Source organism: Croceivirga sp. JEA036, from assembly GCF_011882165.1.
GTDB lineage: Bacteria > Bacteroidota > Bacteroidia > Flavobacteriales > Flavobacteriaceae > Croceivirga.
This window is the reverse complement of the sequence record NZ_JAATON010000006.1, coordinates 57,672-115,342: the sequence shown is the minus strand read 5'-3', so window position 1 is coordinate 115,342 and position 57,671 is coordinate 57,672. Positions and strand designations below refer to the sequence as shown.

The following is a 57,671-nucleotide window of genomic DNA, read 5'->3' as shown; positions in this document are numbered from 1 at the left end:
ACTGCAGACAGCCAAAGAAAGCTGCCAGATTTTGGAGGGTACAGAAAATCTACCCCTATCAACACAAGCCAATCAGATATCCGTTCTGTTGCTCGTGGAGAATTAAATAATCTTAAAAGAGATATCAGAAACGGTCTCGCTAGAACGGGAGATACTATGAGTCGTTATCACTACCAAGATGCCTTAGAGCGTATTGACCAAATTTTAAATCCTACTAAATAAGTAGACTATTTCTTACGTAATTAATAAAAAGGCTTGTGGTAACACAGGCCTTTTATTTTGTCTACAGAAAAACAACATTCACCTATAGAAACCAGATTTTCACAACATTCCAAAAAAACGCTTTTTATTATTTTATACTTTAGGAGTACCAAATTCTTACACATGAAAGCGTACAAGATTAAAAGTTTACTTTATTTAGGCGGATTTGTTGCTGCTGCATTTGTTTACCACAACATGGAACAAAGACAATTGTTTAACCAAGACACCCAGGCCTCCACTGTTGCAGATTTATCTACAGAAGATTCCCCCGAAGATTTAAAAGTTGCCGAAATAGAGGCAAAAAACTTCAATTAAATTGTAGTTAATCCCCTGTTAAATTTTATACTGCTTTAAACCTTTAGTACTCTTAGGAGTCTTAAAGACAAATCAAAAACTTAACGCAGTATGAAGAAATTAAGATTGCTTATAGCTACCGCATTACTAACCAGCATGGTTGGTGTTGCACAAAGAGGCCCAGAACATAAGGGTAAAGATTTAAAGGCTGAACTGTCTGTAGAACAGCTAGCCACATTAAGAACTAAGCGCCTAACTTTAGCCTTAGACTTGGACAGCAAACAACAGAAGCAAGTCATGGATTTAAATCTTGAGCAAGTTGCTAAACATAAGCAAAAAATGGACGAGCGAAAAGCAAAGCGCGAGGAAGGTGAAAGAGAAAGACCTAGCCCAGAAGAGCGTTTTAAGCTAGAAAATGAAAAATTAGATGCTAGAATTGCACACCAAAATGCAATGAAAGATATATTATCTGATGAACAATACGAGTTATGGAAACAAATGCATAAAAACCGAAAAGGAAAAGATGGTGATGATAGAATGAGAATGCACAAGAAAGAAGATAGAAGAGGATAGTGTTTTATGTATGATGTTTTGAATCCCATGCCCAAAAATTGGGCATGGGATTTTTTTATTTTAGTTACAATTAAACTCCCACATAATTGGTTTCATAGCCTTGTAACACGCTATAGTTGTTTGTTGCAATAGTATCTACAAAATGATATGATGCATTGGCAGCTCCTGGTGTAAAATGCACTTTAACAAAGCCACGCTGTTTTGCATCAAAATATTTTAATCCATCTATAAGCAGTGTAAATGCTTGTTCTATACCCGCTATAGTTGTTGGGTCTTCCCCAAATAAACCTTCAAACCCCGGAGAAGTCACCGATGGGCAACCAAATTCTTCCCCAATTTTATTACCGTTACTATCTATTAGTTCATTATGCCAACCATTGTGTGTATCCCCAGCTAAAACCACCGTATTTTTACCAGCTAAAGCAGCAAATAATTTTTCTCGCTCCACAAAATAACCATCCCACGCATCTAGATTGTAAGGAACACTAGCCGCTAGTCTACCCTGTTCTTGCGGGGTTAGACTGTTGTCTCCTTGCAATTGTCTAGCTTTTAAAGTAGATAGTTCTGTAATAGTATTAGCTAATAATTCTAAAGTAGCTGCAGAGGTATCGCCGCCAGCAACCCTACCTACAAGCGTTAACAGTTCTGCCGGGATTGTCATTTTACCCATCAAAACTTGTTGCCCAAGCACTTGCCATTTTGCAGTACTGCCTGTTATACGTGTAGCTGTCCATGACAATTGCGCTGCGCCCATCAGTTCTCTTGTTGGGTCTGCTACTGCATTGGTAAAACCAATCGCATCAAAACTACCATCTGCATTTATAAAATCTGAGAAAGCTAATTGTTTATCTCTACCAACAATACGTGTATCTAACATTACCAAGTTAGCTAGATTACCGTATTCAAAGTTTCTATAAATAATCCCGTCTTGGTCCGTTCTTACGGGCAAATATTCTCCATGTACTTTTATAGCACGAGCTAGTCTTGCTTGGTAATCACCTTCTGAATCTTGATGATTCTGCGCACCCTCTTTATACGCATCATTGGTAATTTCATGGTCGTCCCAAACTACGATAAACGGCTTCTTTTGGTGTGCCAATTGAAGTCCTTCGTCTGTTCTGTATTGTCTGTACCTTAAACGATAGTCTTCTAAGGTCAATATTTCGTTCTGTGGATCATGCTCCCTACCAAGACTTGCGGTATTTGCGTTGGTACCATAACCTCCTACTTCATATTCATAAATATAATCCCCTAAATGTAAAATAATGTCCACATCACTTTTAGCCATGGCATCATACACATTAAATAAGCCCGCAGGGTAATTACTGCAAGAACAAACAGCCAATTTTAAACTATCTACGGCTGAACCCGGCATTGGTAAAGTAATGGTTTCACCGACTGGAGAAATTTCTCCTAAATCTTCCTGAATAAACCTATAATAATAGCGGCCATTTGGGGTTAAACTGGTTACATCTTCTACAATAGTAAAATCATTTTCCTCGGTAGCGTATTGTATTCCTTCTTTTACAACTGTCTTAAATTGTTCATCCGTTGCTACCTGCCACTTAACTGCAATTTGGTGTGTTAATTCTTCTGCTGTTGGTGTAAACCTTGTCCAAATAAGTACGGCGGTTGCAATAGGATCAAAACTTCCTACTCCATGTAAAAATCGTGGTATGTTGGTTGGAGCATCCGCCTCATCGCCTAAAAATTCATCTAATTTTTCACAAGCTACCATTTGCGAGGTTAAAATGACTCCTCCAGAAGCAAGGATAGATTTAGCTAAGAAGGCCCTTCTAGTAGTTATTTTTCTTTTCATTTTTAGTCTGCTTTAGTATTGGAGCTAAACATAGCACTGTAACTTTCGTTTTGAGTTAGCCCAACTTTACTTCTATCTTAAGATTGATGGTGAGATGTTAGGAAACTATCATCTCTTCGTATTATTTACCGATACCGTATTGTTATCGTTTATTTATACGATATTTGTATATATCGACTAATTAAACGATATTTAAATTATGGAAAATATAGCCATCCTCACAGGAGATGTAGTAAATTCTAGAGCAATAGCTCCACAGCAATGGATGCCATTACTTAAAGAAACATTATTCTATTTTGGAAACGAACCCAAAGAATGGGAGGTTTATCGTGGCGATAGTTTTCAACTACAAACCAGACCAGCATTGGCTTTAACGGCTGCATTAACGTTAAAAGCCACTCTAAAAGAACTAAAGGGGCTAGATGTGCGCATAGCCATAGGCATCGGTGATAAATCTTATGATGCTCAAAAGATTACAGAGGCAAATGGCACCGCCTTTGTATATTCTGGCCAATGCTTTCAGCATCTAAAAAAGCTTAATTTGGCGATTGCAACACAAAATAAAACTTTTGACCAAACAATGAACCTAATGTTTAAGCTGGCAAGTTTAACGATGGATAATTGGCAGCCCGCAACGGCACGCGTAGTAAAAACAGCGTTATTGCAACCCGAAGCTAGCCAAGTAGAACTTGCTACACTTTTAGGGAAATCTCAAAGTACTATTAGCGAAGCTCTCTTGCGCGCTGGCTATGACGAAATAAACCAACTTTTAAATTACTACAAACAATATATAACCAACTTATGACTCTTTTAGTCTTGCAATTATTACTCGCTCATTTTATTGGTGATTTTATTTTACAGCCTGCAAAATGGGTTGTGCATAAAAAAGCATACAAACTCAAATCTAAATATTTGTATTACCACATTACAGTACATTTTTTGCTACTCCTTCTTTGTACTGTATTTAATTATTTTGGTGCTATTGCCTTAATCGTCATAAGTCATTTAATCATAGACGGTGCAAAACTGGTTTTTACAACTCCCAAAAACGAACGCCTTTTATTTATCCTAGACCAACTACTACACTTAGCATTTATTGCTATTGCAGTGCATCTATACTATCCATTTAATATTCCTCTGCACGAGCTAATCTCACCAAAACTATTGCTTTTGTTGCTCTTTTTAATCTTAGTAAGTTTTGTAAGTGCTATTCTTATAAAAATACTTTTAGCCCCATACATACAGATTCTATTTACGGAAGAAGATAAAACAGCTACAGCAGATGAAGGCGCCTCTTTGCCTAATGCTGGCAAATATATTGGTATTCTAGAACGTTTATTTGTTTTTGGGTTTATACTAGCCAATCAATGGGCTGCCATAGGTTTATTAATTGCTGCAAAATCTGTTTTTAGATTCGGAGACCTTAACAAAGGAAACAACAGAAAACTTACAGAATATGTTCTCATAGGTACATTATTAAGTTTTGGTCTTGCTATCTTATCTGGGCTAGGCTATAAAGCGATTTTATCTTTTATACCGTAAATTCTGACTTTAGAGATTAAATTCTCTTGCAATATTTAAAATTTGCAGATAAACCATAGTTTTTTTAAGGTTTTTATACAATGGGTTTTTACAGCAATCTACTAATTTGGTCCCAGTTATTATTAACCTATACTTAGATAGGACCATTGGGGGGACTATCACTTAGACGTTACGTCATTCAACGCAAGAAGCTTACACTAGGTGTAAGCTTCTTCTTTTTTTACGGTTTTACCTTATTCAAAAACTTATTTTTCTTCATAAAAATGCACTAAGCGCTTATAGTATAACGTTAGAGCTATCAGTAATTGACATAATGCCAAAACAACTCATAAACCATTTAATTTTCAAACATGAAAAACAACCTAAAATTTTTGCCAATAGCCTTAGCCTCTGCTTTTATCTTCAGTTGTGAAAAGGATACGGTATCAGAAGAATTTGATAATGCTAATGGAGATGTACAAGAGAAAAAACTGGAAAGTGTAGCCGTGAGTTCTGTGAAGGATCCACAAGAAAATAGTCTCATAACGTTAACGTACAATGCCAACGGCTCTTTAAGTACCATAAACACCGGTGAGGATGCATCCTTATTTGTGTACGAGGGCGAAGAACTAACCAACGTTACCAGCGGTGAGGATAATTTAGCTGTTGAAGAATTGTACCAATCCCCTTATGATGCTTTTGAAACTGGTGATGTTAAATTATATGATGCTAATGGCAATCCATCACTTATTGAGTTTTTTGAAGAAGATTTTAATTATAACAACTCTGAGTATGAAATGATGATTTACACTGCAGAGATAACTTATGATGAAGCTCCAAATCCGTTCTTTTATACCTTAAAGGCCGCTGGCTTAGTATCTATATTAGATAATATTGATTTAAATTTTAGCGGAAATGCACAATCTACTGAGCTCTTAAAAGCTAGAGAACTATTTCCATTAAACAATCCTTCACAAATAATTTACAAGAATCCAGAGGGAGAAATTGAATATACAATCAAAATGGATTACGAGTTTGATGCTGCCAACTATGCAACTAAGGCAACGGTAACATCTTCTGGCTCAGATAACGCTACCGAAATTTATGAAGTAGTATTCACCTACGTAGAATAGCAACAATTACCATTTAATTAAGTAAAGCGAATCCATGTGATTCGCTTTTTTTTGTCAAAATTTTATTCGTGAGACATAAGCTACCAGGGTTTTATAAAAGTGAAGATTTATAATACTTTACCATTTTCATTGCCTATCAAACAACTTCATCGTAATATTGCAATATATTAATTACACACTAAAATCATTATATAAATCAACTATGGCACGTAGAAAATTAAATTTCTTAGACCGCAACTTAACCTTATGGATTTTTACTGCCATGCTTATCGGCGTGGGTTTAGGTTATTTTTTTCCTGAATTGCCTAAAAGCATAAATTCATTACAAAAAGGAAGCACCAATATTCCTATAGCTATAGGCCTAATTTTAATGATGTTCCCCCCTCTTGCTAAAGTAAATTATGCATTGTTACCAAAGGTATTTAAGAATGTAAAAATACTTTCGGTATCGCTACTTCTAAATTGGATAATTGGTCCTATTCTTATGTTTGTCTTGGCTATTACTTTTCTACAAGACCATCCAGAATATATGGTAGGCTTAATACTTATCGGGTTAGCGCGTTGCATTGCCATGGTTTTGGTATGGAATGATTTGGCGGACGGGAGCACTGAATATGGGGCCGGATTAGTGGCTTTAAATAGTATATTCCAAGTATTTGGTTATAGCTTTTATGCTTGGTTATTTATAACGGTATTACCTCCGTATTTTGGGTTTGATGGCGCTATAGTAGATATAGCTATAGGTACTATTGCGGAGAGCGTATTCATATATTTAGGCATACCATTTATTTTGGGTATTCTTTGCAGAACAATTGGGGTGAAGCTTAAAGGTGAAACGTGGTATAAAGACGTTTTTATCCCTTTTATATCTCCATTAACACTGATAGCATTACTTTTTACTATTGTACTAATGTTCTCTTTAAAGGGCGAATTAATTGTACAAATTCCGATGGATGTAGTAATCATAGCCATCCCGTTGCTTATCTATTTTATTGCTATGTTCATAATTGGTTTTTTTATTACAAAAGCATTAGGCGCGTCGTATGATAAAACAGCCTCAGTTGCATTTACCGCTGCCGGCAACAATTTTGAACTTGCCATTGCGGTTGCCATTGCAGTTTTTGGGCTAAATTCTGGTCAAGCTTTTGCAGGTGTAATAGGTCCATTGGTAGAGGTCCCAGCCCTTATACTTTTGGTTCGGGTAGCGTTCTGGTTAAAAAAGAAATATTACTAAATAGCACAGTAATTATCACCTATAAAGAACTAGTATACTTTTTTTAATTAATTCCTGTTTTATTAAGAGACACTTTAACAATTTGGCAACTATAAGTGTGCTACAAAGAATTATAAAATGAGTAATGCTACCTCCTTAACTAAAATTGTCTTTAACCTAATTGTTGCTGGTGTTGGTGCCGTACTTGGCGGAATACTAGGTTTTTTTGGATTGCTTTGGAGCTGCCAATGGTATGATGCCACTCACCCTCCCAGCAGTCCTACTGCTAGTATGATGGCTGTAGGCTGGGTATATGCTTTTATAACCATACCGGTAGGTGTCATTCTTGGAATTGTAATAAGCCTTCTTTTGTATAGGTGGATAAAAAATAGAAGAAAAAAAGCTACTATTAAATAGAAAAGCCTAGACAACTTACTATCTTTGAGAGCTTTATCATATTTTCAAAATGAAGCAACACCACTACACCTTACGTTTAAAATGGACCGGCAATACAGGTCAAGGTACCAAAGATTATAAAAGTTATCAACGTGACCATCTAATTTCCATTAAGGATAAACAAGTACAAATACCGGGTAGTGCTGACCCCAATTTTAGAGGAGACCCAACTAAATACAATCCAGAAGAACTATTCTTGTCTTCCCTAGCATCTTGCCATATGCTCTGGTATCTTCATTTGTGTAGTACCGAAAATATAACGGTTCTAACTTATATAGATAATCCTATAGGTATAATGGCAGAAGAAGCCAACGGCAGTGGAAAATTTACAAACGTTATCTTACATCCTGAGGTTACTATTAAAGAAGAAGATAAAATAGAATTGGCTAAGAGATTACACCACAAAGCCAATCAATTTTGCTTTATTGCTAATAGCTGCAATTTTGAAATTAAGCATGAACCGGTGGTGAAGTTTAAAATTTAATTCTATTAAACTAGTAATTCCCACATAAAATAACTAAAACGTAAAAGAACTAACACCTTTTACTGACCCTATGTCTAAATTATTGGTTTATTTTGGTTAACCAATTTTAAAAAGCATGAGTAAAGCATTAGAAGTAATCACATTTGGTGAGTCCATGGTTCTTTTTAGTCCAGATTCTAAAGGGCCTTTGCGCCATATCCATAGTTTTCATAAATCTATGGCAGGCGCAGAATCTAACGTGGCTATCGCGCTTAGCAGGCTTGGACATAATGTAGGATGGTTTTCTAAAGTTGGAGACGATGAATTTGGTAGATACCTAGAGTTTATGGTTCGCGGAGAAGGGGTAGATGTAAGCCGACTCATTAAAGATAAAAAGCATAGTACGGGATTACTTTTTAAAGAGCTTTTTGCTCATGTAAATCCAAACGTTTATTATTATCGTAAAAATTCTGCCGCGAGTTTTTTAGAACCTCAAGACTTAGATTCAGATTATCTAAAAAACACTAAAATACTGCACGTTACTGGCATTACTCCCGCAATAAGTGCGTCTGCCAAAGAGACGGCTTTAGAAGCTATTAAAATAGCCAAAGATGCTGGGGTAAAAATTTCTTTTGACCCTAATATTCGACTTAAATTATGGCCCTTAGCGGAAGCTAAAGCCACCCTATTAGAGTTTTGCTCCTATGCAGATATCTTATTTCCAGGGATAGATGAGTCAGAAATTTTATTGGGAACCAAAGAACCTACAGAAATTCTTGCAAAATTTCATGCTATGGGTGCCTCTGAAATTGCCTTAAAAATGGGTAAAGAAGGATGTATGGTTTCTGATGGCACAGAGGCAGTTTTTGTTCCTGGCTTTGTAGTAGAAAAAATTGTAGATACTGTAGGTGCAGGAGATGGTTTCGCAGCTGGTTATTTAAGTTCCAGATTAAAAGGAATGCCTATTGCAGAAGCAGGCAGTTACGCTAACGGTATTGGGGCTATGGCCACTATGGTTAAAGGAGATAGTGAAGGTTACCCTACTTTTGAACAATTGCAAATTTTTATTGGTAAAGAACAAGGAATAGATAGGTAGAGATTTCTTTTAATTCAAACAACCTGAAAACCCTGAGCATACGGGTCATCATCATCGATAAATATAGTATTGTAACCCGTGATTTTAGCCCAGCCTTCTATCCGTGGAATTATGGCATCTAACGCGCCTACTTTAGTAGTACCCACAATAGTCCCAATAAATTTAGAACCAATATAACTTTCATGCACGAAAGGTTCTTCTTTGGCTAATTTACCTTGTGCATACCATTGTGCCATTCGTGCAGAAGTTCCCGTACCACACGGAGAACGGTCTATGGCTTTTTCCCCATAAAAAACCGCATTTCTGGCAGTAGCTTCTTCAGACAAAGTATCGCCAGCCCACAATACATGAGACAGTCCTTTTATATCTGACTCTGTAGGATGTTCAAACTGATAAGCTTTATTTAAATTTTTTCGAATTTCCCTACTCCAACAAATCAACTGGTCTGCCGTATAATCCTGAATTCCCTTAAAATTGTCTTGTGGGTCTATAATCGCATAAAAGTTACCACCATAGGCTACATCAACCGTTAACATTCCCAAATCTGGACATTCTACTTGTAGTCCAGAAGTATGCAAAAAAGAAGGAATATTAGTCAACCTCACAGATTTTACCTTATTACCTTCTTGCGCATAGGTAACGGACACTATACCTGCTGGGGTTTCTAATTTTAAATTGCCAGGCGTTTTAGGGTGTATCAAACCTTCTTCTATCATTACAGTGACAGTACCAATAGTACCATGACCACACATGGGTAAACATCCACTCGTTTCTATATACAAAATACCCACATCGTGAGCAGGGTCCACAGGAGGGTAAAGAATAGTCCCAGACATCATATCATGCCCTCTAGGCTCAAACATTAGTCCTTTTCGTATCCAATCGTATTCCTTTAAAAAATGTAAGCGCTTCTCCATCATAGAATTCCCTTTTAAAAAGGGTGCTCCTCCAGAAACCACTCTTACAGGATTACCACAAGTATGTGCATCTATACAAGAAAAGGTGTTCCGCATAACTAAAAATTTATCGGTTTTGGTTGTATCTTTAATACGACTACAAGATAACGCAATTCGGCTACATCCATGCTTTCATTTTAATGCAACTTTGTAGCCTAAAACAGCACACATGAAGCAACAAGAAATAGCACTCGTTACCGGAGGCAGTCGAGGATTAGGTAAGAATATGGCATTACAATTAGCAAAGGGTGGTAAACATATCATCCTAACCTACCACACCCATTCAGAAGCTGCAGAAGATGTAATTAATCTACTGTTGGCAGAAGGAGTAAAAGCAATCGCATTACCATTAGACACTACTAAAACAGACACCTTTTCAAAATTCTTTGAACAACTGATTGAATGGACCAAAACCGAATTTAATAGAACCACTATAGATTACCTTATTAATAATGCAGGGACAGGGCATTATGTTCCCTTTTTAGAAACAACAGAAATCCAGTTCGATGAAATGGTAAACATCCATTTAAAAGGTACTTATTTTTTAACACAACAAGCTGTGCCATACCTTAAAGAAAATGGAGGCATCGTCAATATTACTTCTGGTTTAGCAAGGTTCAGCCTACCCAATTGTTCTGCCTATGCAAGTGCTAAAGGCGGTTTAGAAGTACTAACAAGATATCTAGCTAAAGAATTAGCCTTTAAAAAAATTAGAGCTAATGCCGTAGCTCCTGGAGCAGTGGCAACCGATTTTGGAGGCGGAGAAAATAAAAACAACGAGCAAAAAAGAGAAGTTATAGCTAAAAATACCGCTTTAGGGCGCGTGGGAGAACCAGAAGATATTGGCGGCATTGTTGCCTTCTTATGTTCTGATGCTGGCAAATGGATTAACGGCCAACGCTTAGAAGCTTCTGGAGGAATTTTTCTTTAAAAGTACTATGATAAGACCCATCAATTCCATCAAAGAATTTCATAAAATAAGAGGGTTGCAACCACCTTCCCATCCCCTGATAAGTTTGGTAGACTATGGCAAAACTAGTCTTCCAAAAGACAGCATTGGCGAGGTTTGGAAAATGGGCTTCTACTCCATAGGCCTTAAAAGAGATGTTGGTAAAATACGCTATGGACAACAGACATATGATTTTGATGAAGGTATTTTATCCTTTATTGCGCCAGGACAGGTACTTAGTTTGCAACCCAATACAGCAGAATTAAAAAAGGCCAGCGGATGGCTCCTCTTAATCCATGAAGACTACCTATACAAAGCCAATATGCATCAAAGAATTAAGAAATATGATTTTTTTGACTACACGATTAACGAAGCGTTGTTTTTATCTCCTAAGGAAGAAGAAAAGGTAATCCAATGGTTTATGACTATTCAGCAAGAATTAGAAAATAACATGGATAATTTTAGCCAAAACATCATATTAGCGCAGTTAGATTTGTTTTTAAATTACGCAGAGCGCTACTATCAAAGACAGTTTTTAACAAGAGCCAAGAATAATAAAGATATTCTGAACCAGTTCTTAGACTTACTAGAGGCCTATTTTACGACCGAAACCGTATATGAAAAGGGATTACCTACCGTAAATTACTTTGCTACTCAATTACATATTTCTCCCAGTTACCTTAGCAGCGCATTAAAAACAGCAACTACTAGTTCTGCCCAGCAATTAATACACGAGAAGCTTATTGCATTAGCTAAAAGTAAACTTGCAAATAGCACGCTTAGTATAAGCGAAGTGGCTTTTACCCTAGGATTTGAACATTCGCAATCTTTTTCTAAACTATTTAAAGCCAAAACCAAACAAACGCCTTCTGCTTTTAGAGCTTCATTTTACCATTAAAAATTAAGTTTTTCTAACTTCACCGACTTATTGTTGAAAACCCATCATTTGAATCCACCAAAACACATTTTACCCATAATTATTGGTGCACAGTTTTTATGCACATCACTGTGGTTTGCCAGTAACGGGGTGCTAACGCAAATTGTATCTGCTTATGGTTTAGATGCCCTTAGCAGCCTTAGCAATCTAACCGCTGCGGTACAACTAGGTTTTATTTTGGGCACATTGACTTTCGCCTTGCTGAGCATCACAGACCGTTTTTCTCCTTCTAAAGTATTTTTTACATGCGCAGTATTGGGAGCACTGTGCAATCTGGCTATTTTATGGCCTAAAAATGTACTATTTACTTTGGCATTATTTAGAATGATGACGGGTTTTTTCCTTGCAGGGATTTACCCTGTAGGTATGAAAATTGCCGCAGACTACTTTGAAAAAGGTCTAGGCAAATCGCTCAGCCTACTAGTAGGTGCTCTAGTGCTTGGCACGGCTTTTCCGCATGCATTGAATGCATTTTCTATAGGTATAAGTTATAAAATGGTAATTATCAGCACCACCCTTTTGGCAGTTTTAGGAGGTTTAGCCCTTTATTTGGGCGTGCCAGACGGACCATTTAGAAAAAAAGGAAACCAATTTAGTTTAAAAGAGGTAATAGGTATTTTTAAAATTAAACCACTTAAGACAGCAGCTTTAGGGTACTTTGGTCATATGTGGGAACTCTACACGTTTTGGACCTTTGTACCTATAATGATTTCTGCATTTAAATCCAATTTACCCCCCCAAACCACATCAATATTAAGCTTTGTCATCATAGCAATAGGCAGTGTGGGCTGTATTATTGGCGGATTTCTTTCTCAAAAATATGGCCCTAAAAAGATAGCTACTATTGCATTATCATTTTCTTTTGTATGTTGCCTGTTGTTTCCCATAACCATACAGCTCCCTTTCAATATTTTTATACTATTTATGTGCCTCTGGGGAATGGCAGTTATTACAGATTCTCCGCTATTCTCTACACTCGTAGCAAGCGCAGCTCCCCCAGCTATCACAGGAACAGCCTTAACTCTAATTAATTGTCTTGGGTACACCTTAACTATTGTTAGTATACAAGTAGTTTCTATGGCGATAATTTCCTTTTCCTCCCCTTGGGTATACAGCCTATTAGCCATAGGTCCAATGGTGGGACTTTATGTTTTATTTAGCAGTAAATTGAAGTAGGCGTTACAATAAACCGATAGTTTACTCTTATCTTCATGGTAAGAAAAAACAGACAATTGCATGGCCAAAATAAAGATTAATACCCTTATTAAAGGTGCTATTGAAGAAGTATGGAATAAATATACCAATCCAACCCATATTGTACATTGGAATTTTGCTTCTCCAGATTGGCACTGTCCTTTAGCAGAAAATAATTTAACCGTTGGCGGTTCTTATAAAACAAGAATGGAAGCTAAAGATGGTAGCATGGGTTTTAATTTTGAAGGGATTTATATTGATGTAATACCCAACAAAGCATTTACGTACAAACTAGCCGACGAGCGTAAAGTACAAGTCCTTTTTAATCCAAATAAAACAACTACCGAATTGGTGATTTTGTTTGATCCAGACATGGAAAATCCAATTGAATTACAACGTAAAGGATGGCAGACCATTCTGAATCATTTTAAGGAATATGTAGAAAACACTCCCTAAGTACGTTCTAAATTGAGCCATTTAGGCACTGCTGGGGCAGTATAGTTTTCCATCTGTGTTAGCAAATCTTCAATAGATGCGCTCACCAAAACCATATCTCTATTGGCTTGTTTTAAAAATCCCTGAGCTACCATGCCATCTAGCAATTGTAAAAGAGCATCGTAATACCCGTTACTATTTAGAATGCCAATTGGTTTTGTATGCAAGCCAAGCTGACCCCAAGTCAGCATTTCAAACAGCTCCTCCAAAGTACCAAAACCTCCTGGTAGTGCTATTACACCATCACACAAATCATTCATCATCGTTTTGCGTTCGTGCATACTTGCCACCAAATGTAACGCAGATAAACCCGTGTGTGCAATCTCTTTTGTCTGTAAAAATTTTGGTAGCACCCCAATTACTTCTCCTTGGGCTTGCAAAGCTCCGTCCGCTACCGCTCCCATAAGACCTACTTTGGCCCCTCCGTAAATTAATTGAATTTGCTTTGTTGCTAAAGCGCCACCTAAAGCATGCGCTTGCTCCATAAATAAGGCTGCTGCACCATTACTAGAGCCACAGAATACTGTAATTGCTTTCAAAAATAGACTGTTTATAATTTACATTTTTCTACCGCCTCTATAGTCTTATCCAAATCTTGATAAGAAATAGCATCATTTAAAAAATAACTTTCAAATGCCGAAGGTGGCAGATAGACTCCTTGGTCTAACATGCCATGAAAATAGGCTTTAAAACGCTCGTTATTACCCAACGCGGAAGAAGCAAAATCCGTTACCGGTTGGTCGCAAAAATGAACCGAAATCATACTGCCAAATCTATTTATTTGGTGAGTAATCCCCCGTTTTGTCAATACAGATTCAATTCCTTTATGAAGGTATTCCGTTTTATCTGCTAAACTGGTAAACACTTCTGGTTTCTCATCTATTTCTGTAAGCATGGCCAAACCAGCACTCATAGCCAACGGGTTACCGCTTAACGTACCTGCTTGGTAAACAGGGCCTTCTGGAGCCAAATGAGCCATAATTTCTGCTCGTGCAGCAAAAGCACCTACGGGCAAGCCACCACCAATAACTTTACCGAACATAACAATATCTGCATCTATCCCCAAGGCTTCTTGGGCACCGCCAGCGGCCAACCTAAAACCGGTCATTACCTCATCAAACAGCAACAAAATTCCTTCTTGGGTACACAGTTCACGTAAACCGTGGATAAAATCGTCTTTCGGTATTATACATCCCATATTACCTGCCACTGGCTCTAAAATTATAGCCGCAATTTCACCTTTATTCGCTTCCACCAACTGTTTTACTCCTGCCAAATCGTTATAATTAGCCAACAACGTATCTTTTGCGGTCCCTTGGGTTACCCCAGGGCTATTGGGACTTCCAAAAGTAACCGCACCACTACCTGCTTGTATTAAAAAAGAGTCTGAATGACCGTGGTAGCATCCTGCAAATTTTATGATTTTGTCTTTGCCTGTATAACCACGTGCCAAGCGTACTGCACTCATACAAGCTTCTGTACCGGAATTAACAAAACGTATTTTATCTATATTGGGCACCATTTTTACGGCCAATTGTGCCAATTTGGTTTCTATCTCCGTAGGAATACCAAAAGAGGTTCCTTTCTTGGCTTTTTCTATAACCGCATTCAGCACAGGTTCATGCGCATGGCCAAACAATAACGGACCCCATGAGGCAATATAATCAACGTACTGGTTGTCATCCTCGTCTGTTAAGTAAGCACCTTTGGCGTGTTTAATAAAAATAGGTTCACCGCCCACTGCTTTAAAAGCTCTTACGGGCGAGTTTACACCGCCTGGTATGTATTTTTTTGCTTCGGTAAATAATGCACTGCTTCTTTGGTAACGCATGTAATTCTGTTTTGCTATTAATTGGCTCGCGCCTTTCTAATATTTAATACTTGCCCAATAGACAAGGTTGTATCTTTTAAATTATTCAATCGCATTAACTCTTCTACACTTATAGCATAAGTTCTAGACAATGCGTATAGGGTATCTCCTTTGGCTACCACATGGGTAAATACATCATATTTTTTTGGATTTCTAACCCTTTCTAATCCGTTTTTTACTACCTCTCTATCGTACTGATGTAAGTTGTATTTGTCTATGAGGTAAATTAATTTATTTGGGTATTTTGGATCCGTAGCATAACCCGCTTTTTTAAGTCCGTAAGCCCACTTTTTGTAATCATCTTTAGCGTAATTAAAAAGAAAACGGTAGCGAGAACGGGATGCAAGAAAAATACTATGGTCCCTAAAACTAAACATAGGGTGATTGTATTTTCTAAAACACTCCCCTTTGGCATCATCATCATGAAAATCAAACTCGCCTTGCCACCCCGTATGGCATTTGATACCAAAATGATTGTTGGTTTTTAGCGTTAATTCCCCTTTACCAGACCCACTTTCTAAAATACCTTGGGCCAAGGTAATACTTGCCGGTATGCCAAAAGCACGCATTTCGTACTGAGCCATTTCATGAAACTCCGCTATATACTCAGTTGTATTGGCAACGGGAAATTTCTTAAAAAATCCTGGGTCTTCTGGCAGCGGATACAATTCTGACTTATTGAACTTAGTTCCCTCCAAACCATCATTAGGCTTGTATACCCCATTCTTAGTTGTTGCAGTTGGAGCGCTATTTCTCTTGCTAGAAGTTGTTCTTTTTTTCTTAGCACCACAGCTGGCCAAAAGCAACGCCACTGTAATCAGGGCAATCCATTTTCTTATCATAAATCCAATACCGGTAAATTTTTCCGTCTTAATTGTTGGTTCATTCCTTTTATTCCTTGCAAACCACCCGTATGGATGGCTAAAATTTTAGTCCCCTTGGCAAAACTTCCTTGGGCTATGGATTGCCATAATCCAAATAACATCTTACCGGTATATATAGGGTCTAAGGGAATTCCCGTGTCTCGTTTAAATTCATTAATGAACCGCACCAAGCTTTCCGTCACTTTAGCATAACCTCCAAAATGATAATCGGTTACCAATTGCCACTGATCATTAATTGCAAATTTATCAATTTCAGCCTTCAGAAAATCACCCTTTAGCGCCGGATATGCTAAAACCTTTTGATTTTTAGTTGAACTATTGATAAGACCTGCAACCGTACCACCTGTTCCAACAGCGCATGTTATAATATCAAACTGCTTATCTTCTTCTGTTAAAATTTCTTCACAGCCCTGTACAGCTAACATATTAGTACCGCCTTCCGGAATATGGTAAAAATCACCAAATTCATTTTTCAATTTCAATATGTAGTCAGGTTCATTTTTAAAACGATAAGCTTCTCGCGTTACAAATAAAAATTGCATCCCATAAGCAGCTGCTTGCTCCAAAGTAGGGTTCGTTTTCCATTTTTCCTTCAACTCCTCACCCCTAACAACCCCAATAGCTTTTAACCCTGCCTCTTTTGCCGCACAAGCAGTAGCCACAATATGATTACTGTAGGCACCGCCAAAAGTAAGTACCGTTTTTTGTTTTTGAGCTAAAGCAGCTTTGATGTTGTATTTGAGTTTTCTATACTTATTACCACTTACAATAGGATGCAACAAGTCTTCTCTTTTAATCCAAAGAGCAATTTGATGTTTTTCTAAAAGCGGGTGTTGTATTTGCTGGTTATAAGAGGACAAGTTTACGGACGAAAAAGAAAATTGATAAAACTATACGGTTTTCGTCTTGCAAGATACCCTAAATCGTTCTCTTTTGCATAAGCCTCCCGTTCAAAACTAATATTTTGATAGGCACGGTAACTATCTAGGTACAAAACTGTTCTTAACAACCACTCTATAACATACCAGAAGTAAAAAAACAGTACTAAAAGTTCCTTTTGTTGGCGTAAATGAATGCGTTCATGATTAATTAAGATAGTATCTTCTTTGTAACTGTTCTCCTTAACTATAATAAAAGGCCAAAGGGTTAAACCCACATAGTTCTTCCTAAAAAAGTGTCGAAATACCAATATCATTCCAGCTTCTTTGCGCAACTTATTATTTAGCTTGTGATGCAAACAAATATAGTTTTTCTTAAAAAAGATGCCCATTTGTCCCGATAAACCGTCGCTGTTTTAGATTAAATAAGCAGAAAGGCGTTAAAACCCTTTAAAATTGCATTAATAGCCGTTAATTTTGATGTAAAAGGAAGAAATGAAAATGGGAAAAATACTACCTTTAGAAGAAGGCGATTTTTATTTGAGCCCAGAAGGTTACAAGGTTTTTACAGAACAATACCACTTAAAAAGAGGCTATTGTTGTGAGAGTGGATGCAGGCATTGCCCCTACGGTTATAATAAAAAAAATAACAAACAGTAACACCACTTATTTCGGCATAATAATTGATACTATGTATGGTGTTAGCGAGCTCATTTTTAACGTGATAAAAAAATTGATATGAAAAAGTTTAAGTGGATAGTACTACCCCTCCTTACGGTAATTTTCTTAAGTTCTTGTGCCACCGTAAACGTAATTACGGATTATGATAGGCAGGCGGACTTTAAGGAATACAAAAGCTATGCGTTTTACAAAACAGGAATTGATAAAGCTCAAATTTCTGATTTGGATAAAAAGCGAATTTTAAAAGCCATTGAAACGGAAATGGCAAATAGAGGTTTTGTAAAATCTCAGGACCCAGATATTTTGGTAAGTATTTTTACCAAAGAGAGAGAACGTGTAGATATCTACAACAACGTCGGCTGGGGCTGGGGTGGCTTTTACAATCCTTGGGCCTGGGGTCCCGGTTGGGGTTGGGGCTGGGGCGGCGGATTTGGCCCTAATGTTAGCGCACGTACAGAAGGCTCTCTATATATAGACCTTATAGATGCCAAGGATAAAGAATTGGTTTGGCAAGGACGCGGCGTTGGCACATTGAATAATACCAAAGATATAGCCAAGAAAGAAGAACGCATCCGGGAGTTTGTTGCTCAAATTTTAAAAGAATATCCTCCTATGCAGATGGTAGCCGCCAAGTAATAGGCTAAAAAATAGTTAGGCGAAGCAACTACCGCGAGTTTGAGTGTTCATTGGAGTGGTTTTAGGTAGGTGCTTCGCTTTTTTATTGCCAGTAACTTAAGTTTTAATACATTTATACTTAACAGTTAAAATATTAAGTATGCTTTCTACGAACTTTTTAGGAATGATAGGTCCATGGCAAATTATTTTAATACTAATTTGCCTATTAGGTATTATTCCGACTTTGATTGCTTTAATTGACATTTTAAGAAATAAGTTTGAAGGAAACAACAAGTTAATTTGGACACTTGTTGTTCTATTTTTTAACCTATTGGGAGCTGTGCTCTATTTTACAATTGGAAAAAAACAAAAAATCAAACTTCAATAGTTTTATTTATTTAGCGTAGCTATTTGGTCAAAGCAGCGGAAACCGATAATCCTGCTTCGCTTCTTTAAGTCCGAAGGCACTTTTTACAGCACCTATATTGGGCAAAGTAGCCACACGTTGCTTTGCAAAAGTGTAATAGGCATCCAAATCTTTTACCATCACTTTTAGTAAAAAATCGAACTCCCCTCCTACCACAAAACATTCTACTACCTCTGGAAAATCTTGTATCCGAGCAATAAACTGGTCCATAAACTCTGCTTTTTGTACTTCTAAAGACACAAAACTGAATACGGTGATACTTTCAGCAATCTTTTCTTTATCCAAAATAGCCGCATACCTTTTAATAAAACCTTCTTTCTCTAGTCGCCTAATACGGTCATAAACAGGAGTTTTTGTAAGTCCTAATTGCTCCGCAATGGTCTTGGCCACCATTTTACCATCTTGCTCTAAAAGTTTCAATATCTGTTTATCAATAGCATCTAATTGCATACATTCCTTTTTTATCAAATAAAATCGATTGGATTTAACACTTATTCCTTCTAATATAAATATTATCAGGAATTATTTCTGTTTATAATTCTTATAACACTTTATAAAGCCACTTTATTTTAATTTTAAAGGAACTGCAATTGACTAAAACAACAAACTGAAACTCATGAAAGAACAGCTGTACGAAAGCAATCCTGTTCTGGATAAATTACCAGAACATTTAAGACAATACATAAAACCGCAGAATTACGAGGAATATACTCCCGTAGACCAAGCCGTGTGGCGCTATGTGATGCGTAAAAATGTGGATTACCTGAGTAAAATGGCACACAAATCTTATGTAGATGGCTTGCAAAAAACAGGCATTTCCATAGATGCCATTCCCAATATGTATGGGATGAATAGGATTTTAAAGGAAATTGGTTGGGCGGCAGTAGCAGTAGACGGGTTTATACCGCCTTCTGCATTTATGGAGTTTCAAGCATATAACGTATTGGTGATTGCTTCGGACATTAGACAATTGGAAAACATAGAATACACGCCGGCTCCAGATATAATTCACGAAGGTGCCGGCCATGCTCCAATTATTGCCAATCCAGAGTATTCAGAATATTTAAGGCGATTTGGAGAAATTGGCGCTAAAGCCATTTCTAGTGGAAAAGATTACGAACTATATGATGCTGTACGGCATTTATCTATCATTAAGGAAGCCGAAGGAACGCCACTAGAGGCTATTGAAAGGGCAGAGAAACGTATTGAAGCGTTACAACAGAACATGGGGAAACCTAGTGAAATGGCCCTATTACGGAACCTACACTGGTGGACCGTAGAATACGGGCTAATAGGTACTCTAGAAAACCCAAAGATTTACGGTGCAGGTTTGCTCTCGTCTATTGGGGAAAGCGCGTGGTGCATGACGGATAATGTTAAAAAACTCCCGTATACCTTAGATAGTGCCACGACCGATTTTGATATTACCAAACCGCAACCACAGCTTTTTGTAACGCCAAACTTTGCTCATTTGAGTCAGGTTTTAGAAGATTTTGCCAATACTATGGCGCTGCGTACAGGCGGTTTATCTGCTGTTCAAAAATTAATTGACTCCCAAGCCTTGGGTACACTGGAACTAAGTACGGGATTACAAGTGTCTGGTTATTTTGAACGTGTGTTAAGTTACGATGGCATGCCTATCTATTTTGCTACAAAAGGCGCCACGGCCTTGGCCTATCATGACAAAGAATTGGTAAATCATGGCACCACACAGCATCCAGAGGGTTTTGGTTCTCCCGTTGGAAAGCTAAAAGGCATAAATCTAGCCATAGAAGATATGAGTCCACGAGATTTAAAAGCGTATAACATTTTTGAAGGCGAAAAAGTAGAACTGGAATTTGTTGGTGGGGTTACCGTCTCGGGAGAAATTATAACAGGCACCCGTAATTTACAGGGTAAAATCATCTTAATCACCTTCCAAAATTGTACGGTAACCTACCAAGACGAGGTGCTATTTGAACCCGATTGGGGTCTTTACCATATGGCTGTGGGTAGAAAAGTAAGTAGTGGATATAACGGACCGGCAGATTTAAAAAGCTTTAATTTGGTATCTCATGCGTTGAGTGATACTACCGTAAAAAAGAACAGAGACGATAATAAATTAGCTCTTGAGGAATTTTATCAGCGTGTGCGTGATTATAGAGAGGGTAAAAACACCATTATTTCTAGGGGCAAACTGTTTCAAGAATTTATAAGCCGTTTTCCAAAAGACTGGCTGCTACCTGTAGAGTTATATGAGCTTGCCGTAAAAGGAAACAGAACTGCATTAGCCACAGAAATAAAAGCACATTTGGAACAACTAAAACTGGACCGCCCTAAAGTAGGTCACCTTATTGATGATGGTTTGGCTTTAGTGGACCAAGGCCTTAAAATTGATGCTTAATACTAATAAAAAGTAGATTATTAAAGTCTTTACGAATCCTTGAAGAATGAAAGGTGAGAAACCTATATAAAACAAAACGCTATAAATTAGATTTCTCAATCGTCGCTGTGCTCCTCATTTCGAAATGACATCAACCAAACTTAAAAAACCTCTATACGTCATTTCGAACCCTTGAAGAATGAAAGGTGAGAAATCTATATAAAACAACACACGCTGAATTAGATTTCTCAATCGTCACTGTGCTCCTCATTTCGAAATAACAAGAACCAAACTTAAAAAACCTCTATACGTCATTTCGAACCCTTGAAGAATGAAAGGCGAGAATTCTATATAAAACAACACGCTCTGAATTAGATTTCTCAATCGTCGCTGTGCTCCTCATTTGATAAGGACAAAAACAACACTTAAAATGCTTCAATACGTCATTTCGAACCCTTGAAGAATGAAAGGCGAGAAATCTATATAAAACAACACACTATGAATAAAATTTCTCAATCGTCACTGCGCTCCTCATTTGGAAAGGACAAAAACAACTCTTAAAATGCGGTAATACGTCATTTCGAACCCTTGAAGAATGAAAGGTGAGAAATCTATATAAAACAACACACTATGAATAAGATTTCTAAATCGTCGCTGCGCTCCTCATTTGGAAATAGAGTATTTTAAACAATCTGATTATTCAGAAACTCCCATTCAGGATTAAACTCTGTAATCAAATCATTCTTTTTTTCTCTTCTCCACTTTTTTAATTCTTTTTCTCTTCTTATAGCAATATCTATCGAATCAAAAGCTTCAAAATACACTAAATAGAAACATTTATACTTTCCTGCAAAACTTGTTGTTTCACTCAATCCTGCTGATTGATGTTGCGCTAATCTTTCTGACAAATTACTAGTTACTCCAATATATAAAGTGGTTTTATGTCTATTCGTGACTATATAAACGTAACTAGTTTTTGGCATATTCAAATATATAGCAGGAATTGAGATTTCTCAATCGTCGCTGCGCTCCTCATTTCGAAATGACATGAACCAAACTTAAAATGCTTCAATACGTCATTTCGAATCCTTGAAGAATGAAAGGTGAGAAATCTATATAAAACAACAAACGCTGAATTAGATTTCTCAATCGCCACTGCGCTCCTCATTTCGAAATGACAAAAACAACACTTAAAATGCTTCAATACGTCACATTTCGAACCCTTGAAGAATGAAAGGTGAGAAATCTATATAAAACCACACACGCTGAATTAGATTTCTCAATCGTCACTGCGCTCCTCATTTCGAAATGACAAAAACAACACTTAAAATGCGTTGATACGTCATTTCGAATCCTTGAAGAATGAAAGGTGAGAAATCTATATAAAACCACACACGCTGAATTAGATTTCTCAATCGTCGTTGCGCTCCTCATTTCGAAATGACATCAACCAAACTTAAAAAACCTCTACACGTCATTTCGAACCCTCGAAGAATGAAAGGTGAGAAATCTCCTAGAGGTAATAAAATTTTGACTAATCCTTCAACTGTTGTTCTAGGTCGGTTAGCCCTGTAACGGTTTGGTCTTGATAAACAAGCGTCCAACCCATAGAATTGGTTAGCACCAACAATTTAGACAATTCACTTACCAATCGGTTATTGGCATTGGTATATAAAGTAGAGGCTTCAACTTTTTTTAAAAGTGAAGCCTTTACGTTTTTCTTTATATTATTGTAATCGGCTGCTGCAAATGGATTTAAATAATCCTGAGTAACATCATAGTACTCAAAGTCTGGATGCAATTTTATTTCTGGCTCTGGAATGTGGGTTATCTGCACCGTTTTAGCTTCCTCATCTACTGTAAATGAAACTTGTTTAAGGTCAAATACCACCTCTACATCAGCATTAACCACCACCAACGCTTTTTTTTCTGCGGTTACCAATGGTCCAAATAATTCCTTGCTATCCTTATAATTATAAACTTCCGCAAAATGACCTTCGGTTACTATCAACTTAGAAACCTGAGCAATTTGCTGCTCAATGAGCATGGAATTTTCCTTTAGGATGGAGCGCTCCTTTTGGGTATTCCTATAACTATTGTAAATGAACACCACTGCCAAAGCGACTATGATTCCTGCAAGGACTTTTTTCATTGCTGTTTAATTCAGGTATTCCTTAACCTTGTCCAGTGCTTCTGGTATACCGGCTGGATTTTTACCTCCTGCTGTTGCAAAGAAGGGTTGGCCACCGCCACCGCCTTGAATGTATTTACCCAGCTCTCTTACTATTTGGCCCGCATTTAATTCTTTGGCTTTGGCCAGCTCTTTAGAGATATAGCAACTCAACAATGCTTTGCCGTCTTTATCCGCAGCCAACAGCACAAATAAATTGTCTTTATTGGCTCCCATCTCAAACAACAAATCTTTGATACCCGCAGCATCCAAATCTACTTGTTTGGCTAAGAAATCTACCCCGTTTACATTGGCAACTTCATTCAACAATTCTGACTTTAACCCTTTTGCTTTCTCTTTAAGCAATTGCTCTACTTGTTTGCGCAATTGGGCATTTTCGTCTTGCAAATCTGCCACCGCTTTTACAGGGTCTTTGGCTTTATTTAATAGACCTTTAATATCGGATAAAGTAGCATCGTTCTCTTGGTAAAACGCTTTTACGGCATCAGAGGTAATCGCCTCTATTCTTCGGATACCTGCGGCCACTGCGCCTTCTGAGGTTATTTTAAAGTGCCATATTTCACTGGTATTTTGCACGTGCGTACCGCCACACAATTCAATAGAATTTCCAAATTTAATGGTACGTACGGTATCGCCATACTTTTCTCCAAACAAAGCCATTGCCCCTGCTTCTAACGCTTGTTTTACAGGAACGTTTCTATTTTCTTCTAAGGGAATCTGCCCTGCAATACGGGCGTTTACAAATTGCTCTACCGCTTCTAATTCCTCTGGAGTAACTTTAGCAAAATGACTAAAATCAAAACGTAAATGCTTGGAATGAACCGCAGAACCTTTCTGCTCTACATGGGTTCCTAAAATTTCTCGTAACGCTTGATGTAGCAAGTGTGTTGCCGTATGGTTACTAGCCGTGCGTTGACGTTGTTTTTTATCTACCACTGCTTTGAACGTGCCCGCTAAATCTGTTGGCAAGTTTTCCGCAAAATGTACAATTTCGTTATTCTCTTTTTTAGTATCTAAAATATAGGTTACATCGCCATTAGCTGCTTCTAAATAGCCTTTATCCCCTACTTGACCACCACCTTCAGCGTAGAAGGGCGTTAGGTTAAAAACCAATTGGTAACGGTCTCCTTCCTTCTTAGTGGTAACCTTACGGTATTTTACCACCTTAACCTGTGCTTCTAAGGCATCGTACCCAATAAATTCTTGTTCAGTATCTTGCTCCAATACCGTCCAATCGCCTTTACTTATTTCAGAAGCGGCTCTAGAACGTGCCTTTTGTGCTTGCAACGCCTGCTCAAATCCTTCTGTATCTAGAGCAAAACCTTTTTCTTCTAAAATCAAGGCTGTTAAATCTATAGGAAAACCAAAGGTATCATATAGTTCAAACGCCTTATCGCCATCCACTTTTTTATCCTTGGCAGATTTCATCACCGAATCTAACAATACCAATCCTTGTTCTAAGGTAGCTAAGAACGAGTTTTCTTCTTCTTTAATCACGTTCTCTATCAGTTGCTGCTGGTTCTTCAACTCTGGAAATGCCGCACCCATTTGTGAGGCTAGCGTATTCACCAAACGATAAATAAACGGCTCTTTGGTATCTAAAAACGTAAATCCGTAGCGGATTGCTCTTCTTAAAATTCTACGGATAACATATCCAGCTCCAGTATTGCTGGGTAATTGCCCATCTGCAATAGCAAAGGCTACCGCTCTTACGTGATCCGCAATTACACGGATAGCAATGTCGGTTTCCTCATTTTTACCGTATTTGCTTTCGGTTATGGCTTCAATTTCGCGAATTAAAGGGGTAAACACATCGGTATCGTAATTACTTTGTACGCCCTGTAAAACCATACACAAACGCTCAAAGCCCATTCCGGTATCTATATGCTTTTCTGGTAAATTCTCCAGTTGGCCGTTTGCTTTTCTGTTGTATTGAATAAATACCAAATTCCAAATTTCCACCACTTGTGGATGGTCCATATTTACCAATTCCGCACCTGGTATTTTGGCTTTTTCTTCTGCAGAGCGGATATCTACATGGATTTCTGAACAAGGTCCACAAGGTCCTTGATCACCCATTTCCCAAAAGTTATCTTTTTTGTTACCCATCAAGATGCGTTCTTCTGGCACAATAGCTTTCCAGAAATCGTACGCTTCCTTATCCATGGCTAACTGGTCTGCATCTTCACTCCCTTCAAACACGGTAACATACAAACAGTCTTTATCGATTTTATAGACTTCGGTCAACAACTCCCAAGCCCATGCAATGGCTTCTTTTTTAAAATAATCGCCAAAGCTCCAGTTCCCCAACATCTCGAACATGGTGTGGTGGTAGGTATCCTTACCCACCTCTTCCAAATCGTTATGCTTACCACTAACGCGCAAACATTTTTGGGTGTCCGATGCACGTTTAAATGTGGGTTTGGTATTGCCTAGAAAGTACTCTTTAAACTGGTTCATCCCCGCATTGGTAAACAGCAAGGTTGGGTCATTTTTCATAACCATTGGGGCAGACGGAACTATCTTATGTTCCTTACTCTTAAAAAAGTTTAAAAACTGTTCTCTAACCTTTTGGGATGTCATATGGAGAGTGCTACTTTAAATTATTTTTAACTCAACAAACAAAACAATTTTTATATTTGTTTGTTACCATAAATTGAAAGCCCAAAAATAGGATAAATTACCTTCATGTCTAAAGTAAAGTACTATTACGATCCAGATACCCTTTCTTATAGAAAAATAGAACCTAAAAAATCTAAACGCTATAGGAATATTTTTTTGTTTTTAGCGGCTTCTACCCTCTTTGGTTTTCTGGGACTTACCTTGCTTTTAAACACAAATTTGGTAAACACTCCCAAGGAACTTTCCTTAGAAAGAGAAGTGCAGAACTACGAGCTCCAATATGAAATTTTGAATAAAAAAATGGAGCAAATGGAGCAGGTTCTTACCAATATAGAAGACCGGGACAATAATATCTATCGCCTTTATTTTGAAGCCAACCCCATACCAGAAGAGCAGCGCAAAGCAGGCTTTGGTGGGGTAAACCGCTATAAATCTTTGGAAGGCTTCAACAATTCTGAAATTATTATTAATACCACTAGAAGGTTAGACATCATCCAAAAGCAAATGGTGATTCAATCTAAATCTTTAGATGAAATTGCCTTGCTTGCAGAGGAAAAAGAGAAGCTGCTAGCAGCCATACCTGCCATACAGCCTGTGCGTAATGAAGACTTAACTCGCATGGCATCTGGTTTTGGGTGGCGTACAGACCCTTTTTTAAAAACACGTAAAAAACACTGGGGAATGGATTTTACCGCCCCAAGAGGAACACCCATTTTTGCTAGTGGTGATGGTAAGGTTACCCGTGCAGATAACAACTCTTCTGGTTACGGTAAACACATACGCATAAACCACGGTCACGGCTATTTAAGCTTGTACGCCCACTTAAGCAAATACAACGTTACTCCTGGCCAAAAGGTTAAACGTGGTGATTTAATAGGCTTTGTTGGCAATACCGGACGTTCAGAAGCGCCCCATTTACATTATGAAGTTTGGAAAGATGGCGAACGCATAAATCCTATTAACTTTTACTACGGAAGTTTATCTCCAGAAGAATTTGAAAGCATGTTGAAATTTGCTAATCAAGAGAACCAATCGCTCGACTAATGCATATAGACCTACCAGAAAAACGTTATTACGGTATAGGAGAAGTAGCCGAAGCTTTTGGTGTTAACACCTCATTGATTCGTTTTTGGGAAAAAGAATTCGACATCCTTCAACCTAAAAAAAATGCAAAGGGCAATAGAAAATTTACTCCTGAGGATATTAAAAATCTTAAATTGATTTTCCACTTGGTTAAAGAGCGTGGATTTACTTTAGAAGGCGCAAAAATTCATTTAAAAGAAGAAAAGCACAAAACGCTTTCCCGATTTGAAGTGATTGAAAAACTCCAAAAGGTGAAAGCCGAATTAATTAAGATTAAAGAACAACTATAACTATTATAAACACTAGAAAATGAAAAAAGGATTAATTCTTGTTGGCGTATTAGTGGTCATTGGCATTGCACTGTATTCTTGGGCCGTAGGCTTTAATAATAACGCAGTTAAACTAAAAGAAACTACTACAGAAGCCTGGGGAAAAGTAGAAAGTTCTTACCAAAGACGTAATGACCTTATTGGCAATTTAGTGAAAACCGTACAAGGCGCTGCAGACTTTGAAAGGGGTACCCTTAAAGATGTGGTAGAAGCACGTGCTAAAGCAACAGCAACCACCATAGACCCTACCAACATTACTCCAGAACAATTACAAGCTTTTAACCAAGCACAAGGAGGTTTAAGTTCTGCCCTTTCTAGATTGTTGGTAACCGTGGAACGTTATCCTGATTTAAAGGCTAACCAGAATTTCTTAGAATTACAATCGCAATTAGAAGGGACGGAAAACCGTATTAATGTCGCTAGAGACCGTTTTAATGAAGCGGTTAGACCATACAACACCCATATTAAAACCTTCCCTAATTCTATTTTTGCAAATTGGTTTGGTTTTGATGAATTGGCCTACTTTAAAGCAGAAGCCGGAGCGGAAAAAGCCCCTGATGTTGATTTTAATTTTGACTAATGAACACTAAGGTAGAAGCCTTTTTAACTGCAGAAGAAGAACAAGAGATTGTAGCGGCGATTATTAAAGCTGAAAAAAACACCTCTGGAGAAATCCGTGTACATATAGAAGCTACAACCCAGCTAGACCATTTTAGTAGAGCCCAACAAGTCTTTCATTTTTTAAAAATGGACAACACTAAAGACGAAAATGGCGTGTTACTATATGTTGCCGTACAAGACAAACGCTTTGTAATTTATGGTGACCGTGGTATTGACCAAGCGGTGCCCAAAGGTTTTTGGGAATCTACCAAAGAAGTCATTTCTCAGCACTTTAAAAAAGGAGCGTTTAAGGATGGTATTGTTGCAGGCATTTTAAAAGCTGGCGAAGAATTAGAAGCCCATTTTCCTTGGCATCACGGCGACGTTAATGAGTTGAGCGATACCATCTCTAAAGGATAGATAGCATGGCTAAAACACTGGGTATAAAATTTCTTTTAGGCGTTACGCTAAGCATTTTTAGCTTACACTTTTGTTGGGGACAATTTAACATCCCAGAAAAACCTAAGGTAGAAACCAGTGTTTACGACTATGTTAATCTACTCTCTACAACTCAAAAAAGTCAGCTAGAGCAAAAACTAATTCGCTACTCGGATAGCACTTCTACCCAAATAGTAATAGCCATTATAAATTCTACCGAAGGGGAGAATATAAATTATTTAGGCGCACAATGGGGTCAAAAATGGGGAATTGGCCAAGCCGAAGAAGATAATGGCATTCTAATACTTTTAGCAAGAAATGATAGAAAAATAGCCATCAATACTGGTTATGGCGTAGAAGAATACCTGACGGATTTTATGAGCCGCCGCATCATAGAACAAGTAATGATACCCCAGTTTAAAAACAACAACTACTATGGTGGGCTACATAGGGGGGTAGATGCTATTTTTCAAGTTCTGAATGGCCAGTTTACAGAAGATAGAACGTTTACTAAAAAGCAACCTTTTTTTAAAGACGCTATTCCTTTTATCATTTTTATAATCATCCTATTTATCATCATTAGCCGGAATAAAGGCAACCGTAACGATAGAAATAATCGTGGTGGTAGAGGTGGCCGTGGATTAGACATTTGGGACATGATTATCCTAAGCAATATGGGCCGCGGCGGTGGTTCTTCTGGTGGTTTTGGTGGTGGCGGCAGCTTTGGTGGTGGCGGCTTTGGCGGTGGCTTCGGTGGTGGCGGCTTTGGGGGCGGTGGTGCTTCTGGAGGCTGGTAACACAGCAAAAGCACTTTTCTTGAAAGACCTTTTTTTCCCTTATTCTTTGGGTTGTGGATAAACTGGAATACAAAAGCCTATTTTACGCCTTTAAAAAAGAATTTGGTCCATTTTCTTGCCAAGGCATTAACAGTTGAGATCTAACAGTTAAGAAAGTGTTTAAATTATCTTTAAAATATGCTATTTAATGGGTAGTTTTATACCAAAGAGATATCTGTGGCATGACGGATATTGTATTGTTGTGCTTCATGTTGAAAAAAATTAGAAATGGAAGTAAATCTTGCATTTTACAGAAAAAAGGACTGGGGAAAATTCTTGAGGATGATTGATGATAGGGAGAGTATGTTCGACACTTGGAAGGAATGGAACAAATCCTATCTTAGAACAAAGAAAGAACTCACGTCAAATGGACTAAAAGTCAATGAAGTTGAAGTGGATTTAGCCGAACTTTACAAATATTGCCGAGAAAATGGACTGAAAAACAACGGAAGGACAAGGTCACAATTCGTATCTAACAAAAGATGAACAAAAAACATATTGAGAGACTAAAGGATATTCTAAGCGAATGGAATCCACTTGGTGACATGGCAAATCAAATAAGCGATTTGGAAAATTATGAAATCGAGGCGACCGACATCCTCTTCCACATCAATAAAAAAAATTCGGTGGAACAAATATCAAAAATAATAAAGACCGTTTTGGAGCAGGCCTTTGATATTGACGTGAACAAAGAAAAAAGTCTTGAAGTCGCACACAAGATTCACTTAATGATTAATGAAAAATAAAACACGAAAGCACAACACCGGCTATAATTCATTGCTGCATTTTCGCTAAATTTAAGCCTATTAACATTAAAAGGGCCCGATTTCTAACCGACAATTTCCTGCCGGAAATCGTCGCAACGAAATCATAGCCCAATTGTTGTAAGTTATTTTGAATAAAAATGGGTCAAAGAGCCACACTTTATAGAGTAGACAAAAAAAGATTTGAGGAATTAAGGAGCTTATCTGAAGTTGATAGCATTGAACCATTCATAGTAGATTTCGCCGAATTCGAAAAAAATCACGAAGGACTTAAATATCTTTTAGTCAAATGGGCTAAACCTAATGAGGTTGGACTAATTGAAGAAATATTTTATCCATCAGAATCACTTTTTGATGGAACTACGGAACCAAATCCTGACGACCCAGACGAATGGGAAAAATATCTTGAAGAATTTGACAATGATTCCTCTATTCCATTTTTAAATCCAGAGAAAACAAAAACATTGGGTAAACTACTTACGGAACTAAATGACCAAGATTTTATTCTTTTATACAATTCAAAAGAAATGAACAAAAATAAAGTCTATCCATGGTGCTGGCATGACGAAGAAAAAGAAGACTTGGCTTTTAATAAAACCGACATTCTTCAAGGAATTGAAAAATTAAAAAAAATCCTAATTGAAGCTGGACAAAATGGAGACTATATATTGTCTTCTGTGGGTTAAAAAACAACTTACAACAAAGAACTGAGTTAAAAAACAAGTTCTTTTAGTTCAATTTCGACACATATTTCTCATCGTAAGGTATTCCGGATTTTGCAATAGCAAAAGCCTGTTTCAAAAGCTTGTTGCATACCGCTATCAAAGCAAGTTTTTTGCTTTTTCCCTTAGCTACTATGCGTTCATAGATTGCTTTGCATTGTTTGTTGTACTTACAAGCTGAAAAAGCGCATAAAAACAAAAGATTTCTAAGTTTTCTATTTCCAACCTTACTTATTCTGCTCCTACCCCTAACACTACTACCCGAACGCCTTATTGTAGGTGTGATACCAGCATAATTGCATAGTTGGGCCGCAGTTTCAAACTTGGTAAATCCTTCGGTAAGTACAATCAAAAGGGCAGCCGTTTTATCGCCTAGACCAGGTATGCTCTTTAAGTTGCTCAACTGTTGCTGTTGGCTCTTTTTTACCAGAGACATCAATCTTTCCTGTAAACTGGAGAGTTGCTTGTCCAATTCGGCCAATGATTTTTTTAAAGAGTTATAGACTGTCTTGGATGGTATACCCAGTACTTTTTCGCCGTGCAACTTATTCTTTAATTGTGTGCGCTGTTTCAAGTAGATGTCCATTAATGCCAATAGTTGGAGACTCTCTGATTGTTCAGCTCCTTTGCCATTATATAGAGGTACTTGATTCATTTGTGCATAGTCACATATGGCTCTGGCGTCGCTCTTATCTGTCTTAATTTTGCTTAATTTCATTTGAACAAAACGTTTGACCGACAATGGGTTTACTACCGAAACATGGATGCCTTGGTCATATAAAAACTGTGCTAATAAGTAATGGTAATAGCCAGTAGCTTCCATTACCACCAAGGTTTCTGTGTTTATTGACTTTAGATATAACTTAAAACCTTTTAGGCTATTGTCGTATTGATGATGTTTACCGTTAGTGTCCATAACATCAAATACATCTTTACTGATATCTACTCCATGAATTTCTTTATATTTATCCATAAGAAAATGTTTTGGGAAAGGACATACCACTACTTATTCAACAACTTGAAAACGAGATCTAGGTCTCACAGAACTGAACGAATTCTTAGTGGAAAAGAGAGGGGGTCATCAATGTTGACGGAATCGATAGTTCCTATGGCTATATTGACCTTATTCCTCTCTTTTGTTCTTTCTTAATTATTACATCAATTTAAAAAAAATCAAACTTAAGCTGGCTATAATTCATTGTGGCGGATTTCCTTAATCGGAAATCCTTAACTTCAAGCCAAGGTTTGATTTCGGGCGGGATGTTCACTGCGTGAAATTCCACAACGAAATCATAGCCGAACCGTTGTAAATAATTTTAAAAAACATGTTTCTAGTTTGAAACTCGAAATACCTTTTAATGCGAAAACCTATTTAAATCAAGTCGAATTACTTGTTCCATACATTTATTCTCATTTGATTAAAAAAGTAAATATTTCTCTTATTCTTGGACTTTTGCTATTAATTGCAGGTTCTATTTTACTTATTAAAAATGAAGATTCGGGTGTTATCCTGATAATAATAAGTATGATAGTTTTATATGATTCATATCGAAAAAACAACCATTATAAGCGGACAAAAATTTCTTTTATGAACATTATGAAAACGAATATGGAGGAAAAAGCAGATGAACTTAAAACTGGGACTTTTGAATTTTTACCTGACAACTTAATCTATACCGATGATTTGAGTTCATCAACAATAAACTGGTCTGATTTTGAAGGTTATAAAGTTGTAAAATCAAACTTATTGATGATTGTAAATCAAAAAGACGGGAATATATTAGTTATCGGAGAAAAAGAAATTGGTACGGAAAAATTTAATAGAGCTATAGATTTCGTAAAGCAACGCGTGAAATAAACCTACATACAACAAAACCTATAAACACTATGAGTTTCGGGCTTAACCAAAAGGTTTGTGCATTTTTAAAGACCACCAAATAGAAAATTACGCGATAACGAAATGACCTATTTCGGCTTTAAAAAGATTTTAAGCCTTTCAGAGGGGCTTTCTCTTTAACAATCGCTTGCTTTATTTCATTTTCTGCGTGGCAACCAAAAAATCAACTCAAAACAACTAGTTGGAATGCGGCATCAACCTGTATCATCTGCTTATTTTAATAATATCTTTTTTTAATATCAACCGCATAATAAATCACCTCATAAACTGTTAGGTATTATAGTTATACAAAAACGATAGTTGTATAAAAAATAACAGCAACCAAACCAACCTTTAGATGACATACAGATTTGCCCTTGCACTTTTAATAAGTGTATTGCTATGCTCTTGCAAAACAGACCCCAAAAAACCTATTCCCAGTACAGAGAATACCCCTGCTAAGGCTGCTAAAGAAAAGGTTATAGACAGCCTGCAACATACGCCAGACTCATTGCCTACGGCTCAAGATAGTATTACACCAGGTTTTATAACAGAGTGGTATTTAGATTATGAAGACTCTGTCACCATACCCACTAGAGATAGAATATTAACCTATGATTATACTATTGATTGGGGAGATGGCACAGTAGACAAACACGTAAAAGGAGATATTACGCATGATTATGAAGATGATGGCTATTATACGATTACCATCACAGGAAAGTTCCCCAGTATTTATATGGGTAAACTTTCTGGAGAAGATCGTTTAATGAGTGTAAAACAATGGGGAGACCAAAAATGGAAATCTATGGCAGATTCATTTTCCGCTTGTCCCAATCTAAGCATAGATGCTACAGATGTCCCAGACCTCTCCCAAGTAATTTTTATGAATTCCATGTTTGCTGAATGCACCAATTTAGAAGGCAATTTTAAAAATTGGGATACGGCTAACGTGCGCTACATGAAGCTTCTCTTTTCCGAAGCCACCAACTTTAACGAAGACATTACCTTATGGAATACCGCTAATGTAGAAAACATGGACCGTATGTTTGAAAATGCCGAAGCATTTAACCAACCGATAGGTAATTGGAACACGGCTAAGGTAAAAAACATGAGAGGTATGTTTAACGGGGCTACTGATTTTAATCAGGAAATTGCCAATTGGGATACCACATTGGTAGAGAATATGGAACGTATGTTCGATGGCGCCATATCTTTTAACCAGCCCATTGGTAGTTGGAATACGGCAAACGTCATCTTTTTCTCTTACATGTTTAGTGGTGCTGAAACATTTAACCAACCTATCGGTAACTGGAAAACTGCTAATGCTAGGAGTTTTGCTGGCATGTTTAGCTATGCAAAGGCATTTAATCAACCAATAGGTAATTGGAATACGGCCAATGCTAAATCAATGCACTTGATGTTTTATAAAACCGAAAATTTTGATCAACCCATTGGAACATGGGATACCGCTAGGGTAACCACTATGAAAGACATGTTCGGCTACACGCAAAAATTTAATCAACCTATTGGGGAGTGGGACACAAGCATGGTAACTACTATGTCTGGCATGTTTAAGCATGCCGAGCGGTTTAACCAACCCATTGGCAATTGGGACACCTCAAAGGTGACCGATATGGAAGAAATGTTCTACTACGCCGAACAATTTAACCAACCTATAGGCAATTGGGATACCTCTAATGTTACTACCATAGAAGGCATATTTTACAATGCAACCTCTTTTAACCAACCTATAAACGATTGGGATATTTCTAAAATTACAAGTTTAAACAAAGTTTTTCATGGTGCAGAGGCATTTAACCAAACGGTGGAAGATTGGGACATCTCTAACCTAGAAACTATAGAAAGAACGTTTTACTATGCTAAATCCTTTAACCAACCCTTAGAAAAATGGGACATCTCTAAATTTAAAAGTTTAAAAATGATGTTTTCATTTGCAGAATCTTTTAATCAACCCTTAGCCAAATGGAATACTGGTAATATAGAAACTATGGAGGATGCTTTTTTTGAAGCAAAATCCTTTAACCAGCCTATTGGCAATTGGGACACCTCTAAGGTGACCAATATGGATGCCATGTTCAAGGAGGCAGTATCGTTTAATCAAAATATTAATGATTGGGACACTTCTAACGTCATCCATATGTCACAAATGTTCCATGGCGCTACCGCTTTTAACCAACCCTTAGACCAATGGGATGTTTCTATTATTAGACATTTTAATATGATGTTTGAAGATGCAGAAGCGTTTAACCAAAATATTAATACTTGGGATGTTTCTGCTGCCGTGGATATGGCGGGCATGTTCAGCGGTGCCAAAGCATTTAACCAACCCTTAAACAATTGGGATGTTTCTAAGGTGGAAAGAACCATATATATGTTTTCTCAAGCTACGGCTTTTAACCAAGATATCAGCCAGTGGGATACCTCTAACATAACATCAATGGATTCTATGTTTGAGTATGCTTCTTCATTTAACCAAGATATTAGCAAATGGAACGTTACTAATGTCACCAATATGAACGAGATATTTAAAGATGCTAACCTATCTACCAAACATTATGACGCCTTGTTACTGTCCTGGCAAAATCAAGAACTAAAAAGAAATGTCTCTTTTTATGTGGGGGATACCAAGTACACCAAAGCAGCAGAGGATGCCAGAATTAACATGCAAAAAAAGGGTTGGAAATTTTATGATGGTGGCCTTTTAGAAGAGTAAAAAGTGGTATGAAAGTAAAATTCTTGTTCTTTAGCGCACTAGCTTTATCCATTTTAGGCATTTTGCTAGTATTCATTAAACTGAATTATTATTTCTGGCAGTCTAAGGGTGACTTTCTGCTGTATGCTGGGATGGCTATGCTTATCCTTGCTATGCTAATTACCTGCATCACATTTGTGCTGACGACGAAAGAACTACTACAAACTTCTAAATTGGATTGGCTTTGGTGCACTAATTTAATTCTGATGGTAGTATACCTCATCGCATTTCTCTATTATTTGTTTGTTTGATATTCATTTGAAATAATTATCGCACTGTAAAAAGGTTATAGACTTTAGTCTAGCTTAGATTCAAAAAAAAATATAAATAACTTATAGTATTTCATCTTTTTCTTTACATACGCTTTAACACACTTAACGGTATTCCGTGAGATAAATAGCATTTAATTGCTGTATCTTGCAGTAGTAAGTACCAATAAATCACCCCACCACATGAATGTATTGAAATACGCATTTTTTGCTTTAGCCCTTCTATTTTGGAGCAGCTGTAAAAAGAATACCCCAGCAGAAACTACAGACAACCTATTTGCTTTTAAGGCGTACGTTAGCTACCACACCATGGGGCAACATAGTATTGCAGAGCCAATTACCGTAGGACTTACCAATCCGCTTTCGCAGTACGATTTAACCCAAGAAATTCCCGCAGAATATATAAAAATAAGACCTAAAGTTAAAGGCAAACTCGTCATAGAAAACGGTAACACTTTGCTTTTCACACCAGAAGAGTTATTACAACCAGATACGGAATACAATGTAACCATAGCCTTAGATAAGTTGTATGAGGATGTGCCGGCAAAATATAAAAACTACACCTTCGCTTTTAAGACCTTAACACCTAATTTTAATATCAACCTAGACCATTTACAATCGTATTCTAAAGAATGGCAATACCTAACAGGTACATTACAAGCTTCTGATTTACTGCCTACAGAAAAAATTTCTGAAATTTTAAAAGTCTGGCATGATGGTAAATCAGTAAAAATTAAATGGTCTAATACGGAACCTTATAGCAAATACTACAACTTTACCATAGATAGTATTCAACGTAAAACAGAAGATAGTGAACTGGCTATTACCTATGATGGTGCTGCGGTGGGGGTGGACCAAAAAGGAAACCAAAACTATCCTGTTCCTGGCAAAAATAATTTTACAATCGTAGATGTTAAAACCTCTACAGCACCAAATGCCTACGTAACCCTTAATTTCTCTGAAGCCTTACAAGAAAATCAAGATTTAAAAGGATTTGTTAGAATTTCAGAAGCAGATGAACTTAGGTATGAGGTAGAAGGGAATTTGCTCCATGTGTACCCCTCTAACAGAATCTTAGGAGAAGTAATGGTCACGGTATTTAGTGGTATAAAAAGTGCCTATGGGGTTGCGCTAAAAGACCATTTTGGCCAAAAGGTGTCCTTTGAGCAATTAAAACCACAAGTACGCCTGCTTTCTAAAGGAACCATTTTGCCCAACAGCACGGCAACCCCCCTTTATTTTGAAACCGTAAATCTAAAAGCTATAGAGGTTAGGGTTATACAAATATTTCAGAACAACATGTTGCAGCATTTGCAATATAACAACCTAACAGACAACTACAACAATGAACTTAAAGCGGTAGGCAGGCGCGTTGCCTACAAAGTTATAGACCTCACTAAAGACGGACAAAAAGACCTAAGCTATTGGAAAGCCCATGCATTAGATTTATCTAAGTTGATGCAAGTAGACCCTGGTGCTATGTACCGGGTTGAATTTAGTTTTAGAAAAGTGCACGCCCTATACACGTGTGAAGGCTCTGAGACCGAAACTGAATTGGACGAAATAGCGATGGAAAATCCAACGGAAAATGCTGAAGAGCAATATTGGGATAATCAATTGTACCGATGGCGCTCTTACCATTACAATTGGGAAGAAATGGAAAATCCTTGCCATGAGGCTTACTACAATTTTGACCGTGTGGCAAGTATCAATTTATTGGGGAGTGATTTAGGGCTGATTGTTAAAAAAGGAACGAATAAGTCGTACCATTTTGCTACAAGTAATTTATTAACCGCACAACCTGAAGGGAACACCAAGATTTCGCTTTACAATTTTCAACAACAAAAACTAACAGAAATCACTACAGATACAAATGGTTTAGGTGTATATGATGGTGATGCTACTATTGCCTTTGCTGTAGCACAAAAAGAAAACAACTATGCTTATGCTAAGTTATTAGATGGTAATGCCCTTTCTTTAAGTAAGTTTGATGTCTCTGGCGCCTCTCTTAAAAAGGGGCTGCAGGGCTTTTTATACACAGAACGTGGGGTGCATCGTCCAGGAGATGTAGTTCATTTAACTTTTGCCTTAGATGATAAAAGCAACCCGCTCCCACAGGACCATCCTGTAGTTTTAGAAGTTACTGATGCAAGAGGTAAATTAGTGCAACGGAACGTTTTAAAAGACCTGATTGTGGCGGTTAATGATAGTTTATTTGCGCGTAAAGAAGGTCAATTTTATTATTTTCCTATTCCCACCACTGAGGATGCACCTACTGGCAGCTGGACGGCAACGGTAAAAGTAGGAGGAGCAACATTTAATAAAACCCTCCGTATTGCAACCGTAAAACCAAATAGGCTAAAAATAGATTTAGGTTTTAACAAAGAAGTTTTAGAGGCAAATCGTTTAGTGGCGGGCAACCTACAAGTTAATTGGCTGCATGGTGCACCTGCTCGCAATTTAAAGGTGGATATAAATGCAAAAATTTCTGTAGCAAACACAGCGTTCCCTAACTACAAAAAGTACAACTTTAAGGACCCAGTCCGCAGTTTTACCAATACTGAACTACAGTTATTAGAAGATTACGTAGATGATAATGGCCTACTAGCGATACAAAAAGAAATTAGCGTCAATAAAAATGCACCGGGCATGTTACAGGCTACATTTACCACCCTGGCCTACGAACAAGGGGGCGACTATTCTTTAGATGTATTTACCAAACCACTTGCTCCCTACCGTTATTTTGTAGGTTTACAATCGCCAGAACCCAAGCAATATGGTTCTTTTTATACTGATGAAAAGACCACTTTTGACGTAATCTCTGTAGATGCTCAAGGCAAGGCTGCTGCACAACGTAAACTAACCGTAAAGGTGTACGAGATTGCATGGCGATGGTGGTGGAATCGTGGTAATGATAATCTTTCTAGATATGATAATGCTTCTGTGCATATTCCGTATAAAGAACTTAGTATTACTACCGATGCGCAAGGCAAGGGCAGTTTTAGCCTCTCTATCCCTGAGAATGATAGAGGCCGATTCTTAATTCGTGTTATTGATGAAGCTTCTGGCCATGCTACTGGGCGTACCGCTTATTTTTATCGCAACTGGTGGAATAGAGCGCATAATGGTGATGCAGAAAGCTCTAAAATATTGCTATTTGCATCAGACAAAGAAAGCTACGAAACGGGAGAGGAGGCTACCATAAGTTTTCCTTCTTCCGCAGGGGGCAAAGCGCTTGTAAGCATCGAAAATGGTTCTGAAGTTTTATCACAACAGTGGATTAGCACCAAGGACAAAGAAACCAAAACTAGCATAAAAATTACGCCAGAAATGGCTCCAAATGTATATGTCAATATCTCTTTATTACAGCCACATGGCCAAGTACGCAATGATATGCCCGTACGGCTTTATGGCGTGATGCCCTTGCTAGTAACTAATCCTGCTACAGAACTAGCACCAAAAATTGATGTACCAGAAGTCCTTAAACCAGAAGAGAACTATACCATCACGGTAAGTGAAGCGCACAACAACCCCATGACCTATAGTATTGCCGTAGTAGACCAAGGGTTGTTAGACCTCACACGTTTTAAAACACCAGATATCCATGCTCATTTTTATGCTAGAAAAGCGCTAGGTGTAAAAACCTTTGACATTTACGATGCGGTGATGGGCGCTTACTCTATAAGCGTGGATAATATTATTGGGGGTGGCGGTATGGCAGAAGGCGCTAAAAACAGAAAAGCGCAGCGTTTTAAACCTGTAGTCACTTATTTAGGGCCTTTTACCTTAAAGGCAGGCAGTAAAGACAAGCATACTATTAAAATGCCCAACTATGTGGGGGCTGTACGCGCTATGGTGGTTGCTGGTAATGCCAAAGGAGCCTATGGCCATACCGAAAAGAGCGTTCCTGTACGCAAGCCATTAATGGTTTTAAGCTCTGTGCCCAGAAAACTAACGCCTGGAGAAACCGTGACTATTCCCGTTACCGTATTTGCCATGGAAAAAAAGGTAAAAAACGTTGAGGTTACCATAAAAACTTCGGAAGCCTTGGAACCTCTTGGGAATACTACTAAAAACCTCAACTTTAAAGGTATAGGTGACCAGGTAGTAAACTTTGATTTTAAAGTAAAACCAAATGTAGCTTACCAGACCATAGAAGTCACTGCCAGTGGAGCTGGAGAAAAAGCGACTACCAAAACGGAAATACAGATTAGTAATCCAAATCCTATTACCACAAATAGCACCTTACATACGCTAGAAGCGAATGAAAAAAAATCATTTGATTTTACCGTATTTGGTACTAGCGGTAGTAACAATGCTACGGTAGAATTCTCTACCCTACCCCCTATGGATTTTAGCAAAAGATTGGCGTACCTAATTGCATATCCTCATGGTTGTGTGGAGCAAACTACTTCTGCAGCATTTCCGCAATTATTCTTATCCTCTATTTTAGATATTGATTACAATCAACAAAAATCGACAGAGAAAAATATAAAAGCAGCGATTAAAAAGTTGTCAGATTTCCAAACTACAGATGGTGGACTTAGTTATTGGCCTGGTAACAGCTACGCAGATGAATGGGGCACTAACTATGCGGGGCATTTTATGCTAGAAGCTAAGAGTAGAGGGTACCAGTTACCGTTAACCTTTTTAAGCAACTGGCTACGTTATCAGACTAAAACAGCCAGAGAATGGAATGGGGCAAGATATAGCTACAACACGGACCTTACCCAAGCCTACCGCTTATACACCTTAGCCCTTGCACAACAACCAGAACTTGCTGCTATGAACCGCTTAAGAGAGCAGTCTAATCTTAGTAATAATGCTAAATGGCGTTTGGCTGCTGCTTATGCCTTAATTGGCAAAAAAAGTATTGCTCAAGAGCTTATAAATAAGGCTAACATTGAAATAACTCCTAAAAGGGAAGATTATCATACCTACGGTTCTGTATTTAGAAATAGAGCGATGGCACTAGAAACCCTTGTACTATTGGGTAGTGATAAGCAGCGCGAATTAGCCTTAAGTTTGGCTAAAAATTTATCTTCAGATAAATGGTACAGTACGCAGGAAACAGCCTATGCCTTATTAGCCATGGCTAAAATGGCCAAGAAAAACGGCGGAAAAGCTATAGACCTTAGCTACATTTATAACGGTAAAGAATACAATGTTAAGAGTGACAAAGCCCTTGCCATTCGCGATTTACCTATTCGTAAAACCACAGCAACAGTGACCGTAAATAATAAGCGCAACAATGTGGTTTATGCCACTTTAAATTTACAAGGGCGTTTGCCTGTGGGTCAAGAGTTAGAGCAACAGCAAAAAGTAGTACTTAAAACCAGCTACATCAATAGTGATGGGAGTAGCCTTTCTGTTGACCAGTTACGACAAGGAACAGAATTCCAAGCCCGTATTAGTGTAACCAACACTACTAATGATGATATGGATAATCTTGCGCTAACCCAATTATTGCCGAGTGGCTGGGAGCTAGTAGATACTTCCTTTGTAGATAACAACAACAATTCTCAAGGTGTAGATTACCAAGATACCAGAGATGATAGAACGCATTTTTATTTTGGTTTAAAAGCCAAGAGTTCTAAAAGTTTTGTGGTGAGACTAAATGCCTCCTATCTGGGCACATATTATTTACCCGGCTCGCAAGTAGAAGCTATGTATGACAATACGATTAGCGCACGTACCAAAGGCACTTGGGTAAAAGTAGTGCAGTAAAGTAAAGGGTGTTTGTTGCATGAAGTGGATTGCAGTTTTAAAAAGACACCGCATACAACTAGGGATAGCCTCGCTACTATTCCTAGTTTGGCTTTTCTGTTTACCTAAACCCCTATTCACTACTCCAACAGCAACTGTAGCTTACAGTAAAGAAGGGCTACTCATAGGTGCGCGTATTGCCTCAGATGGGCAATGGCGATTCCCCGCTGTAGATAGTGTTCCTTACAAATATGAGCAATGTATTTTACAATTTGAAGACGCTTATTTTTACAAGCATCCAGGTTTTAATCCTGTATCCATGTACAAAGCCCTACAACACAACCTAACCAAATCTACACGTAGAGGGGCAAGTACGCTAACACAACAGGTAATACGGTTAAGTAGAGGTCAAAAAAAACGTTCTTACCTAGAAAAACTTATCGAAATTTTCATGGCTACACGGTTAGAAGCGGGCTATTCTAAAAATGAAATATTACAAATGCATGCAAGTTATACGCCTTTTGGTGGTAACGTTGTAGGCTTAGAGACCGCAGCTTGGCGGTATTTTGGGTTGCCAGCAGCGCAACTAAGTTGGGGGCAAAGCGCTGCCTTAGCAGTTTTACCCAATGCACCTTCCTTAATTTTTCCGGGTAAGAATGACACTTCCCTGTTAAATAAAAGAAATCGACTATTAAGAAAGTTACATGCAGCGGCAATAATAGATGCCACTGAATTAGAGTTAGCATTATTAGAACCGCTACCAAAAAAACCGCTACCCTTACCAGATTATGCTTCTCATTTAACAGCGCGTATAGCAAAAGAGTACCCTGGACAAAATATAAAAACCACGATAGATTTTGCCCTGCAAGGCCAATTAAATAATATCGCACTGCGTCATCATCAACAGCTAGCAAGCAATCAAATTCATAATTTAGGAATTGTAGTTTTAGAGGTTTCCTCTAAAGAGGTTCTTGCCTATATTGGGAACACGCCAAATAAAAAAACAGAAGCATATTACGTAGATATGGTTACCGCACAACGTAGTACAGGTAGTACGCTTAAGCCATTGTTGTTTGCTGCTCTGCTAGAAGAAGGTCATCTTTTGCCCAACACTTTAGTAGAAGATATACCAACGGTCATTAATGGTTACGAACCCAAAAACTATGATAACTCTTTTAGTGGACTAGTGCCTGCCAGTAGCGCCTTAACCCGTTCTTTGAATATCCCTGCCGTGCGTTTATTGCAAGACTACGGTTTAGAAAAATTTTATCACAAATTAGAAAAAACGACCTTACACAGTATTGATAAACCGCCGCACCATTATGGATTACCTATTATTCTTGGTGGCGCGGAGAGCAGTTTATGGCAATTGACTAGCACCTTTGCCGGTATGGCAAATACTGTGAATTATTACGTAAAGAACAGCAGTCAATACCGTAAAAACGAATTTCAATTGCCGCATTACCAAAAAGAAATTATACCGAAACAAGGCTCTAATCAATTTTCACCACCCTTTTTAGGTGCAGGCAGTTTGTATACCACACTGCAAACCCTTCGCAAAGTTAATAGACCAGAAGGTGATGAGAATTGGTATTTCTTTGATGACTCCCAAGCCTTAGCGTGGAAAACCGGTACAAGTTTCGGATTTAAAGACGCTTGGGCCGTTGGTACTACTCCAAAATACGCTATAGGAGTTTGGGTAGGGAATGCCGATGGGGAAGGCAGGCCAGGACTAACGGGTATCACGGCTGCTGCACCATTATTGTTTGATGTACTGCGCAGCCTGCCAAAATCGGGTTGGTTTTCCACACCTTATGATGATATGGCAACGGTGCAAGTCTGTACCAAAAGCGGTTATAATGCCACTCCCTATTGCGAAGATAGTCTTGAAGAACTAGTACCAACTAACGGTAAGCGCGGTGCACCCTGCCCTTATCACACCCAAATATCATTAGACCAAACGGGTAACTTCCGTGTAAATAATGCGTGCTATCCCTTAGCAGAAATGCAACAAAAATCATGGTTTAGCTTACCGCCTCAGTTAGAATATTATTACGCTCAAAAACAAAGCAATTACCACCCTTTACCTCCCTTTTTAGACGGATGTTCTGCCCTTAATAATGACAGAATAGCTTTCATCTATCCGAAGAAAAATGAAACCATTCTGCTCCCTAAAGGATTTGATACTAGACCTGAAGATGTTGTTCTAAAATTAGCCCACCAGCAAAAAGATGCCAAAGTGTATTGGTACATAGACCATACTTTTGTAGGCGAAACAGAACACTTCCATGAGTTGCTAGTGCCCATTACTCCTGGCGAATATACTCTTAGCGTAATGGATGAGGAAGGTAACCAACTTAGCCAAGAAATAACTGTAGCAACTGCAAGTACAGACTAGGCCTACTTATTTTTTACGCATAAATACGGTAATTGGCACTCCAGAAAAATCAAACTGCTCTCTTATTTGATTTTCTAGAAAACGCTTGTATGGATCGCGCACGTACTGCGGCAAATTGCAAAAAAATGCAAACTGCGGGTATTGTGTAGGCAGCTGCGTACAGAACTTAATTTTAACGTATTTCCCTTTTAGCGAAGGTGGAGGCCTGTTCTCAATAATAGGCAACATAATATCATTGAGCTTGCGTGTAGGGATTCTTCTAGAACGGTTTTGGAATACCTCTACGGCGGTTTCTATAGCTTTGTAAATACGTTGCTTATTGAGCACCGAAACAAATAGAATGGGCACATCATCAAAAGGTTCAATTTGTTTTTTAATCGCCTTGGTATAATCCCGTACAGAATTGGTTTCTTTAGAAACCAAATCCCATTTATTTACTAAAATGACAATCCCTTTATTATTACGTTGTGCTAACCAAAAAATGTTTTGCACTTGCCCATCAAACCCACGTGTGGCATCTAACATAAGAATACAAACATCACAATGTTCAATAGCCCTTACAGAGCGCATTACGGAATAAAATTCTAAATCTTCTCTTACTTTGGCTTTTCTTCTTATGCCCGCGGTATCTACCAAATTAAACTCGAACCCAAACCTGTTATACTTGGTATCTATACTATCTCTGGTGGTACCCGCAATGTCTGTAACTATGTATCTGTCCTCTCCTATTAGAGCGTTGATAAAAGAAGATTTACCGGCATTAGGTCTCCCAACCACGGCAAAACGTGGCAAATCGTCCTCTACTTCTACCTCTTCTGGCAATACTTTTACCAACGCATCTAACAAATCACCTGTACCACTACCATTAATACTAGAAAGGGTAAAATATTCTCCAAGTCCTAAGGCGTAAAACTCCACCGCATCTGCTTCGCGTTGGGCATTATCTACTTTATTAACGGCTAAAAAAACCGGCTTTTCTACGCGGCGCAACAAATTAGCCACGTCTTCATCCATCCCCGTGACGCCAGATTCTACATCTACCATAAAAATGATGGCATCTGCCTCCTCTATTGCTAACTCTACTTGTTTATCTATCTCTTGTTCAAAGATATCATCACTCCCAACCACATAACCACCGGTATCGATAACAGAAAAGTCCTTACCATTCCAGTCGCTCTTACCATAATGACGGTCTCTAGTAACCCCACTAACCGCATCTACAATAGCTTCTCTACGCTGAATTAAACGGTTAAAAAAGGTGGATTTACCAACATTAGGTCTCCCTACAATAGCAACAATAGCGCCCATCCAATGAAATTTTTGGCAAAAGTACCATTAATTTTTATAGGCTGCTATTTCTTAAGGATTTGTGGTAGAAAATATGGGGTCTTTCTACTTTTCTTTTCTAAAAACATTAAATAACTCTTAAATATCACTTGATTCTGCTTCTATATCATCCTTATGCCTTGGGCTTGTTGTAATTTAACGGTTGTTTTAAAAATGATTCGCGATGAATATGGAAATCAACGACACAAATGCTTTACAATCCTATACGGCAGATACAGAACGTTACCAAAAAATGCAATACAAACGTTGTGGTAATTCTGGTATTCTATTGCCCAAACTTTCTTTAGGACTGTGGCATAATTTTGGCGATACGGACGATTTATGTAAAGCGAGAACCATTTTAAGAACCGCTTTTGACCACGGAATTACACATTTTGATTTAGCCAATAACTACGGTCCTCCTTACGGAGCTGCAGAGACTAATTTTGGTCGAATTTATCAACAGGATTTTAAAAATTACCGGGACGAACTTCTAATTTCTAGCAAAGCAGGATACGATATGTGGCCTGGCCCTTACGGTAATTTTGGTTCTAAAAAGTACTTAGTAGCCAGCATAGACCAAAGTTTAAAACGGATGGGACTAGACTATGTAGATATTTTTTATCATCATAGACCAGACCCAAATACGCCATTAGAAGAAACAATGGCCGCGCTACACCAGTTAGTGACGCAAGGTAAAGCCCTGTATGTTGGTATCTCTAATTATCCTGCAGCACAAACGGCAAAGGCATATACCATATTAAAGGAAATGGGGACTCCACTAGTAATACATCAACCTAAATATAGTTTATTTGAACGATGGGTAGAAGATGGGCTACTACAAGTTTTAGACGAAAAACAAATAGGTTCCATTGTGTTCTCTCCATTAGCACAGGGCTTATTAACGGATAAATATTTAGACGGATTTCCAGAAGACTCCCGCGCTGTAAGAGATGCACGTTATTTAAAAACCAATCAAATTACCGATGAAGTTTTAACTAAAATCCGAGATTTAAATTCGCTTGCAAAAGAAAGAGGACAAAGCTTAGCACAAATGGCTATAGCCTGGCTATTGCATAAACCACAAGTAACCTCTGTCTTGGTAGGGGTTAGCAAACCAGAACAATTAAAAGACAACGTAAAAGCTTTGGAAAAACAAGATTTCACCAACGAAGAATTAGAACGTATAGAAACTATTATAGATGCTAACAACTAATCATTTTGCTTTTTACAATACAGTATTTAGGTAAATACAGTGTACTGAAAAATGAATTCCAGACCAGTACATTATTCTCTCAACTTAATTAATGCGTTGTGTATTGCTTATGGGTTAAATAGTTCAGCATCATTCTTAAAACATTTAAATTCTATAGGATTATTGCTATAATCTAAGACAAACATAGTCTGTTGCTCTCCTGGCTTTCCCTTATATCTGGTTTGTGGCGGAACTATAAATTTTATATCATGTATCTCCAAAGCTTTCTGCACCTTTTTAAACGTATTTTGGTCTAGAACACAACCAAAATGTGGAATTGGCACTTGTACTTGGTCTACGGTGCCACAATAGTCTAAAGGCGGCATATTCTCTGAAACATGAGCAGACAATTGATGGCCAAAAAAATCAAAATCTATCCAACTTTCACTTTGTCGGCCTATTTTGCATTGTAAAACTTCATGATAAAATTGGTACGTACTGGCAATATCTTTTACCTTGAACGCATGGTGAAAAACGTGCATTATTAATATCCTTTATGTATTGAAACTTGGTTGAGCAGGTCTTCTTCTGCTATGGCCTTATTATAATTCATTACAATACCCGCGGTTGCCGTACCTATATTGGTTAAGGCTGCAACATGGGGTGTTATCTGTATCTTATCATGCTCCCAAAAGGGATGGTTTTCTGGCAATGGTTCCGTTCTAAAAACATCTAACAAAGCACCAGAAAAATGCCCCATGTTTAAAACGGCTAAAAGGTCTTCTTCTACCAAATGCTCCCCTCTACCCACGTTAATTAGAAAAGCATTCTGGGGTAATAACATCAGTAAGTTCTTATTTAAAATACCTTCTGTATCTGCAGTATAGGGTAACATGTTAATTAAGACATTGGCTTTTGCAACAGCTTTAGATAATTCTGTTTTTCCATAAAAACAACTTACACCATCTAAATTTTTAGCATTTTTAGCCCAGCCAGTTACTTTAAATCCCATGCCTGCCAATTCCGTTGCCACGTACGCCCCAATTTTACCTAAACCTAACAAACACACCTGTGTTTCTGCAATAGTATTGTAGCTTTTTTGCCCCCAAACCTTATTGGTTTGTGCTTTTTGGTAGCAATTCGTTCCCCTGATAAAATTTAAAATTCCAGCAAGTACGTAGGTAAACATATCTTTAGCTAACTGCTGGTCTACTACCCGGGTTACCACAACTTCAGGTGGTAGTTTTTGCGTATTGATGATGTGATCTACAGATGCACCTACAGATTGTAGCACCCGCACATTTGGGTAGGTTTTCAATACATCAAAATCCGCTTTCCAACACAATGCAAAAGTTGGCTCTTCCTTTTGGGAGACCTGCGGGTGTATTTCTACCTTAACCTTGGGCAATCGCCTTTTAAGCTCTTCTTGCCAAGGTTTAGGGTCCTTATTGGTAAAACAGATAACTATACTCATTTTTTTATTTCAAATTTCTGATTAGCTGCTTTAACTACAAAGTGGATTAATCGGTATATTTAAATTTTAACCATTGATTTTTATGTTAATATGAAAAATACCAACGATTTTTCTGCCGACAGCATTGACCTCGCCATTTTACAAGCTTTACAAACTGATTCTAGACAATCTTTTGCTGCTATTGGCCGAACTATTAGTCTATCTGCTTCTGCCGTTAGAGAACGGGTGTTAAAGATGGAGGATACTGGACTTATAAAAAAATACAGTGTTACCGTAGACTATTCCTTATTGGGATATGACTTAGAAGCCATAATTCTAGTAAAGGTGTTTCATGGAAAACTTAAACCTTTCTTAGCCTTTTTACCTCAACTAAAAGCAGTACAAAAAGCACATAGAATTACGGGCAACCAAAATGTGCATTTGCATGTTTTGTTAAAAAATCAATTGCAATTACAACAGCTTATAGATAGTTTGATGGATTATGGAGACACCCACACTTTGTTAGTACTTTCTGAGATTGAAACAAACTAAAACAAGGATTGCTTAGTATTTTTTACGGTGGGTAATCTTACCTTTCTCATTATACGTTTTCCATTCCCCAATTGGCATCCCATTCTGGTAATACCTTTCTTGATGCAGTTCACCGTTTTTGTGATACGACTTCCAAGTGCCATCTTTTTCATCGTTTTTATAAAATCCTTTTACCACTAAACTTTCTTCCAAATCATATTCTTGATGCATCCCCTCTTTAACTTTTACGTGTGTATTGCTGGTTGGATGGCGAAAAGAAGTTAAGGATTCTATTTTACCCTGGTCGTCAAAGTCTTGGTACTGAACAAACTCATAATAATAACTACCTCCTTCTTTTGGGTCTTCTATTAGATTAGAATGGGTAATAACAGATCGCAAAAGTCCATCGCGAGAATAATTGAATTCTACATTAGTTTCTACTGGGCATCCCTCACCAACATAAGTCATTTGTTCTTCTATTTTTCCCTCTTTAGTATAGGTTATCCAAGTTCCAGCTCGTTTATCTGACCAGTATTCCCCTTCTGTCTCTATTATGCCATTCTTGTAATATTCTGTGAATAAGCCTTCTAATTTATCATTCTTATACCTACGGTACATTTTAAGTTGACCATTGTCATGGTAGTCTTTTTTAATGCGAATGTTTGCGGCATTGTCTTCTTCTACAAGTGTTTTTAGTGTGATTTTATCTGCGTAATAAACTTTTTTAAAGTTCTTCTGATTGGTGTTTTCTGTATACTCTTTACGCTCCAAAAGCGCTCCATTTAAAGAAAAGCTTTCCCAGACGCCTACTTTTTTTCCCTCCTTATAAGCCCCTTTTTGAATTATTTTTTTTGAAGCGCTATTTTTATCTTTAGAGATTACCTCATCTTTATCTTGCACATATCTTATGTATGTTCCGTGCAATTTTTCATCTTGCCCGTATGTTCCTTCTTCCAAAGCATATAGTTCTCCTCTATAACCTTCTAGCTGATTTTTAAATGGCCCTATTCTTTTACCACCCACATAGGAATACTCATAATATAAGGTTCCATTAGGATTATACTTGGTATGCTTACCTTCTTTTAATCCATTGCTATAAACAATGGTTTCTATTAACTGCCCTTCTGCATTATAATATTCTTGTTTCCCTTCTTTTTTGCCTGCTACTAGTCTTGCTATACTAATAATTTGACCTTGTTTATTCTTATATTTTTTCTCAGTTATCGTAATAGTATTACGTTGGGTATATGTTATTTCTACTTGCTTTTCTTCCCCTTCCTCCAATGTTAGTATTTCTTCCAATTGCGCTGTATCTGGATTGTACATTTTAAAAGTGCCATAACCATTCTTTAAAGTTCCGTGGCTTAAAGCTTTACCATTATTATCAAAGAAAGCCTGAACATTCATTAATCTTCCATTTTTATATTTCACTTTAGAATGTAACTGTCCATTCATAAAGTAAGTACTCATAATTCCTGTAGGAATACCGTTCTTTAAAAAGCCTTCAATAGCTTTCTTTCCATTTTTGTGGTATGTTGTAAAAGAACCATTTACTCTATTTTCCTTGTATACATAAGAAGATTGTAATGTACCATCCTCATAATACATATTCCAATTCCCTATCATGAGACGTTCTTCGGTTACTCCATTGAAAGTGGGCTGAGCTACTTTTACAAATGGTCCCTTTGCTTTTAGTGTCCCATTTACATGATAATACTCCATAGTACCGATGGCTACTTGGCCTTTAGTATAGTTTGCATCTGTTGTGTATACTAACTTTAATTCTGGAATGCCCTCAACAGTATACCAAATCTCTTCTGTGGCAATACCATATACAGGATGGACTATTTGTCGCTTTTCTTGTTTTTGCCCGTATATAGTTATAACGTTACATAAGATATAGGTTAGGAAAAGGAATCGTATTAGCATGATGTAGTTTGTGGTTTTTTAGACTGCCTTTAATAGCAATACTATAGGTTAAAAAATAACGGTACCCTATAAATTATAGTATAGTAGTCTACTATAAAAAGTAGCATGCGAATATGGCTCATCAGCTCCATTACTAAACATATAGTCACAAAAAAAGCACCACTTTCGTGGTGCCCTTACCTAATTATGAACAGTTATTTCTATTAGTTCTCATAAATAGTAACAGTGCCGCTAACTTCATTACTAACCACCAACAAATCTTTACCTGTTGGGCTGTCTGCGGCTGCGATAGCTAGAACACCTTCTGGCGCTACATCACCACTAGTTTCTAACAACTGAATAAATTCTGGCGCAGCAGGATTACTAACATCGTACACCAAAACTTGATTGTTACGTTCCAAGCCAACGAATAAGATGTGTTTGTCACCTATTTTTTGTACAGTTACGGCTTCTGGCTCAGCACCTTTATCATCACTCCTACCATCTTCCCCGTTGAAAGTATCGGGGGTTAGCTCTAAGGTCTTCTGAGCAATATCATTACCACTATCATAGACCATTTCTCCGGTACCGGTCCAAATAGTAAAAGAACGCGCGCCAAAACTATACAGTTCATCAAAATCGCCATCGTTATCAATATCACCTTTAGTCAACGTAATTTTTAATCGTCCTAAATTTTCATCTGCCTGCAAATTTTCCCAATCAGGAAAAGCTGTAGGATCAAGCACTATGTCTTTAATTCTTTCTTCCTCTACAAAACCAGGGTCTCCTTCGTACTCACGAGCATCGCCTTCATTTGCGGTAACTATATAATCCATTCCGTTTACACTGTAATAAGCAATAGCATCTGGATGATACGTACCAAACACAGGAACGCTACGCAACTCAGTTTTATCATCCTTGTCACTTGGATCAATCTCATTCCCCGGTAATGAATAATCTTTGTAACCTAATGGTAAAATTGCTTCTATGGTTTTTGTTTCTAGGTTAACCACAGCTACACCATTATTTTCTTGTAAACTTACCCAAGCTTTTTTGCCATCATCAGAAACTGCTACGTATTCTGGTTCAACATCCATAGCCAAACTAGCATTAGGACCAAAAACGCGGAATCCATTTTCTAGTAAGCTTTCTTTGGCTCCATTAAAGGCTTCAAAATCTAAATGTGTACAAGCTCCCGTAGCTACTTCTACAATAGAAATTGTACCTTTTGGGTCTACCGTGTAATCATCATTTGGTTCGCCTTCGTTCGCTAATATTACGTATGTACCGTCTGGTGTAAAAGTTACCATATCTGGCAATGCTCCCACTTTAGAAGCAGAGATAAACTGTAAACTTTCTGTATCATAAAACTTAACGTAGCCATTATCTTGTTTCACCTCTTGTTCTACAGCCACGGCTAGTATACCATTTTTAACAGCAACACTATTGGGTGCACCAGCGCCATTCAACGCAATATCTGCCACGAACATTGGAGCATCAACATTAGAGATATCATAAACGGTAACTACCTCTTTCTCTACATTCACCGTAAACAGTCTCCCCGTAGCCGCGTCGAAAGCAGAAATTTCTGCAGCACCTTCACCACCCACCGTAAAGGTTTTTTTGTGCGTGAAATTGATGGATACTGGATTTTCATCTTCCATACCATCCCCATTGGTACCACCATCCCCAATAAAATCATCTAAGTGTTCGCAAGAAAATAAAAGTGCCGCTGCTGCAAAGAATACAGCTGGTCGTGTAAATTTTTTCATTTTGTTCGGTATTATTTATCGTTTCAATATCTTAAATAACAACCGTTTAAAAGTTATGCCAATCCTAACCTTACCTTTAGTTTTAGTAAGCTTAAGTCTAAGAAAAGGTTACCTAAACTATAACATAATCTTAGGGAATACTAACAAGGCTTTAACGACTGTACACTGGCGCTGACCCGTATATACAATGAACAAAAAAACAGAACCTATGAAAACTTTAAAATCTATTGCCCTAACCTTGGCAATTGTATGCAGCACTGCTTTAACAGCACAAGACAAGAAACAAGAAAAACTTATAGTTGATGCCCACAAAGCGCATGAACAGCTTGTAAAAGCGGATACTGGACTAGAAAACTTTTTCACCAACTCTGCCGGATATGTTATTTTTCCAAATGTAGGTAAAGGTGGATTTATTGTTGGTGGCGCCTCTGGTAATGGTGTAGTTTACGAAAATGGAAACATTGCAGGTTACGCTAATCTTAAAAAGTTAAATGTAGGATTACAAGCTGGTGGGCAAGCAATAATTGAGGTCATCTTTTTTGAGACGGAAGAAGATTTAGCCGAATTTAAAACAGATAATTTTCAGTTTTCTGCAGAAGCTTCTGCGGTAGCAGTAAAATCTGGAATCGCCTACAACGCAAAATATAAAGATGGTGTAGCTGTGTTTGCTTTACCCAAAGCAGGACTAATGGCAGATGCCTCTGTAGGTGGACAAAAAATTGAGTTCACCCCCGTAAAATAATCGTTTTTTGATTGATTGATGTTGATTGGAAAAGGTTGGCCCGCTAGTGCCAGCCTTTTCTTTTTTTTATTTCTGTTGATACCCAAAGCGTTTTAACTGGTTGCTATTACTACGCCAGTTCTTATTTACTTTTACATAAATTTCTATATGTACTTGTTTATCAAAAAATAGTTCTAAATCTTTTCTAGCTTCTACCCCTACTCTTTTTAGGGCACTGCCTTTGTGACCTATGATAATCCCTTTTTGACTATCCCGTTCCACCATAATTATAGAACGTATACGGATGATATCTTCGTCCTCAAAAAATTCTTCTGTCTCTACTTCTACAGCATACGGAATCTCCTTTTTATAATGTAGTAAGATTTTCTCTCGGATAGTTTCGTTTACGAAAAAACGTTCTGGCTTATCTGTTATTTGGTCTTTTGGATAGTATGCCGGTCCTACGGGTAGCAACTCCAAAATACGCTCAAATACTTCTCTGACATTAAAATTTTGAAGCGCGGAAATGGGATGGATTTCTGCTCTTGGTAGTAAATCTTGCCAATATTGAATTTGCTCTTCTAAAACTCCTTGTTCCGAAGTATCTATTTTATTCAATAACAATAACACCGGAATCTTACTATGCTGTATTTTTTTAAAAAAAGCTTCGTCTTTAAGTCCCTTTTCACCAATTTCTACCAAATACAACAATACATCTGCATCTTCAAAAGCCGACTTCACAAAATCCATCATACTGGTTTGCAGTTCGTAAGCTGGTTTAATGATACCAGGCGTATCTGATATCACTACCTGAAAATCATCCCCATTAACAATACCAAAAATACGGTGACGTGTAGTCTGTGCTTTAGAGGTGATTATAGATAGTTTTTCGCCCACAAAGGCATTCATCAAGGTAGATTTACCCACATTTGGGTTACCTATAATATTTACGAAACCAGATTTATGTTCTCCCATAACTATTGTTTTTTGTGCATGCGAGGTTTAGGTAAGTTTCTATCATACATCACAATACTCCCCGCAACCGCAACATTCAAACTTTTAATCGACTTAAATTGTATTAAATGATGTGCTTTATCGCACGCCACTCTACTTAATCCGTGGTCTTCTGCACCCAACAAATAAACACACCTTCTAGGGTGATTAAAGGTTTCTAGTGCCACGGCATTCTCCTTCATTTCTACACCAACCAATTCTGCTCCTTTTGGTAGATTTTTATAAAAATCTTCAAACGTATCATAATGAAAGTAAGGCATAGCCTTTACCGCATGGTGGGTATCACAAGCCTGTTTGGCATATCTATTACCAATAGTAAAAATAAAGCTTGCTCCTAAATTCTGTGCCGTCCGCCATAAAACCCCCAAATTTTCTGGCGTTTTGCCATTTTGGATGCCAATACCAAAAAACTCGTGCTCAAAATTATCTGTGCTCACTCTTTAATTTCTGAAAATAAATTTTTGCCTCTTTATTAACTTTAGGCGCCAACAAAAGTACGGCAATCATATTGGGTATCACCATTAATGCATAGGAAAGGTCTATTAAGTTTTTAACTAAGTCTAATGATGCTACAGCAGCAAAAACTATCATAATTACAAAATACACATTATACCATTTACCAATTTTGGCATTGGTTAAAAAAGACAGACTTTTTACACCATAATAGGAGTATGTAAATAAGGTAGAAAGTGCAAAAGCGGAAACGATAATCATTAACAGCACATCACCATACCCAAAAAGTGAAGCGTTAAAAGCAGAAAGCGTCATTAAAATACCACTAACATCCTCTTTGTAAGCACCACTTAAAATAATTACAACGGCTGTGAACGTGCAGACTAAAATGGTATCGATAAAAGGCCCTAACATGGCCACTAAGCCCTCTCTTATAGGCTCATTATTCTTAGATTGACCGTGGTACATGGGGGCACTACCCAAACCAGCTTCATTAGAAAACATAGCTCTGCGCACCCCAATAATGACTAAACCCCAAAATCCACCAGTGACTAGGGTATTAAAATTCCAGGCTTCTGTTATTATCAATTGCAAGGAAGGTAAAATTTCCGAAGCATTCATAACCATCACCACCAACACTGCAACCAAATAAACCATGACCATAAAAGGCACTATTGCCGTAGCCACTTTTGCTATATTTTTTAATCCTCCAAAAATAACCAAAGAAGAAACCAATGCTAATACAATCCCCACACCTAGCTTCCAGTTAAATTCTCCTAAACTTGCAATATTGTCATCTGGCGCTACAACTTCCATGAAGGTTTCTGTGAACTGATTGGCAGTAAACACGCCTAAAAACCCAAATAAACCAGCAATACTAAAGAAAATGGCTAAGGGTTTATATTTTTCTCCTAAGCCTTTTGTAATGTAGAACATTGGACCACCTTGCATAGCTCCATTAGAATCTTTACCCCTAAACATTATGGATAAACTACAAGAATAAAACTTAATACACATCCCGATTATAGCGGTAACCCAAATCCAAAAAACAACCCCAGGACCACCATCATGGATAGCAATGGCCACACCGGATATGTTACCCAACCCTACTGTTGCAGCTACTGCCGCAGATAGCGCCTGCAAAGAACTTACATCCCCTACAGCAGAGGCATCCTCATATTTACCCCTAGTAATGTCTATGGCATGTCTAAAAAACCGGTATGGCAAGCCTTTAGAATATAGCACTAAAAATACCCCTCCACCAATAAGCAATAGAAACATGGGCCATTCTGTCCACTTTATTGCTTCTTGTAAAAAACTGTTTAAACTTTCCATGCTGCCGAAGGTAGCTATTTTACTAGTATTAACGATAACCGGGCTTTAGAACTGAAATAAAATTAAAAATGATTTTAAAGTTAATTTGGTGTATTCTAAAAAAGGGTTGTATATTTGCCATCCGATTCGCAAAAAGATTCGATTCTTGAATCGAATTATATTGAAAAGTTAGTTGCTACGCGAGCAACAGTAAACATACATCGCGGGGTAGAGCAGTAGGTAGCTCGTCGGGCTCATAACCCGAAGGTCGCTGGTTCGAGTCCAGTCCCCGCTACTAAGGCTAAAGCCAGTAAAATCAACGGTTCGTCCAAAACGAGCCGTTTTTTTATGCCTGAAATTTCCGTATTTCTAGCTGCCGTACACGATTTAGTACACGATTCCACAATGAAGAAAGACTTTAGCCCAAATAATAACAGATTAAGATGCCACTTATCGCCTATTGAAAACTTTCTTTAAGAAGATTAATTAATCCTTTTTTTTTTGAACTTTTGATTATCTCAGTTCTTTGTAGCGGATAGTTATTTATAATTCATCAAATAGTATCACTTTGATGTTTGGAAATTGAGTGCTTAATTCTTTTTTCAAACCGATAATATGAGCGGCCCCAACAAATAAAATACTCTTATTAAAATTATTCTTATTGATTTGTGTACCAAGATTGTAAGCAAAACGTCTATTCCTTTGGTTAAAATAGTCAACAGCCTTTGCACAATCAGAGTTTTGTTGATTTGTATACTTAAGTCCACTTAAACTATCTAGAAGTTGAAGGTGTTTAATTCTATTATTGATTATTCCATATTTACCCACAACTGAAGGTAAAATTTCTCTTAGGAATAGTTTTCGAGCTAATTTATTCTCTTTTCTTTTGTATGATGTACCTACCAAAGCCTTCTCACAAGCTCTCCAATGTTTATGGAATTCTCCATTAGTTTGTTGGTCATCAGCAGCATATATTTTTTTATGACGTAGCCTAAGTGCTAACTTTCTAGATAACTCAAAGTTTTCGTGCCTTCGAGACTTTTTATGACCATTAGGAAAATAATCTTGAATATATTGGTAATAATAGTAGTTTGGATAATCCCGTTGATAGGCAAATGAAAGTTTAATTTTGCTAAAATCATCTTTGGTCAATTTATCAAAATCTTTGCTCAACAAATAGTTTAATGAATCCTTATTGAATTTAAATTCTTCTTTAACTTTTATAGAATATTTATAAAACTCTTGAAGGCTTTTGCTATATCCATTTTTCAAATACTGCCAGCTTAAAGAGTCATCAGGCATAGCAGTTTCTACAAAAATAGCTTCAGGATTATAATGTAATGACTTTTTAAACAGCGGTCTGTAACTGTTTTTTAAAATCTTAGGCACCTGATGCATTGTCCCAACTAAAACAATTTCTTTACGTTGTCCAATTGCAAAAGAATAAATAAAGATTATAATAAGAAAAAGTAAATTCTTCATCCTCATATATTTAAATAACCTAAATTAATACCTTTCTGTCATAATATGAATATCCATATCGTATAAAACCACTAAATCTTAGACGGGCAGAAAATCCCATTTTTGAACTTTAATCATTTTATAAATTCAACCGGGAAGTATACCTGGGAATCCACCTGTTGTCCATTTATAATCCCAGGTTGGAATTAAAAGCCACAGTTTTGTATGATGTCAGAGGCTACCAAATAGAACCCAGAGTCGTCTTTCTCGTATGGCTCAATATATCCAATTGTTCCATCCTTTAGAAGCAAAAAACTCATGTAACAGATGTACTTTTCACCATCTATACTAGAGACCTTTGAGACTTTCTCTTGATAGCATTGTATCTGTTCAGGAGTTGGTTGCATCATCTCAGCTCGACTGTCCAACGCTGAGAAAGCAGCTGCCACAGGTTTTTTAGGAAGTTCAAAATCATTATCATCAACATTGCGTTCTACTATTTTAACTGCTTCCTGTATCTCGTAGTATGTATCGTATTCTGTTATGGTTTTTAGGGTTATTGCTCCATTTACTTCTTTGAGTTTATTGTACCAATTTCCAACTTGGTGCCCTTCAAAGTCCGAATAATTAACGCGGATATCGTCTGAATAATATGTTCGGGAGGTACCATACTCAGACTTTGTGACTACCATGTAGCAATCATTCCCTAGAACATTTATAATGCTGTCTTTATATACATTTGAACCAAAGTATTCAAAGTTCCCTTTTTGGGTATCCCTAAATGTCACGTATGGTTTGTCACGATAATCATCATACATTCTTTTGGTTTTATCATC

The 57,671-nt window shown here is 37.6% G+C and carries 54 protein-coding genes and 1 tRNA gene (1 of these 55 only partly in view); 33 read left to right on the top strand and 22 right to left on the bottom strand.

The window, feature by feature from the left end:
• The 3 genes from HCO57_RS14785 to HCO57_RS14775 all read left to right on the top strand — a co-directional run.
• Nucleotides 1-222, top strand: the 3' portion of a protein-coding gene (locus HCO57_RS14785) for a zinc-dependent metalloprotease (RefSeq protein WP_167989670.1). It extends 2,280 nt beyond the left edge of the window; only the last 222 of its 2,502 coding nucleotides appear in the window; its start codon lies beyond the left edge, outside the window; its stop codon occupies nucleotides 220-222.
• A 162-nt stretch (nucleotides 223-384) separates the two neighbouring features.
• Nucleotides 385-576, top strand: a complete 192-nt coding sequence (locus HCO57_RS14780; RefSeq protein WP_167989669.1) for a hypothetical protein — start codon at nucleotides 385-387, stop codon at nucleotides 574-576.
• A 90-nt stretch (nucleotides 577-666) separates the two neighbouring features.
• Complete coding sequence (locus HCO57_RS14775) at nucleotides 667-1,128, top strand: hypothetical protein (protein ID WP_136951590.1); 462 nt, start codon at nucleotides 667-669, stop codon at nucleotides 1,126-1,128.
• Between the two features lie 70 nt (nucleotides 1,129-1,198).
• Here the strand turns inward: HCO57_RS14775 and HCO57_RS14770 are convergent, their stop codons facing one another.
• Nucleotides 1,199-2,947, bottom strand: a complete 1,749-nt coding sequence (locus tag HCO57_RS14770; RefSeq protein ID WP_167989668.1) for an alkaline phosphatase D family protein — start codon at nucleotides 2,945-2,947, stop codon at nucleotides 1,199-1,201.
• Between the two features lie 199 nt (nucleotides 2,948-3,146).
• On the opposite strand from HCO57_RS14770, the gene HCO57_RS14765 reads away from it, so the two are divergent.
• From HCO57_RS14765 to HCO57_RS14735, 7 genes are all read left to right on the top strand, one after another.
• Nucleotides 3,147-3,752, top strand: a complete 606-nt coding sequence (locus HCO57_RS14765; protein WP_167989667.1) for a transcriptional regulator — start codon at nucleotides 3,147-3,149, stop codon at nucleotides 3,750-3,752.
• On the top strand, nucleotides 3,749-4,489 hold the full coding sequence (locus HCO57_RS14760) for a DUF3307 domain-containing protein (protein WP_167989666.1): 741 nt from the start codon (nucleotides 3,749-3,751) through the stop codon (nucleotides 4,487-4,489). The genes HCO57_RS14765 and HCO57_RS14760 overlap by 4 nt, the downstream gene beginning before the upstream one ends.
• A 350-nt stretch (nucleotides 4,490-4,839) precedes the next feature.
• A complete protein-coding gene (locus HCO57_RS14755) occupies nucleotides 4,840-5,601 on the top strand; it encodes a hypothetical protein (RefSeq protein ID WP_167989665.1) in 762 nt (253 codons plus the stop codon).
• A 202-nt stretch (nucleotides 5,602-5,803) separates the two neighbouring features.
• On the top strand, nucleotides 5,804-6,835 hold the full coding sequence (arsB, locus tag HCO57_RS14750; protein ID WP_167989664.1) for an ACR3 family arsenite efflux transporter: 1,032 nt from the start codon (nucleotides 5,804-5,806) through the stop codon (nucleotides 6,833-6,835).
• A 117-nt stretch (nucleotides 6,836-6,952) separates the two neighbouring features.
• Entirely contained in the window at nucleotides 6,953-7,231 is a 279-nt protein-coding gene (locus HCO57_RS14745) for a hypothetical protein (protein ID WP_167989663.1), read from the top strand.
• Nucleotides 7,232-7,280: 49 nt separating this feature from the next.
• Complete coding sequence (locus HCO57_RS14740; protein ID WP_167989662.1) at nucleotides 7,281-7,754, top strand: OsmC family protein; 474 nt, start codon at nucleotides 7,281-7,283, stop codon at nucleotides 7,752-7,754.
• A 115-nt stretch (nucleotides 7,755-7,869) separates the two neighbouring features.
• Nucleotides 7,870-8,829: a sugar kinase gene (locus tag HCO57_RS14735; protein WP_167989661.1), complete on the top strand. Its 960-nt coding sequence runs from the start codon at nucleotides 7,870-7,872 to the stop codon at nucleotides 8,827-8,829.
• A 14-nt stretch (nucleotides 8,830-8,843) separates the two neighbouring features.
• Here HCO57_RS14735 and HCO57_RS14730 read toward each other — a convergent pair whose 3' ends face one another.
• Complete coding sequence (locus HCO57_RS14730) at nucleotides 8,844-9,842, bottom strand: 4-hydroxyproline epimerase (RefSeq protein WP_167989660.1); 999 nt, start codon at nucleotides 9,840-9,842, stop codon at nucleotides 8,844-8,846.
• Between the two features lie 112 nt (nucleotides 9,843-9,954).
• On the opposite strand from HCO57_RS14730, the gene HCO57_RS14725 reads away from it, so the two are divergent.
• The 4 genes from HCO57_RS14725 to HCO57_RS14710 are packed head-to-tail and all read left to right on the top strand — an operon-like array spanning nucleotide 9,955 to nucleotide 13,321.
• Nucleotides 9,955-10,716, top strand: a complete 762-nt coding sequence (locus HCO57_RS14725) for an SDR family NAD(P)-dependent oxidoreductase (protein WP_167989659.1) — start codon at nucleotides 9,955-9,957, stop codon at nucleotides 10,714-10,716.
• Between the two features lie 7 nt (nucleotides 10,717-10,723).
• Nucleotides 10,724-11,632: a helix-turn-helix domain-containing protein gene (locus HCO57_RS14720; protein WP_167989658.1), complete on the top strand. Its 909-nt coding sequence runs from the start codon at nucleotides 10,724-10,726 to the stop codon at nucleotides 11,630-11,632.
• A 33-nt stretch (nucleotides 11,633-11,665) separates the two neighbouring features.
• Complete coding sequence (locus tag HCO57_RS14715) at nucleotides 11,666-12,847, top strand: MFS transporter (RefSeq protein ID WP_245167610.1); 1,182 nt, start codon at nucleotides 11,666-11,668, stop codon at nucleotides 12,845-12,847.
• A 60-nt stretch (nucleotides 12,848-12,907) separates the two neighbouring features.
• Complete coding sequence (locus HCO57_RS14710; protein WP_167989657.1) at nucleotides 12,908-13,321, top strand: SRPBCC domain-containing protein; 414 nt, start codon at nucleotides 12,908-12,910, stop codon at nucleotides 13,319-13,321.
• Here the strand turns inward: HCO57_RS14710 and HCO57_RS14705 are convergent.
• The 5 genes from HCO57_RS14705 to HCO57_RS14685 are packed head-to-tail and all read right to left on the bottom strand — an operon-like array spanning nucleotide 13,318 to nucleotide 17,309.
• Complete coding sequence (locus tag HCO57_RS14705) at nucleotides 13,318-13,899, bottom strand: TIGR00730 family Rossman fold protein (RefSeq protein ID WP_167989656.1); 582 nt, start codon at nucleotides 13,897-13,899, stop codon at nucleotides 13,318-13,320. The genes HCO57_RS14710 and HCO57_RS14705 overlap by 4 nt on opposite strands.
• An 11-nt stretch (nucleotides 13,900-13,910) precedes the next feature.
• Nucleotides 13,911-15,191: a glutamate-1-semialdehyde 2,1-aminomutase gene (gene hemL, locus HCO57_RS14700; RefSeq protein WP_167989655.1), complete on the bottom strand. Its 1,281-nt coding sequence runs from the start codon at nucleotides 15,189-15,191 to the stop codon at nucleotides 13,911-13,913.
• A 17-nt stretch (nucleotides 15,192-15,208) separates the two neighbouring features.
• On the bottom strand, nucleotides 15,209-16,072 hold the full coding sequence (locus tag HCO57_RS14695) for a glucosaminidase domain-containing protein (protein WP_167989654.1): 864 nt from the start codon (nucleotides 16,070-16,072) through the stop codon (nucleotides 15,209-15,211).
• Entirely contained in the window at nucleotides 16,069-16,974 is a 906-nt protein-coding gene (locus HCO57_RS14690) for a 1-aminocyclopropane-1-carboxylate deaminase/D-cysteine desulfhydrase (protein WP_167989653.1), read from the bottom strand. The genes HCO57_RS14695 and HCO57_RS14690 overlap by 4 nt, the downstream gene beginning before the upstream one ends.
• A gap of 2 nt (nucleotides 16,975-16,976) precedes the next feature.
• Nucleotides 16,977-17,309, bottom strand: a complete 333-nt coding sequence (locus HCO57_RS14685; protein ID WP_167989652.1) for a hypothetical protein — start codon at nucleotides 17,307-17,309, stop codon at nucleotides 16,977-16,979.
• Between the two features lie 184 nt (nucleotides 17,310-17,493).
• On the opposite strand from HCO57_RS14685, the gene HCO57_RS14680 reads away from it, so the two are divergent.
• The 3 genes from HCO57_RS14680 (at nucleotide 17,494) to HCO57_RS14670 (ending at nucleotide 18,676) form a co-directional block, all read left to right on the top strand.
• Nucleotides 17,494-17,652 carry a DUF5522 domain-containing protein gene (locus HCO57_RS14680; RefSeq protein ID WP_167989651.1) on the top strand — a complete coding sequence of 53 codons (159 nt, stop codon included), beginning with the start codon at nucleotides 17,494-17,496 and terminating at the stop codon, nucleotides 17,650-17,652.
• A 78-nt stretch (nucleotides 17,653-17,730) separates the two neighbouring features.
• Nucleotides 17,731-18,309: a DUF4136 domain-containing protein gene (locus tag HCO57_RS14675; protein ID WP_167989650.1), complete on the top strand. Its 579-nt coding sequence runs from the start codon at nucleotides 17,731-17,733 to the stop codon at nucleotides 18,307-18,309.
• Between the two features lie 139 nt (nucleotides 18,310-18,448).
• Nucleotides 18,449-18,676: a PLD nuclease N-terminal domain-containing protein gene (locus HCO57_RS14670; RefSeq protein ID WP_080319668.1), complete on the top strand. Its 228-nt coding sequence runs from the start codon at nucleotides 18,449-18,451 to the stop codon at nucleotides 18,674-18,676.
• A 27-nt stretch (nucleotides 18,677-18,703) separates the two neighbouring features.
• Here HCO57_RS14670 and HCO57_RS14665 read toward each other — a convergent pair whose 3' ends face one another.
• A complete protein-coding gene (locus HCO57_RS14665; protein WP_245167609.1) occupies nucleotides 18,704-19,165 on the bottom strand; it encodes an Lrp/AsnC family transcriptional regulator in 462 nt (153 codons plus the stop codon).
• A 166-nt stretch (nucleotides 19,166-19,331) separates the two neighbouring features.
• On the opposite strand from HCO57_RS14665, the gene HCO57_RS14660 reads away from it, so the two are divergent.
• Nucleotides 19,332-21,098 (top strand): aromatic amino acid hydroxylase, encoded by a 1,767-nt coding sequence (locus HCO57_RS14660; RefSeq protein WP_167989649.1) that lies wholly within the window; start codon nucleotides 19,332-19,334, stop codon nucleotides 21,096-21,098.
• Between the two features lie 662 nt (nucleotides 21,099-21,760).
• On the opposite strand, the gene HCO57_RS14655 is transcribed toward HCO57_RS14660, so the two are convergent.
• From HCO57_RS14655 to alaS, 3 genes are all read right to left on the bottom strand, one after another.
• Nucleotides 21,761-22,060, bottom strand: coding sequence for a GIY-YIG nuclease family protein (locus HCO57_RS14655; protein WP_167989648.1), 300 nt, complete (start codon nucleotides 22,058-22,060; stop codon nucleotides 21,761-21,763).
• A gap of 551 nt (nucleotides 22,061-22,611) precedes the next feature.
• Nucleotides 22,612-23,229, bottom strand: a complete 618-nt coding sequence (locus HCO57_RS14650) for a DUF4230 domain-containing protein (RefSeq protein WP_167989647.1) — start codon at nucleotides 23,227-23,229, stop codon at nucleotides 22,612-22,614.
• Between the two features lie 6 nt (nucleotides 23,230-23,235).
• Nucleotides 23,236-25,851 carry an alanine--tRNA ligase gene (gene alaS, locus HCO57_RS14645; RefSeq protein WP_167989646.1) on the bottom strand — a complete coding sequence of 872 codons (2,616 nt, stop codon included), beginning with the start codon at nucleotides 25,849-25,851 and terminating at the stop codon, nucleotides 23,236-23,238.
• A gap of 105 nt (nucleotides 25,852-25,956) precedes the next feature.
• Here alaS and HCO57_RS14640 point away from each other — a divergent pair, with 105 nt between their 5' ends.
• The 7 genes from HCO57_RS14640 to HCO57_RS14610 all read left to right on the top strand — a co-directional run bounded on the left by HCO57_RS14640 (nucleotide 25,957) and on the right by HCO57_RS14610 (nucleotide 30,626).
• Nucleotides 25,957-26,934, top strand: coding sequence for a M23 family metallopeptidase (locus HCO57_RS14640; RefSeq protein WP_167989645.1), 978 nt, complete (start codon nucleotides 25,957-25,959; stop codon nucleotides 26,932-26,934).
• Entirely contained in the window at nucleotides 26,934-27,263 is a 330-nt protein-coding gene (locus HCO57_RS14635) for a MerR family transcriptional regulator (RefSeq protein WP_167989644.1), read from the top strand. The genes HCO57_RS14640 and HCO57_RS14635 overlap by 1 nt, the downstream gene beginning before the upstream one ends.
• 19 nt (nucleotides 27,264-27,282) lie before the next feature.
• Entirely contained in the window at nucleotides 27,283-27,882 is a 600-nt protein-coding gene (locus HCO57_RS14630) for a LemA family protein (RefSeq protein ID WP_167989643.1), read from the top strand.
• Nucleotides 27,882-28,322 (top strand): TPM domain-containing protein, encoded by a 441-nt coding sequence (locus HCO57_RS14625; RefSeq protein WP_167989642.1) that lies wholly within the window; start codon nucleotides 27,882-27,884, stop codon nucleotides 28,320-28,322. The genes HCO57_RS14630 and HCO57_RS14625 overlap by 1 nt, the downstream gene beginning before the upstream one ends.
• Nucleotides 28,323-28,327: 5 nt before the next feature.
• Entirely contained in the window at nucleotides 28,328-29,137 is an 810-nt protein-coding gene (locus tag HCO57_RS14620; protein WP_167989641.1) for a TPM domain-containing protein, read from the top strand.
• Nucleotides 29,138-29,658: 521 nt separating this feature from the next.
• A complete protein-coding gene (locus tag HCO57_RS14615) occupies nucleotides 29,659-29,922 on the top strand; it encodes a DUF1871 family protein (RefSeq protein WP_167989640.1) in 264 nt (87 codons plus the stop codon).
• A 158-nt stretch (nucleotides 29,923-30,080) separates the two neighbouring features.
• Nucleotides 30,081-30,626 carry a DUF1877 family protein gene (locus HCO57_RS14610; RefSeq protein ID WP_167989639.1) on the top strand — a complete coding sequence of 182 codons (546 nt, stop codon included), beginning with the start codon at nucleotides 30,081-30,083 and terminating at the stop codon, nucleotides 30,624-30,626.
• Between the two features lie 43 nt (nucleotides 30,627-30,669).
• On the opposite strand, the gene HCO57_RS14605 is transcribed toward HCO57_RS14610, so the two are convergent.
• Nucleotides 30,670-31,635, bottom strand: coding sequence for an IS110 family transposase (locus tag HCO57_RS14605; RefSeq protein ID WP_167989638.1), 966 nt, complete (start codon nucleotides 31,633-31,635; stop codon nucleotides 30,670-30,672).
• 363 nt (nucleotides 31,636-31,998) lie between these two features.
• Here HCO57_RS14605 and HCO57_RS14600 point away from each other — a divergent pair, with 363 nt between their 5' ends.
• From HCO57_RS14600 to pbpC, 4 genes are all read left to right on the top strand, one after another.
• Nucleotides 31,999-32,520, top strand: a complete 522-nt coding sequence (locus tag HCO57_RS14600) for a hypothetical protein (protein ID WP_167989637.1) — start codon at nucleotides 31,999-32,001, stop codon at nucleotides 32,518-32,520.
• Between the two features lie 376 nt (nucleotides 32,521-32,896).
• Nucleotides 32,897-35,275, top strand: a complete 2,379-nt coding sequence (locus HCO57_RS14595; protein WP_167989636.1) for a BspA family leucine-rich repeat surface protein — start codon at nucleotides 32,897-32,899, stop codon at nucleotides 35,273-35,275.
• 491 nt (nucleotides 35,276-35,766) lie between these two features.
• Nucleotides 35,767-41,310: an alpha-2-macroglobulin family protein gene (locus HCO57_RS14590; protein WP_167989635.1), complete on the top strand. Its 5,544-nt coding sequence runs from the start codon at nucleotides 35,767-35,769 to the stop codon at nucleotides 41,308-41,310.
• Between the two features lie 19 nt (nucleotides 41,311-41,329).
• Nucleotides 41,330-43,687, top strand: coding sequence for a penicillin-binding protein 1C (gene pbpC, locus HCO57_RS14585; protein WP_167989634.1), 2,358 nt, complete (start codon nucleotides 41,330-41,332; stop codon nucleotides 43,685-43,687).
• Between the two features lie 6 nt (nucleotides 43,688-43,693).
• On the opposite strand, the gene der is transcribed toward pbpC, so the two are convergent.
• Nucleotides 43,694-44,995, bottom strand: coding sequence for a ribosome biogenesis GTPase Der (der, locus tag HCO57_RS14580; protein ID WP_136951620.1), 1,302 nt, complete (start codon nucleotides 44,993-44,995; stop codon nucleotides 43,694-43,696).
• Between the two features lie 208 nt (nucleotides 44,996-45,203).
• Between der and mgrA the strand changes: the two genes are divergently transcribed.
• Nucleotides 45,204-46,229, top strand: coding sequence for an L-glyceraldehyde 3-phosphate reductase (gene mgrA / locus HCO57_RS14575; RefSeq protein ID WP_167989689.1), 1,026 nt, complete (start codon nucleotides 45,204-45,206; stop codon nucleotides 46,227-46,229).
• Between the two features lie 107 nt (nucleotides 46,230-46,336).
• Here mgrA and HCO57_RS14570 read toward each other — a convergent pair whose 3' ends face one another.
• Together HCO57_RS14570 and HCO57_RS14565 are read right to left on the bottom strand one after the other, a co-directional pair.
• Nucleotides 46,337-46,750: a VOC family protein gene (locus tag HCO57_RS14570; RefSeq protein WP_167989633.1), complete on the bottom strand. Its 414-nt coding sequence runs from the start codon at nucleotides 46,748-46,750 to the stop codon at nucleotides 46,337-46,339.
• Nucleotides 46,751-46,752: 2 nt separating this feature from the next.
• Nucleotides 46,753-47,682, bottom strand: a complete 930-nt coding sequence (locus HCO57_RS14565; RefSeq protein WP_167989632.1) for a 2-hydroxyacid dehydrogenase — start codon at nucleotides 47,680-47,682, stop codon at nucleotides 46,753-46,755.
• A 90-nt stretch (nucleotides 47,683-47,772) separates the two neighbouring features.
• Between HCO57_RS14565 and HCO57_RS14560 the strand changes: the two genes are divergently transcribed.
• The gene (locus HCO57_RS14560) at nucleotides 47,773-48,213 is read left to right on the top strand and encodes an Lrp/AsnC family transcriptional regulator (protein ID WP_167989631.1); all 441 of its coding nucleotides are present in this window, start codon (nucleotides 47,773-47,775) and stop codon (nucleotides 48,211-48,213) included.
• 12 nt (nucleotides 48,214-48,225) lie between these two features.
• Here HCO57_RS14560 and HCO57_RS14555 read toward each other — a convergent pair whose 3' ends face one another.
• On the bottom strand, nucleotides 48,226-50,121 hold the full coding sequence (locus HCO57_RS14555) for a toxin-antitoxin system YwqK family antitoxin (protein WP_167989630.1): 1,896 nt from the start codon (nucleotides 50,119-50,121) through the stop codon (nucleotides 48,226-48,228).
• Between the two features lie 203 nt (nucleotides 50,122-50,324).
• Entirely contained in the window at nucleotides 50,325-51,872 is a 1,548-nt protein-coding gene (locus tag HCO57_RS14550; RefSeq protein ID WP_167989629.1) for a choice-of-anchor I family protein, read from the bottom strand.
• A gap of 208 nt (nucleotides 51,873-52,080) precedes the next feature.
• Here HCO57_RS14550 and HCO57_RS14545 point away from each other — a divergent pair, with 208 nt between their 5' ends.
• A complete protein-coding gene (locus tag HCO57_RS14545; protein WP_167989628.1) occupies nucleotides 52,081-52,614 on the top strand; it encodes a YSC84-related protein in 534 nt (177 codons plus the stop codon).
• 66 nt (nucleotides 52,615-52,680) lie between these two features.
• Here the strand turns inward: HCO57_RS14545 and era are convergent, their stop codons facing one another.
• From era to HCO57_RS14530, 3 genes are read right to left on the bottom strand one after another with little or no spacing between them, the layout of a single operon-like run.
• A complete protein-coding gene (era, locus tag HCO57_RS14540; protein ID WP_136951627.1) occupies nucleotides 52,681-53,568 on the bottom strand; it encodes a GTPase Era in 888 nt (295 codons plus the stop codon).
• Nucleotides 53,569-53,570: 2 nt separating this feature from the next.
• Nucleotides 53,571-54,044 carry an RNA methyltransferase gene (locus tag HCO57_RS14535; RefSeq protein ID WP_136951628.1) on the bottom strand — a complete coding sequence of 158 codons (474 nt, stop codon included), beginning with the start codon at nucleotides 54,042-54,044 and terminating at the stop codon, nucleotides 53,571-53,573.
• Nucleotides 54,031-55,395 carry an alanine/glycine:cation symporter family protein gene (locus HCO57_RS14530; RefSeq protein WP_167989627.1) on the bottom strand — a complete coding sequence of 455 codons (1,365 nt, stop codon included), beginning with the start codon at nucleotides 55,393-55,395 and terminating at the stop codon, nucleotides 54,031-54,033. The genes HCO57_RS14535 and HCO57_RS14530 overlap by 14 nt, the downstream gene beginning before the upstream one ends.
• Before the next feature lie 201 nt (nucleotides 55,396-55,596).
• Here HCO57_RS14530 and HCO57_RS14525 point away from each other — a divergent pair.
• Nucleotides 55,597-55,669 (top strand) — tRNA-Met (locus HCO57_RS14525).
• A gap of 248 nt (nucleotides 55,670-55,917) precedes the next feature.
• Here the strand turns inward: HCO57_RS14525 and HCO57_RS14520 are convergent.
• Nucleotides 55,918-56,856, bottom strand: a complete 939-nt coding sequence (locus HCO57_RS14520; RefSeq protein ID WP_167989626.1) for a DUF5694 domain-containing protein — start codon at nucleotides 56,854-56,856, stop codon at nucleotides 55,918-55,920.
• 185 nt (nucleotides 56,857-57,041) lie between these two features.
• Nucleotides 57,042-57,653 (bottom strand): hypothetical protein, encoded by a 612-nt coding sequence (locus tag HCO57_RS14515; protein ID WP_167989625.1) that lies wholly within the window; start codon nucleotides 57,651-57,653, stop codon nucleotides 57,042-57,044.
• Between the last annotated feature and the right edge of the window lie 18 nt (nucleotides 57,654-57,671).

What these genes read in the sequence shown, in the direction of transcription:
- HCO57_RS14780 (WP_167989669.1), top strand. Translation starts at nt 385, where the DNA reads ATGAAAGCGTACAAGATTAAAAGTTTACTTTATTTAGGCGGATTTGTT.
- HCO57_RS14775 (WP_136951590.1), top strand. Translation starts at nt 667, where the DNA reads ATGAAGAAATTAAGATTGCTTATAGCTACCGCATTACTAACCAGCATG.
- HCO57_RS14770 (WP_167989668.1), bottom strand. Translation starts at nt 2,947, where the DNA reads ATGAAAAGAAAAATAACTACTAGAAGGGCCTTCTTAGCTAAATCTATC.
- HCO57_RS14765 (WP_167989667.1), top strand. Translation starts at nt 3,147, where the DNA reads ATGGAAAATATAGCCATCCTCACAGGAGATGTAGTAAATTCTAGAGCA.
- HCO57_RS14760 (WP_167989666.1), top strand. Translation starts at nt 3,749, where the DNA reads ATGACTCTTTTAGTCTTGCAATTATTACTCGCTCATTTTATTGGTGAT.
- HCO57_RS14755 (WP_167989665.1), top strand. Translation starts at nt 4,840, where the DNA reads ATGAAAAACAACCTAAAATTTTTGCCAATAGCCTTAGCCTCTGCTTTT.
- arsB (WP_167989664.1), top strand. Translation starts at nt 5,804, where the DNA reads ATGGCACGTAGAAAATTAAATTTCTTAGACCGCAACTTAACCTTATGG.
- HCO57_RS14745 (WP_167989663.1), top strand. Translation starts at nt 6,953, where the DNA reads ATGAGTAATGCTACCTCCTTAACTAAAATTGTCTTTAACCTAATTGTT.
- HCO57_RS14740 (WP_167989662.1), top strand. Translation starts at nt 7,281, where the DNA reads ATGAAGCAACACCACTACACCTTACGTTTAAAATGGACCGGCAATACA.
- HCO57_RS14735 (WP_167989661.1), top strand. Translation starts at nt 7,870, where the DNA reads ATGAGTAAAGCATTAGAAGTAATCACATTTGGTGAGTCCATGGTTCTT.
- HCO57_RS14730 (WP_167989660.1), bottom strand. Translation starts at nt 9,842, where the DNA reads ATGCGGAACACCTTTTCTTGTATAGATGCACATACTTGTGGTAATCCT.
- HCO57_RS14725 (WP_167989659.1), top strand. Translation starts at nt 9,955, where the DNA reads ATGAAGCAACAAGAAATAGCACTCGTTACCGGAGGCAGTCGAGGATTA.
- HCO57_RS14720 (WP_167989658.1), top strand. Translation starts at nt 10,724, where the DNA reads ATGATAAGACCCATCAATTCCATCAAAGAATTTCATAAAATAAGAGGG.
- HCO57_RS14710 (WP_167989657.1), top strand. Translation starts at nt 12,908, where the DNA reads ATGGCCAAAATAAAGATTAATACCCTTATTAAAGGTGCTATTGAAGAA.
- hemL (WP_167989655.1), bottom strand. Translation starts at nt 15,191, where the DNA reads ATGCGTTACCAAAGAAGCAGTGCATTATTTACCGAAGCAAAAAAATAC.
- HCO57_RS14695 (WP_167989654.1), bottom strand. Translation starts at nt 16,072, where the DNA reads ATGATAAGAAAATGGATTGCCCTGATTACAGTGGCGTTGCTTTTGGCC.
- HCO57_RS14685 (WP_167989652.1), bottom strand. Translation starts at nt 17,309, where the DNA reads ATGATATTGGTATTTCGACACTTTTTTAGGAAGAACTATGTGGGTTTA.
- HCO57_RS14680 (WP_167989651.1), top strand. Translation starts at nt 17,494, where the DNA reads ATGGGAAAAATACTACCTTTAGAAGAAGGCGATTTTTATTTGAGCCCA.
- HCO57_RS14675 (WP_167989650.1), top strand. Translation starts at nt 17,731, where the DNA reads ATGAAAAAGTTTAAGTGGATAGTACTACCCCTCCTTACGGTAATTTTC.
- HCO57_RS14670 (WP_080319668.1), top strand. Translation starts at nt 18,449, where the DNA reads ATGCTTTCTACGAACTTTTTAGGAATGATAGGTCCATGGCAAATTATT.
- HCO57_RS14665 (WP_245167609.1), bottom strand. Translation starts at nt 19,165, where the DNA reads ATGCAATTAGATGCTATTGATAAACAGATATTGAAACTTTTAGAGCAA.
- HCO57_RS14660 (WP_167989649.1), top strand. Translation starts at nt 19,332, where the DNA reads ATGAAAGAACAGCTGTACGAAAGCAATCCTGTTCTGGATAAATTACCA.
- HCO57_RS14655 (WP_167989648.1), bottom strand. Translation starts at nt 22,060, where the DNA reads ATGCCAAAAACTAGTTACGTTTATATAGTCACGAATAGACATAAAACC.
- HCO57_RS14650 (WP_167989647.1), bottom strand. Translation starts at nt 23,229, where the DNA reads ATGAAAAAAGTCCTTGCAGGAATCATAGTCGCTTTGGCAGTGGTGTTC.
- alaS (WP_167989646.1), bottom strand. Translation starts at nt 25,851, where the DNA reads ATGACATCCCAAAAGGTTAGAGAACAGTTTTTAAACTTTTTTAAGAGT.
- HCO57_RS14640 (WP_167989645.1), top strand. Translation starts at nt 25,957, where the DNA reads ATGTCTAAAGTAAAGTACTATTACGATCCAGATACCCTTTCTTATAGA.
- HCO57_RS14635 (WP_167989644.1), top strand. Translation starts at nt 26,934, where the DNA reads ATGCATATAGACCTACCAGAAAAACGTTATTACGGTATAGGAGAAGTA.
- HCO57_RS14630 (WP_167989643.1), top strand. Translation starts at nt 27,283, where the DNA reads ATGAAAAAAGGATTAATTCTTGTTGGCGTATTAGTGGTCATTGGCATT.
- HCO57_RS14625 (WP_167989642.1), top strand. Translation starts at nt 27,882, where the DNA reads ATGAACACTAAGGTAGAAGCCTTTTTAACTGCAGAAGAAGAACAAGAG.
- HCO57_RS14620 (WP_167989641.1), top strand. Translation starts at nt 28,328, where the DNA reads ATGGCTAAAACACTGGGTATAAAATTTCTTTTAGGCGTTACGCTAAGC.
- HCO57_RS14615 (WP_167989640.1), top strand. Translation starts at nt 29,659, where the DNA reads ATGAACAAAAAACATATTGAGAGACTAAAGGATATTCTAAGCGAATGG.
- HCO57_RS14610 (WP_167989639.1), top strand. Translation starts at nt 30,081, where the DNA reads ATGGGTCAAAGAGCCACACTTTATAGAGTAGACAAAAAAAGATTTGAG.
- HCO57_RS14605 (WP_167989638.1), bottom strand. Translation starts at nt 31,635, where the DNA reads ATGGATAAATATAAAGAAATTCATGGAGTAGATATCAGTAAAGATGTA.
- HCO57_RS14595 (WP_167989636.1), top strand. Translation starts at nt 32,897, where the DNA reads ATGACATACAGATTTGCCCTTGCACTTTTAATAAGTGTATTGCTATGC.
- HCO57_RS14590 (WP_167989635.1), top strand. Translation starts at nt 35,767, where the DNA reads ATGAATGTATTGAAATACGCATTTTTTGCTTTAGCCCTTCTATTTTGG.
- pbpC (WP_167989634.1), top strand. Translation starts at nt 41,330, where the DNA reads ATGAAGTGGATTGCAGTTTTAAAAAGACACCGCATACAACTAGGGATA.
- der (WP_136951620.1), bottom strand. Translation starts at nt 44,995, where the DNA reads ATGGGCGCTATTGTTGCTATTGTAGGGAGACCTAATGTTGGTAAATCC.
- mgrA (WP_167989689.1), top strand. Translation starts at nt 45,204, where the DNA reads ATGGAAATCAACGACACAAATGCTTTACAATCCTATACGGCAGATACA.
- HCO57_RS14570 (WP_167989633.1), bottom strand. Translation starts at nt 46,750, where the DNA reads ATGCACGTTTTTCACCATGCGTTCAAGGTAAAAGATATTGCCAGTACG.
- HCO57_RS14565 (WP_167989632.1), bottom strand. Translation starts at nt 47,682, where the DNA reads ATGAGTATAGTTATCTGTTTTACCAATAAGGACCCTAAACCTTGGCAA.
- HCO57_RS14560 (WP_167989631.1), top strand. Translation starts at nt 47,773, where the DNA reads ATGAAAAATACCAACGATTTTTCTGCCGACAGCATTGACCTCGCCATT.
- HCO57_RS14555 (WP_167989630.1), bottom strand. Translation starts at nt 50,121, where the DNA reads ATGCTAATACGATTCCTTTTCCTAACCTATATCTTATGTAACGTTATA.
- HCO57_RS14550 (WP_167989629.1), bottom strand. Translation starts at nt 51,872, where the DNA reads ATGAAAAAATTTACACGACCAGCTGTATTCTTTGCAGCAGCGGCACTT.
- HCO57_RS14545 (WP_167989628.1), top strand. Translation starts at nt 52,081, where the DNA reads ATGAAAACTTTAAAATCTATTGCCCTAACCTTGGCAATTGTATGCAGC.
- era (WP_136951627.1), bottom strand. Translation starts at nt 53,568, where the DNA reads ATGGGAGAACATAAATCTGGTTTCGTAAATATTATAGGTAACCCAAAT.
- HCO57_RS14530 (WP_167989627.1), bottom strand. Translation starts at nt 55,395, where the DNA reads ATGGAAAGTTTAAACAGTTTTTTACAAGAAGCAATAAAGTGGACAGAA.
- HCO57_RS14520 (WP_167989626.1), bottom strand. Translation starts at nt 56,856, where the DNA reads ATGAAGAATTTACTTTTTCTTATTATAATCTTTATTTATTCTTTTGCA.
- HCO57_RS14515 (WP_167989625.1), bottom strand. Translation starts at nt 57,653, where the DNA reads ATGTATGATGATTATCGTGACAAACCATACGTGACATTTAGGGATACC.